Origin of the sequence: Mesorhizobium sp. BR1-1-16 (genome assembly GCF_020165495.1) — a bacterium.
Classification (GTDB): domain Bacteria; phylum Pseudomonadota; class Alphaproteobacteria; order Rhizobiales; family Kaistiaceae; genus Kaistia.
Window position 1 is genome coordinate 226,877 of record NZ_JAIUIE010000006.1, and the last position, 57,671, is coordinate 284,547.

44 protein-coding genes, 1 other RNA gene and 1 pseudogene (1 of these 46 cut by a window edge) are annotated in these 57,671 nt (G+C 64.8%); 5 read left to right on the forward strand and 41 right to left on the reverse strand.

All coding sequences use genetic code 11. The features are described from left to right. Window positions 1-154: 154 nt before the first annotated feature. From LB518_RS15390 to aceA, 6 genes are all read right to left on the reverse strand, one after another. Window positions 155-1,159, reverse strand: a complete 1,005-nt coding sequence (locus LB518_RS15390; RefSeq protein WP_286198720.1) for a methyltransferase — start codon at window positions 1,157-1,159, stop codon at window positions 155-157. Between the two features lie 49 nt (window positions 1,160-1,208). Beyond that, a complete protein-coding gene (locus tag LB518_RS15395) occupies window positions 1,209-2,105 on the reverse strand; it encodes a GNAT family N-acetyltransferase (RefSeq protein ID WP_224578403.1) in 897 nt (298 codons plus the stop codon). Window positions 2,106-2,191: 86 nt separating this feature from the next. Continuing rightward, the gene (locus LB518_RS15400) at window positions 2,192-3,316 is read right to left on the reverse strand and encodes a DegT/DnrJ/EryC1/StrS family aminotransferase (protein WP_224578404.1); all 1,125 of its coding nucleotides are present in this window, start codon (window positions 3,314-3,316) and stop codon (window positions 2,192-2,194) included. 456 nt (window positions 3,317-3,772) lie between these two features. Beyond that, window positions 3,773-7,288: a rhamnan synthesis F family protein gene (locus tag LB518_RS15405; protein ID WP_224578405.1), complete on the reverse strand. Its 3,516-nt coding sequence runs from the start codon at window positions 7,286-7,288 to the stop codon at window positions 3,773-3,775. A 275-nt stretch (window positions 7,289-7,563) separates the two neighbouring features. After that, window positions 7,564-7,755, reverse strand: a complete 192-nt coding sequence (locus tag LB518_RS15410; RefSeq protein ID WP_224578406.1) for a DUF4170 domain-containing protein — start codon at window positions 7,753-7,755, stop codon at window positions 7,564-7,566. A 14-nt stretch (window positions 7,756-7,769) separates the two neighbouring features. Further along, window positions 7,770-9,059 (reverse strand): isocitrate lyase, encoded by a 1,290-nt coding sequence (gene aceA / locus LB518_RS15415; protein WP_224578407.1) that lies wholly within the window; start codon window positions 9,057-9,059, stop codon window positions 7,770-7,772. 161 nt (window positions 9,060-9,220) lie between these two features. Between aceA and LB518_RS15420 the strand changes: the two genes are divergently transcribed. Next, a complete protein-coding gene (locus LB518_RS15420; RefSeq protein ID WP_224578408.1) occupies window positions 9,221-10,657 on the forward strand; it encodes a helix-turn-helix domain-containing protein in 1,437 nt (478 codons plus the stop codon). 8 nt (window positions 10,658-10,665) lie between these two features. Here LB518_RS15420 and LB518_RS15425 read toward each other — a convergent pair whose 3' ends face one another. Then, window positions 10,666-11,949, reverse strand: coding sequence for a multidrug effflux MFS transporter (locus LB518_RS15425; RefSeq protein WP_224578409.1), 1,284 nt, complete (start codon window positions 11,947-11,949; stop codon window positions 10,666-10,668). Window positions 11,950-12,298: 349 nt separating this feature from the next. Here LB518_RS15425 and LB518_RS15430 point away from each other — a divergent pair, with 349 nt between their 5' ends. Next, on the forward strand, window positions 12,299-13,051 hold the full coding sequence (locus LB518_RS15430) for a class I SAM-dependent methyltransferase (RefSeq protein WP_224578410.1): 753 nt from the start codon (window positions 12,299-12,301) through the stop codon (window positions 13,049-13,051). Between the two features lie 39 nt (window positions 13,052-13,090). Here LB518_RS15430 and recN read toward each other — a convergent pair whose 3' ends face one another. The 23 genes from recN to LB518_RS15545 form a co-directional block, all read right to left on the reverse strand. Beyond that, on the reverse strand, window positions 13,091-14,779 hold the full coding sequence (gene recN, locus LB518_RS15435; RefSeq protein ID WP_224578411.1) for a DNA repair protein RecN: 1,689 nt from the start codon (window positions 14,777-14,779) through the stop codon (window positions 13,091-13,093). Between the two features lie 22 nt (window positions 14,780-14,801). Further along, complete coding sequence (locus tag LB518_RS15440) at window positions 14,802-15,680, reverse strand: outer membrane protein assembly factor BamD (RefSeq protein ID WP_224578412.1); 879 nt, start codon at window positions 15,678-15,680, stop codon at window positions 14,802-14,804. A 186-nt stretch (window positions 15,681-15,866) separates the two neighbouring features. Further along, complete coding sequence (gene lpxC / locus LB518_RS15445; RefSeq protein ID WP_224578413.1) at window positions 15,867-16,823, reverse strand: UDP-3-O-acyl-N-acetylglucosamine deacetylase; 957 nt, start codon at window positions 16,821-16,823, stop codon at window positions 15,867-15,869. A 276-nt stretch (window positions 16,824-17,099) separates the two neighbouring features. Beyond that, window positions 17,100-18,818, reverse strand: coding sequence for a cell division protein FtsZ (gene ftsZ, locus LB518_RS15450; RefSeq protein WP_224578414.1), 1,719 nt, complete (start codon window positions 18,816-18,818; stop codon window positions 17,100-17,102). 96 nt (window positions 18,819-18,914) lie between these two features. Beyond that, complete coding sequence (gene ftsA / locus LB518_RS15455; protein ID WP_224578415.1) at window positions 18,915-20,237, reverse strand: cell division protein FtsA; 1,323 nt, start codon at window positions 20,235-20,237, stop codon at window positions 18,915-18,917. Next, on the reverse strand, window positions 20,237-21,154 hold the full coding sequence (locus LB518_RS15460; RefSeq protein ID WP_224578416.1) for a cell division protein FtsQ/DivIB: 918 nt from the start codon (window positions 21,152-21,154) through the stop codon (window positions 20,237-20,239). Before LB518_RS15460 ends, ftsA begins: the two co-directional genes overlap by 1 nt. Continuing rightward, complete coding sequence (locus LB518_RS15465; protein ID WP_224578417.1) at window positions 21,142-22,065, reverse strand: D-alanine--D-alanine ligase; 924 nt, start codon at window positions 22,063-22,065, stop codon at window positions 21,142-21,144. Before LB518_RS15465 ends, LB518_RS15460 begins: the two co-directional genes overlap by 13 nt. 120 nt (window positions 22,066-22,185) lie before the next feature. Next, the gene (gene murB / locus LB518_RS15470; RefSeq protein ID WP_224578418.1) at window positions 22,186-23,130 is read right to left on the reverse strand and encodes a UDP-N-acetylmuramate dehydrogenase; all 945 of its coding nucleotides are present in this window, start codon (window positions 23,128-23,130) and stop codon (window positions 22,186-22,188) included. Beyond that, window positions 23,127-24,536 (reverse strand): UDP-N-acetylmuramate--L-alanine ligase, encoded by a 1,410-nt coding sequence (gene murC, locus LB518_RS15475; RefSeq protein ID WP_224578419.1) that lies wholly within the window; start codon window positions 24,534-24,536, stop codon window positions 23,127-23,129. Before murC ends, murB begins: the two co-directional genes overlap by 4 nt. Further along, a complete protein-coding gene (murG, locus tag LB518_RS15480) occupies window positions 24,533-25,645 on the reverse strand; it encodes an undecaprenyldiphospho-muramoylpentapeptide beta-N-acetylglucosaminyltransferase (protein ID WP_224578420.1) in 1,113 nt (370 codons plus the stop codon). The genes murC and murG overlap by 4 nt, the downstream gene beginning before the upstream one ends. A 3-nt stretch (window positions 25,646-25,648) precedes the next feature. Continuing rightward, a complete protein-coding gene (ftsW, locus tag LB518_RS15485; RefSeq protein ID WP_224578421.1) occupies window positions 25,649-26,812 on the reverse strand; it encodes a putative lipid II flippase FtsW in 1,164 nt (387 codons plus the stop codon). Then, window positions 26,812-28,212: a UDP-N-acetylmuramoyl-L-alanine--D-glutamate ligase gene (gene murD / locus LB518_RS15490; RefSeq protein ID WP_224578422.1), complete on the reverse strand. Its 1,401-nt coding sequence runs from the start codon at window positions 28,210-28,212 to the stop codon at window positions 26,812-26,814. Before murD ends, ftsW begins: the two co-directional genes overlap by 1 nt. Window positions 28,213-28,216: 4 nt before the next feature. Further along, on the reverse strand, window positions 28,217-29,302 hold the full coding sequence (gene mraY / locus LB518_RS15495; protein WP_224578423.1) for a phospho-N-acetylmuramoyl-pentapeptide-transferase: 1,086 nt from the start codon (window positions 29,300-29,302) through the stop codon (window positions 28,217-28,219). Further along, on the reverse strand, window positions 29,302-30,765 hold the full coding sequence (locus LB518_RS15500; RefSeq protein ID WP_224578424.1) for a UDP-N-acetylmuramoylalanyl-D-glutamyl-2,6-diaminopimelate--D-alanyl-D-alanine ligase: 1,464 nt from the start codon (window positions 30,763-30,765) through the stop codon (window positions 29,302-29,304). Before LB518_RS15500 ends, mraY begins: the two co-directional genes overlap by 1 nt. Next, entirely contained in the window at window positions 30,762-32,222 is a 1,461-nt protein-coding gene (locus LB518_RS15505) for a UDP-N-acetylmuramoyl-L-alanyl-D-glutamate--2,6-diaminopimelate ligase (RefSeq protein WP_224578465.1), read from the reverse strand. The genes LB518_RS15500 and LB518_RS15505 overlap by 4 nt, the downstream gene beginning before the upstream one ends. A 69-nt stretch (window positions 32,223-32,291) precedes the next feature. Beyond that, a complete protein-coding gene (locus tag LB518_RS15510; RefSeq protein ID WP_224578425.1) occupies window positions 32,292-34,031 on the reverse strand; it encodes a peptidoglycan D,D-transpeptidase FtsI family protein in 1,740 nt (579 codons plus the stop codon). Beyond that, the gene (gene ftsL, locus LB518_RS15515; RefSeq protein WP_224578426.1) at window positions 34,028-34,549 is read right to left on the reverse strand and encodes a cell division protein FtsL; all 522 of its coding nucleotides are present in this window, start codon (window positions 34,547-34,549) and stop codon (window positions 34,028-34,030) included. Before ftsL ends, LB518_RS15510 begins: the two co-directional genes overlap by 4 nt. Beyond that, on the reverse strand, window positions 34,549-35,562 hold the full coding sequence (gene rsmH, locus LB518_RS15520; protein ID WP_224578427.1) for a 16S rRNA (cytosine(1402)-N(4))-methyltransferase RsmH: 1,014 nt from the start codon (window positions 35,560-35,562) through the stop codon (window positions 34,549-34,551). The genes ftsL and rsmH overlap by 1 nt, the downstream gene beginning before the upstream one ends. Further along, window positions 35,559-36,026: a division/cell wall cluster transcriptional repressor MraZ gene (locus LB518_RS15525; protein ID WP_224578428.1), complete on the reverse strand. Its 468-nt coding sequence runs from the start codon at window positions 36,024-36,026 to the stop codon at window positions 35,559-35,561. The genes rsmH and LB518_RS15525 overlap by 4 nt, the downstream gene beginning before the upstream one ends. 491 nt (window positions 36,027-36,517) lie before the next feature. Next, window positions 36,518-36,915: RNase P RNA component class A (gene rnpB, locus LB518_RS15530), an RNA gene on the reverse strand. A gap of 71 nt (window positions 36,916-36,986) precedes the next feature. After that, on the reverse strand, window positions 36,987-37,499 hold the full coding sequence (locus tag LB518_RS15535) for a lytic transglycosylase domain-containing protein (protein WP_224578429.1): 513 nt from the start codon (window positions 37,497-37,499) through the stop codon (window positions 36,987-36,989). 120 nt (window positions 37,500-37,619) lie between these two features. Continuing rightward, complete coding sequence (locus tag LB518_RS15540; protein WP_224578430.1) at window positions 37,620-38,405, reverse strand: N-acetylmuramoyl-L-alanine amidase; 786 nt, start codon at window positions 38,403-38,405, stop codon at window positions 37,620-37,622. Further along, window positions 38,402-39,106 (reverse strand): TerB family tellurite resistance protein, encoded by a 705-nt coding sequence (locus LB518_RS15545; protein ID WP_224578431.1) that lies wholly within the window; start codon window positions 39,104-39,106, stop codon window positions 38,402-38,404. Before LB518_RS15545 ends, LB518_RS15540 begins: the two co-directional genes overlap by 4 nt. A gap of 137 nt (window positions 39,107-39,243) precedes the next feature. On the opposite strand from LB518_RS15545, the gene LB518_RS15550 reads away from it, so the two are divergent. Further along, entirely contained in the window at window positions 39,244-42,912 is a 3,669-nt protein-coding gene (locus LB518_RS15550) for a hydantoinase B/oxoprolinase family protein (RefSeq protein WP_224578432.1), read from the forward strand. A 44-nt stretch (window positions 42,913-42,956) separates the two neighbouring features. Here LB518_RS15550 and LB518_RS15555 read toward each other — a convergent pair whose 3' ends face one another. The 3 genes from LB518_RS15555 to LB518_RS15565 form a co-directional block, all read right to left on the reverse strand. After that, a complete protein-coding gene (locus LB518_RS15555; protein ID WP_224578433.1) occupies window positions 42,957-43,976 on the reverse strand; it encodes a zinc-binding alcohol dehydrogenase family protein in 1,020 nt (339 codons plus the stop codon). Between the two features lie 123 nt (window positions 43,977-44,099). Beyond that, on the reverse strand, window positions 44,100-44,282 hold the full coding sequence (locus LB518_RS15560; RefSeq protein WP_224578434.1) for a hypothetical protein: 183 nt from the start codon (window positions 44,280-44,282) through the stop codon (window positions 44,100-44,102). A 35-nt stretch (window positions 44,283-44,317) separates the two neighbouring features. Continuing rightward, window positions 44,318-45,217 carry an extensin-like domain-containing protein gene (locus LB518_RS15565; protein ID WP_224578435.1) on the reverse strand — a complete coding sequence of 300 codons (900 nt, stop codon included), beginning with the start codon at window positions 45,215-45,217 and terminating at the stop codon, window positions 44,318-44,320. A 279-nt stretch (window positions 45,218-45,496) separates the two neighbouring features. Between LB518_RS15565 and LB518_RS15570 the strand changes: the two genes are divergently transcribed. Both LB518_RS15570 and LB518_RS15575 read left to right on the forward strand, forming a co-directional pair. Then, window positions 45,497-46,216: a GntR family transcriptional regulator gene (locus LB518_RS15570; protein ID WP_224578436.1), complete on the forward strand. Its 720-nt coding sequence runs from the start codon at window positions 45,497-45,499 to the stop codon at window positions 46,214-46,216. A gap of 146 nt (window positions 46,217-46,362) precedes the next feature. Next, window positions 46,363-47,469, forward strand: a complete 1,107-nt coding sequence (locus LB518_RS15575) for a BMP family ABC transporter substrate-binding protein (RefSeq protein ID WP_224578437.1) — start codon at window positions 46,363-46,365, stop codon at window positions 47,467-47,469. 147 nt (window positions 47,470-47,616) lie between these two features. Here LB518_RS15575 and LB518_RS15580 read toward each other — a convergent pair whose 3' ends face one another. The 8 genes and pseudogenes from LB518_RS15580 to LB518_RS15620 all read right to left on the reverse strand — a co-directional run. Next, a complete protein-coding gene (locus LB518_RS15580) occupies window positions 47,617-48,582 on the reverse strand; it encodes a DUF2336 domain-containing protein (protein ID WP_224578438.1) in 966 nt (321 codons plus the stop codon). A gap of 462 nt (window positions 48,583-49,044) precedes the next feature. Beyond that, window positions 49,045-49,365 (reverse strand): AzlD family protein, encoded by a 321-nt coding sequence (locus tag LB518_RS15585; RefSeq protein WP_224578439.1) that lies wholly within the window; start codon window positions 49,363-49,365, stop codon window positions 49,045-49,047. Continuing rightward, window positions 49,362-50,057, reverse strand: coding sequence for an AzlC family ABC transporter permease (locus tag LB518_RS15590; RefSeq protein WP_224578440.1), 696 nt, complete (start codon window positions 50,055-50,057; stop codon window positions 49,362-49,364). The genes LB518_RS15585 and LB518_RS15590 overlap by 4 nt, the downstream gene beginning before the upstream one ends. Before the next feature lie 3 nt (window positions 50,058-50,060). After that, window positions 50,061-53,902: pseudogene (gene metH / locus LB518_RS15595) on the reverse strand (methionine synthase). A 40-nt stretch (window positions 53,903-53,942) separates the two neighbouring features. Beyond that, a complete protein-coding gene (gene metF / locus LB518_RS15605; protein WP_224578441.1) occupies window positions 53,943-54,869 on the reverse strand; it encodes a methylenetetrahydrofolate reductase [NAD(P)H] in 927 nt (308 codons plus the stop codon). Further along, the gene (locus LB518_RS15610) at window positions 54,869-55,876 is read right to left on the reverse strand and encodes an ArsR/SmtB family transcription factor (RefSeq protein WP_224578442.1); all 1,008 of its coding nucleotides are present in this window, start codon (window positions 55,874-55,876) and stop codon (window positions 54,869-54,871) included. Before LB518_RS15610 ends, metF begins: the two co-directional genes overlap by 1 nt. Window positions 55,877-56,019: 143 nt before the next feature. Continuing rightward, window positions 56,020-56,916: an SGNH/GDSL hydrolase family protein gene (locus LB518_RS15615; protein WP_224578443.1), complete on the reverse strand. Its 897-nt coding sequence runs from the start codon at window positions 56,914-56,916 to the stop codon at window positions 56,020-56,022. A 277-nt stretch (window positions 56,917-57,193) separates the two neighbouring features. Next, window positions 57,194-57,671, reverse strand: partial view of a catalase gene (locus LB518_RS15620; protein WP_224578444.1) — the 3' end only. It continues 1,001 nt past the right edge of the window; the window shows 478 of its 1,479 coding nt (coding positions 1,002-1,479); the start codon falls outside the window, past its right edge; its stop codon occupies window positions 57,194-57,196.

The window sequence follows — 57,671 nt, forward strand, 5'->3', positions numbered from 1 at the left end:
AACAGGTCTCGGCATAGCGACCAACCTACACAATTGGACAATCAGGTGGAAGCCGCTCAAAAGCTCTTGTGAAGTTGAAACTATCGCCAGCCGTTGGTCCAGCCGCTCAGACGCGATCAAGTAGGCGGGATCAACATTGTCTTTGGTTGGCTGATCAGCGAGTTGGCAGGCATTCCATGATCATCCAGTTCTCGCGTCGTTGAACGCCGTGGTTTGCCCGTGCAACAGGGACGACAGTGGTGAGCCGCAGGCCGGCCGCCTTCAGCAACCTTGCGAATTCCCGACGGGTCCTCTGATGTCCGCCTGTCAGGAGTAGCATTGAATAATCATTCGCGATGGTCGCCGGTGCGTCTTCGATCCGCGACGGCAAGAGCTCCTCGATGATCAGCAGGCGGCTGTCCGGCCGCATGGCGGCCCTGCATTTGCTCAAGATCAGCTCGGACTCCGCATCGTCCCAATCATGAATGATGTTGGAGAGCATGTAGATGTCGGCTTGGGCTGGCTCGATCCGTTCAAACATGTCGCCGCTGACAAAGCGAAGCGCAGGATTCGCATCGTCCGTGGATTGACGGTCCTGTGCGTCTGCCACGGTGGGCCGGTCGAACACGACGCCTTCTGCGCCTGGCGCTGCCCGCAGCACAGCCTTCAGCAACGTTCCCTCGCCGCCGCCGACGTCCACGATCAGCGAGGCCCCAGCAAAATCATAGGCCTTGCAGATGCCTTCGGCACGCGCATGCACGCTCTCGCTCATCAATCCGCTGAACGTCGCGCTGAGATCGGGCCGCGAGTCGAGAAACTCGAACAGTGGCAGCCCGAACACCTTGTCGAAGGCCTTTTCGCCGGTCATCACGGCATGAACGGATGCCTGTGCCGTCGGATAATTGACCTCTCCAATATAGAGCAGGCGCGGCCGCATCGATCGTGGGTGATCGGCGCGCAGAAATTCGCCCATTGCTGTCAGCGAGAAACGCGCCGAACCGATCTGCCGCAGCAGACCAAGCACGACGAGCATCCGCATAAAGCGTCGGAGCGAATCGGGCGCAGCGCCGATGGCCGTAGCAAGGCTCTCGACGTCGCGATGTCCGGCGGTCATGTGATCGGCAATCGACAGCCTCGCGGCCGTCACGAGGAGCTGTGTCGCGGCAAAACCACCGACCATACGCGCCAGCGTGGTCGAAGGGTCCGCCTTGCTACTGGAAGCCGGCGCCTTAATCGAACTCTCCCAATCGGTAAGCTGGAAAATAGGGGGTGGCAGAAGTCCCCGACATGCTGGCAAGCGCCGCGTAACGCTCGGCATCGAGAATGCGTCCGCAGAAATAGGATTGGCGAACGCCCGTCGACCAGCCCGCCTTGAACGAACTCAGCTTTCCCTCCTCCGCCAGGCCGGCCTCGCCGCCCCAATCGATCCATTGCGCCTTATCGGCGAAATACTCCAGTTCGCGGTGATAAAGAGCATAGGCGGCGCCGACCTTGTAGGCCAGAGGGCTGGCCGCGGCGGCATGGGCATAGACGACACCATCGCCGACCAGCTGGATATGCGCCGCAACGGGCGTTCCTTCCAGGCGGGCGACCGTCATGAACGCGCCGGGCAATGCCAGCTGGCGCTCGAAGGCGCGACGGGAGAATTTTCGAATGCCGCGGATGTCGAACTTCGCGATAGCGTGGTCGAACAGTCCCAGCCAGTCGTCGAGCAACTGGCTCGGCTCGGCATAGACTTCGACATCGACCCGTCGGAAAGCCCTAGCCGCCTCGCGGGCGTGATGCGAGGAAACGATGCGATCGAGCGGCAACGAGAGATCCGCCACATGGTGATGCTTGAAGGGCACCAGTCGGTCCGGAAAGGCCCGCTCGAGATCGGCCATTTCATAGCGGCCGAAGGGATCGGGAACGACGGCGAGGCTGACCAGCCGGCCCCGCCAGCCCTCGATGTCGTCGGCCAGCGCTGACCAGTCGTCGCAAGCGAGAAAGGGATAGGTCATGCCATCGTGCAGATCCTGTCCGTTGATCGGCCTGCGAAGGAACCAGCCACCGCTAGCAGGCAGCGCCGCTCCCTCGCCGAACTCCGAAAGGCTGTCGACATAGTCCTTTGAGCGATATGCAGGCATCGGCTGTCGGCTCACCATTCGGAATTTCGTCGCCAGGCGCTCTTCACGCGGGCAATCGCGAGGTCACGCGCCAAATGGCAAGTCCGTCATGCCCGCGCCGCCTCGGTGATTACGGCGATGACGCGGTCCACTTCATCCGCCGTCAGCATGGGATAGATCGGCAGGCAGATCACCTGCGAGGCGATGCGCGTCGCCTCGGGAAGATTGGCAGGCGCCGCCGACGGCAGATCCTTGTACATCCCGAACGTGCTGATCAGCGGATAGAAGTAGCGGCGCGCGAAAACGTCATTGTCTCGAAGACGCTTGTAGAGCGCATCGCGCGAGAGCGGGAAATCCGGCCCGACCAGGATCGGGAAATAGGAATGGTTGGGGCGCGCCGCCTGGCTCGGCCCCGTGAGCTCGATGCCCGCCACGTCGCGGAGGCCCTCGCGGTAATGGGCGTCGATTTCGGCGCGTCGCTCGATCATGGCATCGATGTCACGCAGTTGAAGCAGGCCGAGCGCGGCGCTGAACTCGTTCATCTTGCCGTTGATGCCGGCAGCGACCACCGTGACATCGTCGACGAAGCCGAAATTCTTGAGCTGGTCGACGCGGCGCTTCATGTCGGCGTCGGGCGAAACGATGGCGCCGCCCTCGAATGTGTTGAAAACCTTGGTGGCATGAAAGCTGAGGACCGAGAGATCGCCGTGGTCGAACAGATTGTCGTCGGCGAGCCGCACACCGAAGGCGTGGGCCGCATCATAGATGACCTTCAGCCCGTATTCGCGCGCAACGGACTCGATGGCTGAAAGATCGCACGGCCGCCCATAGCAGTGCACGGCCATGATCGCCGTCGTCGATGGCGTGATGGCGGCCCGGATCCGTTCCGGGTCCAGGTTCATCGTGCGCGGATCGATGTCGACGAATCGCGGCGTAAGCCGCTTCCAGAGCAGGGAATGAGTGGTCGCGACGAAAGAGAACGGCGTGGTGATGACTTCGCCCTCGATTTCGAGGGCCTGCAAGGCTGTGATCAGGCCAATCGTGCCGTTGGAGAACAGCGAGATGTGCTTGACGCCGAGATAGTCGGCGAGCGCTGCCTCCAGACGCTCATGGAAAGGCCCGCCATTGGTGAGCCAGCCGCTGTCCCAGATCTCGCGGAGGAGGCCCACCATGTCTTCGAAAGGCGGCAGGGACGGCCGCGTGACCGTGAGGATCTTCCGATCGGATGACATCCTACCGGTGTCCAGGACCAGAACGTGTGACGAGAGACGACCGGTGCGCGCGGTGCAGTCGCACGAGGTGCAAGCCGCTGGCATTGCCCCCGCATTTCGAACAAGCAATCCGAACTCTACTAAATGGCGGCAATGTGGAGATCCTCCCCTCCAGGTAGTAAGTGCATTCGACGGCAGCAGCCCCACCCCAATGCCATCGACAGTTCTACTGTCACACAGGCCATCATCGGCCAAATCACTTATGCGACACTCCTCATCTCCCCGAGAGCGGAAGCCATATATACGTCGACATGCCTAACTTCATTGGTCCGAACGAAAGATCATCAACAAGATTCGCGCTTCAGCTTTTGTCATCGTCTCGCTTGGCAAACCGTCGTTGAAGCCGCGCTGATGGCAACCGGACCCGCCCTGCCCGCGAAGCTCGGTCGAACACCAATACTGTACAAAATAAGGCCCCTACCGAGTGACGTCGTTCACATGGGTGACCGCGATGTTCAGACCCCGACTCTCGGCTATAATTCCGAACAGCCTTTCTATTGCGTGTAAGACGGTCCCGTCGTGACCGGCGGGCTCGATCGGGTAGTCACGCCAATCAAGTCCCAGCGAAATGAAAGGTTCAATGGCCTCGGCACGCGCCCAGAACATCGATCCGATCGGAAAGTCGAAATGGCGCGGAAGCGAGGCCAGATGAAGCCTCTCGGCCAAGGAGCGCCCAATCGATTCATTGGCCGACCACGCGAGAATGTTGGGATCGGAGGGGAAGACGATGCCCAACCGGCTGTCTCGGGCAAAGGCGGCGATGATGCGGTCCATCATCGGTCCGCCCTGCTCGCCCCCAAGGGTGTTCTCATAGAGAAACTCCACCCAGCGTTCGATCATGCCGCGGTTGGTATTCGACGCTGTCTTCTTGGTGTGGACATGCCCGATCAGATCATAGTTGCGAACGAGGCTGGAGCCGAATGCCGTCAGCAGCGGACCGAGATCCCGGCCACGATTGGCGACGACACGTGCTTCGGCGATCCGGCCGCCATAGGCCTGGAGCCGCGCGACCGCATCATCCAGGCTCGTCTCGTCAGCGGCGCTGACGAAAAGGTCGGGCCGGGAGGCATTGACGGCGAGGCGTTCGGCGATCGCCGGGACGATATCGGTATAGTAGGCGTGAATATGGAGCGCCGTCCGGATGCCCGGGGAGACGCCCTCCTCCGGCATGGCATCGGTTTCGCGGATGACCTGCCGGATCCAATCGCCCTGGGGCCGCCCCTGGCGCAGGAACGCAGCATAGGCGTCGTGTTCCGGTTCATCCTTTGCAGCCATCGCCTCGCCGAACAAGAGCGGATTGAACCCGGGCTCCGGCCTGCGAGGTTCGGGCCGGCGCTTGTTCTCGGTGAGATAATAGCGGGCGGCATCGTTGGCGGACGGCCTGTCCTGCCGTTCGGGAAGCATGAACGCGGGATCGAAGCGCTCAGCCGCCGCAATCGTGGCGAGATCGCTCTCCAGGGCTTCCGCGGCAGCCCTGGCCATCAGCGCCATATCTTCGATCCGCTCTGCATAGGCCCTGGCATCGAACCGTATGGCAGCGTAGTTCCTCGTCGCGTCGGCGACATGGCGATAGTGTTCGGGACTGCGCATGAGCGCAAACAGCTTGGCCGCCGCCTGTTCGGTATCGAGATAGTCGGCGACGCAGTCCGGGCCGAGACCCGCCTCGGTCAGCAGGTCGGCTATCCCGGTTGTCTTGTCGAAGCAGACGATCGGCAGCCCCTCCGACATCGCATCGATCGCGACATTCGGCAGCGGATCGAGCCGGCTTGTCAAAAGCAGCACGCTCGAAAGCGCATAGGCGTGGTCGATTTCGGATGTCTCGGGCGCAATGATCATGCGATCCGACAGGCCGGCGCGGCTGATCTGATCCTTGAGATAGACTGAATAGGCGGCATCCAGCTCGGGATTGTAGTTCGGCCCAATCCAGACAAACCGGGCCGATCGACCCTCGTCCGTCGAGAGAACGCGCCGCGCGACATCGATGAACAGATCGACACCCTTGCGCATCTGAACATAGCCGGCGCCGAGAACGAGAAACTCGCCGGCGTCGCGCCCGTTCGGCAGCATCACCGCCTCGAGACGATCGCGCTCTAGCTGACGTGAAGCCTCGGAAGCCGTCCGACCCGGCAGTTCACATCGGCCCTGCGGCAGCACATGGAAGCGCTCGGTTCGCACGGACGAAGTCTGCTCCAGGGCATTCTCGATGGTGAGTTCGGTCGAGAAGACGATCTGATCGGCTTCCCGGAACGCCTCGGAGAATGCTGTCCTTGGCAGGATATAGGAGGCGAACTCGTGGAAGAGGCCGACAGTCGGAATCCCGTGCTCGCGAAAGGCGCGCAAAATGTAGCGCGACTCGATCGAATTCACGATCGCGAAGAGCGGCCGCTTGGTGGCGCCAATCGCGTCCACCATGAGATCGTATTGATCGGCCTCGTTGATGGGTGGGCGGGCGATATGCACTTCGGTGCATGTCTCCAGGAAGTCGCCAAGGAGTTCGCCACCGCGCAGGCAGACCGCGACGACGTTGTAGCGCTCGGCGTAGGTTTTCGCGAGGTTCAGCGCAAGGATGGGCGCGCCCGACCGGCTGGCCTCATGGCTTACGACGACGACGACCGGCCGATCGGCATTGTACGGAACCGACCCGGGGAGCGAGGTGATCACCTCGACCGGATCAGGTCGCACCTCGATCACCTCGACGCGCTCGGGCATGAAGCGCTTTGGATCGCGCTTGGCGGCGCTCCGACGGAACCGTGACTTCGTCTTCGCAGGCAGCGGCAATGCATCTGAGGACAGTGCCTTCAGCGCCTTGAACTCAAGATAATAGCGAAGGTTGCGAAGCGGCCGCTTCCGGGCACGGATGAGTTCATGTGAGCGTTCGTTGAACTGTTCAGTCAGTTCCCGCTCCCGGTGCTTCTGCGCATCGGCAGCCGCCGATATGGAAGCAAGGGTCTGCCTCGTCTCCGCAAGGCTCGCTTCCGTCGCCTCGAGCCGTTCCGACACCAGATCCAGGCGGCGCGCATCGCGCTGATTCCCGGGAACGAGCGCAGGGACGTGCCGGTTCTCGCCATGGAGGGTGGCCAGCGCGCCGAGAATGGGCTCGAGCGTTTCGGAGGCTGTCTCGAGCGCGGTTCGCGCGTCATCGAGCGCGGCGTGATCCGAGACATCTTCCCCCATGCGGGCCCATTTGCCGAAGATGGCGAACGCCGTCGCCACAAAGCCCGAATGGGTCTGACGCCGGACGATCTCAAGGCTTGCTTTGGAATGCGCCTGAGGCTCGACGCTGATGAGCCCCGTAGCATCTGCGATGGCGCCCGAGAAGATGATGCCGAATTGCCGCGCGATGCGGTCGATCGTCGATGGCCCGTCGCCGGTGAGCTGGTCATGGGCGACGAAGACCCTCGGCCGGCCTCTCGAATCCCGTTCGGCCTCGAGCATGCTCCTGAGCCAGAGCATCTCGCCGTTCAGCGGCTCCATTCCTCGACTTTCGGCTAGCGCTGCAGCGACTGCCGCCGGATCGCCGTGGACATCGACGACCAAAGGTTCGGCACCGAACTTCGTCAGAGCAGTGAACCAGAACGGCAGCAGCCGGCTGATCCGGGGATCGTGGATCGCGAACAGCTCCGAACCGCCGAATGACTCAGCCAGCGCCCTCTGCGCCCGATCGGCAAAGGCACCCGCTTCGGGCGAAGCATACCAATCCGCCGGAAACGGCCGCTGATCAAGCCAGCTCATTCCCACGGATGCAAAGATCTCATCGTTGAGCGCGCTGAACCTCCCCGCTTCGAGGCGCCCCGCCGGATGCGTGCCGGTCTCTGGAGCCTGATCCGTCGCCAGATCGCATCCCATCGCGCCGAGCAGCCTCGCCAGGGTAGCGGCGCCGGCACCATCCACGCCGAGCAGCAGCAGGGCTCTGCGCGTTCTTCTTCCTGTCATGGACGCAACTCGTTGACGGCGTGTTCTCGGGCCAGAGACCATTGCGACAAGTGCCGGGCAAGTCAATCAGAGCGGCGCGCCCGCCGATTGGCTCGACGACCAGTATTTCCGACCTTGGACCAAATGTCGCAATCGTTGACGAAGAGCTGGACCTGATCTACGTCGGATCGGCTTTCGGTTCCTCTGCCGCCACGCTTGCCTCGAAGCCAGATCCGGACATTTCACACGGCGCGACCTTCTGCTCGTCGATCGAACGGAAGGCCGCGCCTGTTTCGCTAGTGTTCCGCCGCGATGGTAAACCGGACGCAACACTGGCTTCGATTGTCTTCGGAGAGGCGGCGCCAGGCTTCCTCGGCTTTGCGCCGTTCGCCGAACGGCCCGACCACGCGCTCGCTGCCCTCGATCAGCTTGTCGAATGTCGTCGAGGCATATTCACCGCCGACGATCCAGAAACGCGATGGATGCATGATCTCTCTCCCTGTTATTCAGCGGCTGTTAGGAACTGCTCTGCCTCGGTCGATTCCGCCATGGCGGTGGTCGAGGAGAGGCCGCCGGTGATCGCAAGCGACACCTGGTCGAAATAGCCGGTGCCGACTTCGCGCTGGTGGCGCGTCGCCGTATAGCCATCGGCCTCCGAAGCGAATTCGGCCTGCTGCAATTCGCTGTAGGCGCCCATGCCGCGGTCGCGATAGCCGGAGGCCAGCGTGAACATCGAATGGTTCAGCGCATGGAAGCCGGCGAGCGTCACGAACTGGAACTTGTAGCCCATGGCACCCAGCTCGCGCTGGAAGGTCGCGATCGTCTCCGGATCGAGCTTCTGCCGCCAGTTGAACGAGGGCGAGCAGTTATAGGCCAGCATCTTGCCGGGATAACGCGCATGGATTGCCTCGGCAAAGGCGCGCGCGTCATCGAGATCCGGATGCGAGGTTTCCCACCACAGGAGATCGGCATAGGGCGCAAAGGCGAGGCCACGCGCGATGCAATGATCGAGCCCCGTTCCCTCCTTGAGGCGATGGAAGCCTTCAGGTGTCCGTGCGCCTTCTTCGATGAACGGCCGGTCGCGCGGATCGATGTCCGATGTGATCAACCGCGCCGATTCCGCATCCGTCCGCGCGACGACCAGAGTCGAGACGCCCATGACATCGGCGGCGAGCCGCGCGGCGATCAGGTTGCGCTCATGCTGCGCCGTCGGGATCAGCACCTTGCCGCCGAGATGGCCGCACTTCTTCTCCGAGGCGAGCTGGTCCTCGAAATGGACCGCTGCCGCGCCGGCCTCGATATAGGCCTTCATGATCTCGAAGGCGTTGAGCGGCCCACCGAAACCCGCCTCGGCATCGGCGACGATCGGCACGAACCAGTCACGTGACGCCGCGCCCTCCCCGCGCTCGATCTGGTCGGCGCGCTGCAGCGTCTTGTTGATGCGGCGACAGAGCTCCGGGCCAGCATTGGCCGGATAGAGGCTCTGGTCCGGATACATGGCTCCGGCCGTATTGGCATCGGCCGCGACCTGCCAGCCCGAGAGGTAGATCGCCTGCAGTCCGGCCTTGACCATCTGCATCGCCTGGTTGCCCGTGACGGCGCCGAGCGCGTTGACATAGGGCATGTCGCTCAGCTGCCGCCACAGTCTGTCTGCGCCGCGCTCAGCCAGCGTATGTGCGATCGCCACCGAACCGGCGAGCCGTGCCACATCGGCCGCACCATAGGGGCGACGGATGCCGTCAAAACGGCCCTTGGGCTGGCTGGCGAGAAAGGCTTCGAAATCGCGTGACATGATCAGCTCCATTGACAGGTCGTGACATCGTCTGCCATTGCTTCTGCAACGATGGCAACAACGGCAATGTGCCGATCAAACGGCTGAACTACAAAGGCTTTCTCGATCAATCGGGTTGTACTGTCACCCTGTGACCGCGAGACATGTAAAGCTGTAAAAATATGACAAACGAGACCGGTCGAAAACTGTTCATTGGCGGCAAGCTGCGGCGCCTTCGCCGCGATCTCGGGCTGAGCCAGACCAAGCTGGCCGAAGATCTCTCGATATCGCCGAGCTATGCGAACCTGATGGAGCGCAACCAGCGTCCCGTCTCGGCGCAGATCCTTATCCGTCTCGCCGAGGTCTATGACCTCGACATCGCGGCGCTGGCGTCATCCGAAGATGACCGCAGCCTTGGCGAACTTGCCGAGATGATGGGTGATCCCCTGTTCCGCGACCTGGCCGTGCCGGCGCAGGAACTGCGGGATCTCGTCGAGACCTGCCCATCGGTCGCCGATGCGATGCGCAGGCTTTACCAGGCCTATCAGCAGACACAGCGCGATCCCGAAACGTCGACGACGGCCGATATCCGAGCGTTCGATCCGGTCGACGCGGTGCGAAACGCGATCGAGGCAGCAAAGAACTACTTCCCGGCACTCGACGAAACGGCCGAAGCGCTGGCGGCGGAGCTAACCGAGGCCGGGCCAGACCTCCTCGGCGCCCTGGCAGCACGTTTGCAGGCCCGCCATGGCGTTCGACTGCGCGTTCTACCGGCTGAGGTGATGGCGGGCGCGCTTCGGCGTTTCGATCGCCATCGCCGGCAATTGCAGCTTTCAGAAATGGTGTCGCCTTCCGGGCGGATCTTCCAGGCCGCATTCCAGCTTGCGACCATCGAGCACGCGGCACTGATCGACACGCTGGTCGAGGAAACGGCGCTGACCGATGCAACAGCGCGGCGGATGTTCCGCATCTTCCTCGCAAACTCTTTAGCCGGCGCGGTGATGATGCCCTATGGCCGCTTCTTCGCCGCCGCCGAGGCGTGCCGCTACGATGTGGCGGTGCTGACCCAGCGCTTCAATGCCAGCCTCGAGCAGGTCTGTCATCGCCTGACGACGCTGCAGCGGGCCGGCGCCCGCGGCGTGCCCTTCTTCATGATCCGCGTCGATGATGCCGGCAATGTCTCGAAGCGCCATGCCTCCGGCCGCTTCCATCTCTCGCGCTATGGCGGCACCTGCCCGCTCTGGAACCTGCACGAGACCTTCCGCAGCCCGGGCGCCATCCTGACGCAGCGGCTCGAAATGCCGGATGGCACCGCGTTCTTCTCGATCGCCGCGACTGTCAGCGGCGCGCGACAGCCCTTCCCGGCGCGGGAAGCGCGCTTTGCGATCGGCCTTGTCTGCGAGATGAAATATGCGGGTCGGATCGTCTATGCCGATGGCGAGGGCGTCGGCACCGCGCGTATCGGCACCAATTGCCGCCTCTGCGAGCGGACAGATTGTGCCCAGCGCGCCGAACCGCCTGCGGCCCGGCCGATCCTCATCGATGAGAACCTGCGCAGTGTAGTGCCGTTCCTGTTCGATCCCGGCCGCGGCAGGGCGCCGCGGACGGGAGATGCGTGACTGCCGGCTCAGTGACCGCCAAAAGCCTCGGCGGACGGCAGCGGATCGGCGTGATGCGGCTGGAACAGTTTGCCGCGCTCGGTGACGAGCACGGTCACGAAGGCGCAGAGACCTGCGGCGAGGAAGCCGATCGCCAGCGGCAGGACCGAACCATCGAAGCTCTGGCTGATGGCGAGACCAGCCAGCGTCCCGAGAATGGTGGTGTAGAAGCCGATCAGCGAGGACGCCGTTCCGGCGATGTCGCCGAGCGGCTCCATAGCCATGGTGTTGAAGTTCGGCATCGTCAGGCTGAACAGGAACTGGCAACCGGCCAGCGTGACCGCGAACACGAGCAGCGGCGGCTTGCCGCCATAGGCGAGCGCCACGGCGAGCATGGCGGCCGAGAAGAGCACGTAACCGCAGATGCCGAAATGCGAGAGCCGGCGCATGCCGAGCCGCCGCACCAGCCGCGAATTGATGAAGGACGCGATGCCCATCACTGCGGCAAGCGAGCCGAACACCACCGGGAAGATCGCGCCAAGGCCATAGACCTCGGTTTCGAAGATCTGCTGCGTCGAGCCGAGATAGCCCATCAGCGCGCCGAACATCAGCCCCATCGCCGTGGCATAGCCGACCGTCACGCGCTGCGAAAGGCAACGGCGAGCGCCATCGGTGATCCGCTGCACGGAAAACGGCATCCGATATTCGGGCCGCAAGGTCTCGGGCATGCGACGGCCGAACCACAGGGCCAGCAGAACGGCGAGCACCAGCATCGAGACGAAAATGGTGTGCCATGTGCCGAAGAGCAGGATCAGGCTGCCAATCGACGGCGCGAAGATCGGCACGATGATGAAGACCATCATGGTGAGCGACATCACGCGCGCCATTTCGCGCCCCTGAAAGCGGTCGCGCACGATGGCGACCGAGAGGATGCGCGTCGCGGCAGCGCCCATGCCCTGGATCAGGCGGGCGAGAAGCAGCATCTCGAAACTCGTCGAGAACAACGCGATGAAGCTGCCGATCGCGAAGATGATGAGCCCGACCATCAAGGTCGGCCGCCGCCCGATGATGTCGGAGAACGGACCGTAGAAGAGCTGCATGATCGCGAAGCCGATCATGTAGACGGTCAGGATCAGCTGCACCTCATTGGTCGAGGCGAGGCCGTAATCGGCACGGATCGGATCGAAGGCCGGCAGCAGATTGTCGATCGACATCGAGCCGAGCGCCATCATGAAGGCGATGATCAGTACGAATTCGAGGAAAGATGGCGCGGGCTCCGCTCGGGTCGCGGGCACGGTGGACAGGACGGACATTGCAATTCTCTAAGGTATGAACGTGCAGGCGGGAGGTCCGGCACGAAGAACGGCACGCGGCGGCAGGCAAAGATGGATCGACCGAAGTGCGGGCTGCAGGAACACTCATAATCCGGCTTTTGTGGCGCTGCGGTGACCGCCGTCACAATTCCTGATCAAATAATGTTCCCTTACGAAAAATACGTCGAGCAAGGCAGGACGGTCAACCGTCATGAGGCTCAACGGCGATGATCTCCCTATCGAAACTGCGGCAAAACTGCGCAAGCGCGACAGGAACCGCACGACTGCCGCGTTGAAGGCGGCATCGTTCGCTATGAGAGCCGGGCGATGGCACAGCGGGGGAAACGAGATGGGACGTTTTGCGACGACTGCGGAGACCTACAGGCGCTTCCGCGAACCCTATCCGGCCGGCTTCTTCGCGTTGATCGCGGGGCGGCTGGCGTTGGACGGCCATCAAGCGCTGATCGATCTCGGCACGGGTCCCGGCGTGCTCGCGCTCGGCCTTCATCCTTATGTCGGCTCGATCCTCGGCGTCGATCCGGAGCCGAACATGCTGGCCGCAGCGCGCAACGACGCCGCTGCCGCGGGGATCGAGTTGCCCCTGATGGCCGGGCGGACGGAAGATCTGCCGGCTGACATCGGCACGTTCGACGTCATCACCATCGGCCGGGCGCTGCACTGGATGGACCGGGCGGCGACGCTTCCGGTTCTCGAGCGCATCCTCGCCCCCGGCGGCGCGATCCTCATCTGCGGCACGTCCCCCGTGAAAGACGCGCGCAATCCCTGGTTCGAGGCCTTCGAGTCGGTCAACCTCGCTTACTCCGCCCGCAAGACGACGGGCTGGAGGGAGATCTATGAGAACTGGTTCACCGACACGCCCTTCGTCGAGGGCGAAACGATCGAGCATGAGTTCACGCAGATGATCACGCCCGAGGCGCTGTTCGAGCGGCTTCTGACCCGCTCTTCGACGTCGCCGGCTGTCCTTGGCGACCGGACCGAGAGCTGCCGGGAGGATGTGATGGCCGCCCTCGCACCGTTTTTTCGGGATGGCCCGCGCACAGAGACCCTGAAGGCAAAGGCAACCGTCTATCGTCGCCGCTGAAAAGCCCGTGGACGGCGCGGCCGCCAGGGGCAAGGCGCCTTAGGCAGCTCCGCCGATCAGCTGCGCCGCGGCGGCGCGCGCCTCGTTGGTGATGACGCTGCCGGCCAGCATACGGGCGATCTCTTCCTGCCGCTCGTGGCCGCGAAGCGGTGTCACCCCGGTCGCGACCCGCTCCTCGCCCGATGGTTGCCCGACTTGGCCGACAAGCGTCTTGGCGATCAGGAGATGGCTGTAGGCTCGCGCTGCGACCTGCGGCGCATGTGTCACGGAAAGGACCTGAACCCGCTCGGCGAGGCGCGCCAGACGGCGGCCGATCGCCTCGGCGACGGCGCCGCCGACACCGGTATCGATCTCGTCGAAGACCAGCGTCGGCGCCGAGCCACGATCGGCCAGCGCGACCTTGATGGCGAGCAGGAAGCGCGACAGCTCACCGCCGGAAGCAACCTTCATTAACGGCCCCGGCCGCGTGCCTGGATTGGTGCGGACCACGAAGGAGACGGCATCGATGCCGCTCTCCGAGCGCTCCTCGCCGTCGCTTTCGATGGCGACGATGAACGCCGCACGCTCCAGCTTCAGCGCCGGCAGTTCTTCCGCGACGCGCAGTTCCAGCGCATCGGCGGCGGCACGGCGGCGAGCGGAAAGCGCGGCGGCGCGGATGTCGAAGCTGTGCCGCGCCTGCTCGGCAGCGGCCTCGAGCGCCGCCAGCCGTTCTTCGCCTGAATCGAGTGCGGTGAGATCGGCTTCCATGCGGATGCGCAGCCCGGCCAGCCCCTCGACCGGCACATCATGCTTGCGCGCAGCGGCCCGCAGCGCGAACAGCCGCTCCTCCGTGCGCTCCAGTTCCTTCGGATCGAAATTGCTGGCCCGGATCGAAGCGTCGAGCAGGCCTTCCGCCTCTTCCAGCGCATCGATGGCCTGGTCGACGGCCTCGACGACACCGTCGAGCAGCCCGCCGGCCTGATCGCGCTTGCGCTCCAGACGTCGCGCCAGGCTTGCCAACGTCGGCACGGGCGACGCATGGCCGGCGATCGTTTCATGCGCGTCGGCAAGATCGGTCGCGATCTTCTCGATCTGCATCATCCGGTGACGCGTGGCGGCAAGCTCCGTCTCTTCGCCGGCCTGCGGCGCAAGACGCTGCAACTCGTCGACGGCCGCGCGGAGATAGTCTCCCTCGCTGCGCGCCGAGGCGATGCGTCGTCGCAGCAATGCCACTTCACTCTCCGCCGCGCGCCAGCCGCGCCATGCGGCAGAGACTTCGCCGGCCTCTCCATCCAGCCCGCCAAACGCGTCGATGAGCTGTCGGTGCACGGCCGGATCGATCAGCGCGCGATCATCATGCTGCCCGTGGATCTCGACGAGACGCGCGCCAACATCGCGCAGCAGCGCGACGCTTACCGGCTGGTCGTTGACATAGGCGCGGGTGCGGCCGTCCGCGGTCTGCACGCGGCGAAGGATCAGCTCGCCGTCATGGTCGATGGCATTGTCGGTCAGGAATTGGCGGGCCGGATGCTCGCGCGCCACATCGAACACGGCGCTCACCTGCCCCTGCGCGGCGCCGTGACGGACCAGTGCCCCGTCGCCTCGCCCGCCGAGCGCCAGCGCCAGGGCGTCGAGCAGGATCGACTTGCCGGCGCCGGTCTCGCCGGTCAAAACCGTCATGCCCGGCGCAAAATCGATCTCGAGCCTGTCGATCAGGACAATGTCGCGGATGGACAGCGCTGCGAGCATCGGGAGGCTAGGCCCTTCCTCCTCAGGTCCCGCCGAGGCCGGTTACAGTCTGGAACGCCTTGCTGATCCAGGAACTCTTGTTTTCGGACGGCGACACGCCACCGGACTGCAGCAGGCTGTACGCATCCTTGTACCAGGGCGAATCCGGGAAGTTGTGGCCCAGCACCGCGGCGGCCGTCTGCGCTTCGCTGACGATGCCCATCGCGTAATAGGCTGAGGTCAAGCGATAGAGCGCCTCCTCGACCTGGCGGGTATTGCCATACTGCGTCACGACCGTCTTGAAGCGGTTGATGGCGGCCGGATATTCGCGGCGCTCCAGATAATAGCGGCCGATCTGCATTTCCTTGCCGGCGAGCTGGTCGCGGGCAACGATGATCGCCTTCTGCGCGTCGTCGACATATTCGGAATTCGGATAGCGCTCGACCACTTCCTGCATCGCGGCGATGGCGCGCTGCGTCGATTCCTGGTCGCGCGTCACGTCGGGGATCTGTTTGAAATAGGACTGGCCGATCATGTACTGCGCGTAAGCCGCATCCGGGCTCGCAGGATAGAGCGCCACATAGCGCTTCGCAGCCTCGATCGTGTCGTCATACTTGCCCTGACGATAATAGGTGAAGGCCTGCATGATCAGGGCCTTGCGGGCCCATTCGGTATAAGGCTGCTGCTTGTCGACCTCGCCGAAGCGCGCCGAGGCGGCCCGAAGCTTGCCTTCCGACATCAGCTTCAGGCCCTGATTGTAGAGCTCGCCCGCTGGAATGTCTGGCTGGTCGGAGTCGTCTTCCTTGCCGAGGCAGCCGGCCAGAGCCACCAGCGAGCAGAGCAGGACGACACGAAGCGCGATCGTCCCCTTCCGCCCCAGCTTCGCAGCGGCGGAAGGAAGGGTCGCATCGATATTTGTCATGCAGGAATTCGAGCCAGCGGAACCGGCCTCGCCTCTATCGACGGGTCAAAGCACTGCCGCTTCTCTAGCCGAAACGACATCAGTATGTCACCAGCCGTGCCAGCGCATTGGCGCATTTTCAAGGCAGTGGGATCATCTGGGAGAAAGGGCGCTTCGCAGGCGTCGCCGGGCGAACCGCAGGCCCCGTCAGGACTTTTCCGGACCGAGCGCCGCGGCCGCGAGACGGACCGGAACTTCGGCGCGAACCGGCTCGCGACGCGGCGCGGCCGTCCCGTCGACAAAGCACCACGCCGACGAATCAGCCAGCAGAGCCTCGACGATGCGCGCGTTCAGCCGATGGCCGCCGCGATAGGAGCGGTAAGCCCCGATGATCGGCGCGCCGGCAAGCGCCAGATCGCCGACCGCATCGAGCGCCTTGTGGCGCACAAACTCGTCCGCGAAACGCAGCCCCTCCGGATTGAGAACGCGGTCATCACCGAGCACGACCGTGTTGTCGAGCGAGGAGCCGAGCGCGAGACCGCGCGACCAGTAGGTCTGCACGTCGCGCAGGAAGCCGAAAGTCCGGGCGCGGGCAAGATCACGACGGAACGTCGCCGGGGTCAGGTCGGTGACGAAAGCCTGGCGGCCAATCAGCGGCGAATCGAAATCGATGTCGATCTCGAAGCGGCGGCCATCAAACGGCAGCAACTCGGCAAAGGCCGGACCCTGGTCGAGGCGGATCGGCTTCAGGACCTTGATGAAGCGGCGGCGGGCGGCGAGCTGGACGATCTCGGTCTGCTCGATCAACGCGACAAAGGCGCTGGCGCTGCCATCCATCATCGGCACTTCGGCGCCATCGATATCGACCGCCACATTATCGACGCCAAGACCGTTGAAGGTCGCCAGCAGATGTTCGATCGTGGCGATCGACAATCCCATGCGGGCGATCGTCGTGCAGGAATCGGTGGCCGACAGATTGTCGATCGAGGCGCGGATCGCAACCGATTCGGAAGCGTCGCCATCGGTGCGCTGGAACGTGATGCCGCTATCGGCTGGCGCAGGATTGAGCGCCATCGAGACCGGCTGGCCGCTATGCACACCGATACCCGATACGACGACGCGATCGCGCAACGTCGTCTGCGGTGTGCCCATACGCTTTGCCATGAATTGAACCCCTGCGGGACCGCCAATTACGCGGCGTCCCTGTCGCGCTTCACCTACTGAGCCGCTCGCTCGCGAAACATGCCGGCCTGTCGACTCGGCGTAATCGCGCTGCAGAGCAGCAATTCGTAGTGTGAAGATACGGCCCGCCCCCTCCTACAACAAATCACGGTTTCTAACCGTATGTTACGCGGTATCCGCCTGGGGGATTGCCTTGCCGCGCTTGCGAAAAGGCCCGGCGGAATACCGCCGGGCCTGGGGTCGAAATGCTGCAGTCGCTCAGTTCGCCTGACGGCGCAGGAAGGCCGGGATCTCGAGCTGGTCGTCCTCGTGGCGCGGCTCGCGCGGCATCACGCGGCCATGCGGATCGAGTTCAGCCTGCTGGCGCTGGCGATAGGCGTCCTGGACCGGCGCCGCCTGACGGGGCGCCTGCTGGGGACGCGCCGCCTGGGGAGCCGGAGCCTGCTGGCGCGGCGCCTGCTGGGGCGCACGGGCCGGAGCCTGCTGGACCGGAGCGGCCCGCTGGGGCTGCTGCGGCTGGGCATCTTCCTCGCGACGGCCGAGATGAGCCAGGCGGCGGAGCAGACCCATCGGCCCGCGATCCTCCTCCTGCGCTTCCTCGCCGCGCGCGGCATGCATCTCGCGCTGGGCCACGACCGGGAAGTCCTCGACCCGCGGCATGCGGCTGGAGGCCGGAGCCTCGGCCGCCGGCGGAATGAAGGACTGCTGCGGATGGTGGTCATGCGCATCGGCCGGCGCCGGGACCATGTCGAACTCGTGATCGAGTTCGGCCTCGTCATAGGAGACGGACGCCTGCGGCTGCTGCAGCGGGGCGATAGTGACGCCCGGGTCGCGGGAGGCCGTCTGCGCAGGCTGGCGGATGACCTGCTGCGGAGCCGGCGCGCGCATTTCGGTGTTCACCTGCGGTGCACGACCTGCGGCCGGCGGCTGAACGGCGGCCTGGGCGGCAGCCTTCATGCGCTGGTTGAGCTCGGCCATGCGCACTTCGGTCGGCGTGACGTCCTCGCGGACTTCGCTGTCGATGCCAGTGGCAACGACCGAGACGCGGATGACGCCTTCGAGGCTTTCCTCGAATGTGGCGCCGAGGATGATGTTGGCGTCCGGATCCACTTCCTCGCGGATGCGGGTCGCCGCCTCGTCAACCTCGAACAGCGTCAGGTCCTTGCCGCCAGTGATCGAGATCAGCAGACCGCGGGCACCGTGCATCGACGTCTCGTCGAGCAGCGGATTGGCGATCGCCGCCTCGGCGGCGAGGATGGCGCGGCGCTCGCCGGAGGCTTCGCCCGTGCCCATCATAGCCTTGCCCATCTCGCGCATCACCGAACGGACGTCGGCGAAGTCGAGATTGATCAGGCCTTCCTTGACCATCAGGTCGGTGATGCAGGCAACACCCGAATAGAGAACCTGGTCGGCCATGGCGAAGGCGTCCGCGAAGGTCGTCTTCTCATTGGCGATACGGAACAGGTTCTGGTTCGGAATGACGATCAGCGTATCGACGCATTCCTGCAGCTCGCGGATGCCGGCTTCGGCAACGCGCATGCGGCGGGCGCCTTCGAACTGGAACGGCTTCGTCACGACGCCGACCGTCAGGATCCCGTGCGAACGGGCCGAGCGGGCGATGACGGGCGCAGCGCCCGTGCCGGTGCCGCCGCCCATTCCGGCGGTGACGAACACCATGTGCGAGCCGGCGAGATGATCGTTGATCTCGTCCAGCACTTCCTCGGCGGCGGCGCGGCCGATCTCAGGCATCGAGCCGGCACCGAGACCCTCGGTGACCGCCGTGCCCATCTGGATGAGGCGCTCGGCACGCGCCGACATGAGCGCCTGGCTGTCGGTGTTGGCGCAGACAAACTCAACGCCCTCGAGCCCAGAACGGATCATGTTGTTGACGGCGTTGCCACCAGCCCCGCCAACGCCGAAGACCGTGATCTTGGGCTTAAGCTCAGTAATATCCGGCATCTTCAGGTTGATCGTCATGGAGACCTCGTCGTCTGACCCCTCAGCCGGTGGCGTAAACCGGCCTGGCTTTGCTTAATTGAGGCGCCTCGCCCTGTGCGCCCCGCCTCTCGGCTATTAGAAACTTTCGCGGAACCAGTGCCCGACCCGTGCGAAATAGCCGCCGGTCCCGGTCATCGGCATGCGATGGCCGCGCATCGCCGAGACCTGCTCGATCTGGGCGACTTGCGGATAGATCAAAAGCCCTACGGCCGCCGAGAAGGCTGGCCCCCTGGCCGCCTCCGGCAGGCCCGTCACGCCGAGCGGACGGCCAAGACGGACATTGCGCGCAAGGATGCGCCGCGCCGCCTCGTTGATGCCCGCCAGCTGGCTGCCGCCACCGGTGAGCACGATCCGCCGGCCAACCATGGTCTGGAAGCCGGAACGGTTCAGCCGGTCGCGGACGAGCTCCAGCACCTCTTCAATGCGGGCGCGGATGATCCGCGTCAGCGCGGCCCGCGGAATCTGGTTCGGAACGTCGCGGTCGTCGTCGCTGATCGGCAGCACGGACAGCATGTCGCGCTCGTCGGAAACCGAAGGCAACGCGCTGCCATGCATGGTCTTCAGCCGCTCGGCATCCTCGATGCGGGTCGACAGTCCGCGCGCGATGTCGGTGGTGACGTGCTGACCGCCGATGGCGATCGCATCGGCATGGACGAACTGGCCGTCCATGAACACCGAGATCGTTGTGGTGCCGCCGCCGAGATCGACGCAGGCGACGCCAAGCTCGGTCTCGTCATCGACAAGCGCCGAGAGACCGCTCGCATAGGGCGTCGCGACCATCGCCTCGACCGAGAGATGGCAGCGCGAAATGCAGAGCTCGAGATTGCGCAGCGGCGCCGACTCTCCGGTGACGATGTGCATGTCGACGCCGAGCCGTTCACCGAGCATGCCGCGTGGGTCGCGGATGCCGCCATTGCCATCGATGGCATAGCCGATCGGCAGCGAATGGATCGGCGCACGCTCCGGCGTGACGGTGTGCTCGCGGCCGGCGGCGAGGACGCGCTTGATGTCGTTCTCGACCACTTCATGGCCGGTCAGCGAGACGCTCGCCGAATAGACTTCGCTCGAAAGGCGGCCGCAGGAGACGTTGACGATCAGCGATTCGACCGTGACGCCGGCCATGCGCTCGGCGGCATCGACTGCGAGGCGGATCGCCTGCTCGGCCTTGTCCAGATCGACCACGACGCCCGACTTGATGCCGCGCGACCGCTGATGGCCGATGCCGAGCACCTCGACGGCATGGGTACGGCCGGGCAGCACATCGCCAAGCTCACGCGGCTTCAGTTTGGCGATCAGGCAGCAGACCTTGGACGATCCGACATCGAGGATCGAGACGATGGTGGCCTTCTTGGCCGACAGCGGCTTCAAACGGCTTTCGGAGGTGACGAACAGGGCCATCAGGTGCTCGCCCCTTTGCGCTTCGCAAGCTTCGCCTGCTCCTTGAGTTCGGCTTCGCGTTTTACGGCGGCTTCGGGCGTCAGCCGCACAAACATCCGGTCGCCGAGACGGAGATCGACGCTGACGATGTCGCGGCCAAGCAGATTGTTGCTCTGGTCGAAGCCGGCGATCCGCGCCAGCGCGGCCTTGGGATCGTCCTGCGGCAGCATTAGCGTGACACCGTTGTCGAGCACGAAATTCCAGCGCCGCTGGCCAATCAGCACAGCCGCCTTGAGCCGGGCGCGAATTCCCGGCGCAGTGTCGGCAAGCGCCAGCGCCTCGGAGGCACGCGTCTCGGCACCCGCGCCGACCACGCGGACGAGATTGCGATGGGCATCCCGGGCGTCGCCGATGACGCGGCCGGTATCGTCGAGCACGGAGAGCTGCTGGTCGTGCTGCCAGAGCACATAAGGCTGGCGCTCGTCGATCGTGATCTTCAGCGTCGAGGGATAGACCTTGCGCAGCGACGCCGTCTGAACCCAGGGCAGCGTCTCGATGCGCTCCCGCGCCGAAGCGACGTCGATCGCCGGCAGCGAGGCATCCGGCGGAAGCTGCAGCTTCTGCAGCACGGCGACCTCGGAGGTCTCCATCTGCCCGGTGATCTTCACGGATTCGACGACGAGGCCGCCCGCATTCGACAGCGAGGTGACGAGTTCATCGGTGCGGCCCGCAGACACCACGCCGGCAACGCCGGTCGCGATGAACAGGAGCGCCGTCAATTCAATGCCGATATGCGGCGGCAGGCGGCGCTCATAGCGCGCCAGCGACTTGAGCCGCCGATGCAGCCAGGACGGCATGCGTCGAGCAGACGGCACGGCGAGATCGGCCGATCCGCGCGCTCCCTGCTCTTCCGCCAGCTCATCGACTACCTGCCGCACGACGCGTCCTCCACCATCCAGCTCACCAGTTCCGGAAAACTCATTCCGGCATGCCGCGCCATATCCGGGACCAGCGACGTCGCCGTCATGCCCGGCTGGGTGTTCACTTCAAGGCAAACCAGCTGCCCCGTGCCGTCAGGTCGATCGTCGTATCGGAAGTCCGCTCGGCTGATGCCGCGACACCCGAGAGCCCGATGAGCCCGCACCGATAGATTCCGTATACTTTGGTAAACATCTGGTAAAAGCGGCGCAGGAATTACGTGTCGTGCACCGTTGTCGGAATATTTGGCGTCGTAGTCGTACCAGCCACCATCGGCCGTCACGAGCTCAATGATATCAAGGGCTTCGTCGCCCATGACGCCGCAGGTCAGCTCGCGGCCGCCGATGAAACGCTCCACCATGACCGTGTCGCCAAAAGCCCAATCCTCAGCAAAGAGTTGCTGAGGCGGGTGAAGAGCGCCCTCACGAACGATCAGGACACCGAAACTCGACCCCTCTGCCACCGGCTTCACGACATAAGGTGGTGTCATCGGATGCGCCTTCGCGACATCCAGGCGGTGCATGAGCACTGATTCGGCGATTGGAATTCCGGCCGCCGCGAGGACGTCCTTGGCGCGCGCCTTGTTCATCGCGAGCGCCGAAGCGAGCACGCCGGAATGGGTGTAGGGGATCTGGAGGATCTCGAGGATGCCCTGGATACAGCCGTCCTCGCCATAAGGCCCGTGCAGCGCGTTGAAGGCGACATCCGGCTTCAGGCGCGCCAGCACCTCCGCCACGTCACGCTGAACATCGACCCGCGTGACCCGGTAACCCGCAACCTCGAGCGCATCGGCGCAACCCTTGCCGGAATTGAGCGAAACCGGCCTTTCGCTCGACCATCCGCCCATCAGGACGGCGACGTGCTTCGCCAAGACAGTTAACCCCTCTCGAATCGATCGGGGCACTATGTCAGGGAAGAGGTAATCGATCGTTAACCAGGTGCGTTATCCCGCTGAGTCAAAACGACTCAGGGCGACCCGCCGAGCGCGGCTCTAGCCGCCAAGAAACGGCTCGACCGCCCCGCCCTCGCCAGGCAGTCCGAGCCGCTTGATTTCCCAGTCGAGACGGACGCCGCTCGTCGCCAGCACCCGGGCGCGAACCGTCTCGCCCAGCAGTTCGAGATCATGGCCGGTGGCGCCGCCCGTGTTGATCAGGAAGTTGCAGTGCATTTCGGAAACCTGTGCGCCGCCGATCCTGAGACCGCGGCAGCCGGCGGCATCGACGAGCTTCCACGCCGAGTCGCCAGGCGGGTTCTTGAACGTCGAACCACCCGTCTTTTCGCGGATCGGCTGGGCACGTTCGCGATGCGCCTCGACCTCGGCCATCGCAGCTTCTATCAGGCTGCGATCCGCCGGTTCGCCCTGATAGATCGCCTCAGTGAAGATCAGATCTTCGGCCGCGTCGGTATGGCGATAGGTGAAGCCCATATCGGCATTACTGAGCACATGGCGGGCGCCGCTGCGGTCGATCGCGGTAACCTCGACCAGCCTCTCGCGCGTCTCGCCGCCATTGGCGCCGGCATTCATGCGCAACGCTCCGCCGATAGCGCCGGGAATGCCATGATAGAAGGCGAAGCCGGCAAGCCCCTCCGCCAGCGCGAATGCGGCGACACGCTTGTCGGGCAAGGCCGTGCCGACACGGATCCGATCGCCGGCGAGCCGTTCCGTCGCGCCGAAACCCTTGGCCGACAGACGGACGACAACGCCCGGAATGCCGCCGTCGCGCACCAGCAGATTCGAGCCGACACCGATCACCAGCACCGGCACGTCAGGCGCCAGTCGCGACAGGAACAGCGCGAGATCGTCAGCGTCGGCCGGCTGGAACAGCGCCTGCGCCGGGCCGCCGACGCGAAACCACGTGACCGCGTCGAGCCCGAAATTCGGCGTGACGCGACCCCGGATATCCGTGAGGTCGAGATCAAGGGCCGCGAAGCTCATCCGCCGAGCTTCTCGAGTTCGCCGGGCAGCGCATAGGCCCAGTTCGTGATCGAGCCAGCGCCGAGGCAGACGACATAGTCGCCCGGCTTGGCGATGCCCCCGATCATCGCGGCCAGGTGTTCCGGCGCCTCGAGCGGACGCGCATCACGATGGCCGCGCACCCTCAGCCCATCGACGAGATGGTCGCGATCGATCCCTTCGATCGGCGCTTCACCGGCGGCATAGACAGGCGCGACGATGACCGTGTCGGCGTCGTTGAAACAGGTGCAGAAACCATCGAAGAGATCGTGCAGGCGCGAATAGCGATGCGGCTGAACCACGGCAATGACATGCGACTGATGGGCCGCCGCGCGCGCCGCCTTGAGCACCGCAGCGATCTCGACCGGATGATGTCCGTAGTCGTCGAAGATCTGGACGCCGTTCCAGCTTCCGGTCTGGGTGAAGCGCCGCTTGACGCCCGAGAAGCTGGCGAGCCCCTTGCGGATCGCCTCATCGGAAATGCCGAGCTGATGGGCGATGGCGACAGCGCCCGTAGCGTTCTGGACATTGTGCTCGCCAGGCATCGGCATCACGAGATCAGGGATCTCGGTCATCGCGCCGCTGGCACGATCACGGATGTCCACAGTGAAGCGCGAGGTCGAGCCTTCGGTCCGAAGGTCGCGATAGCGGATATCGGCCTGCGGATTGGCGCCATAGGTGATGATGCGCCGATCCTCGATGCGCCCGATCAGCTTCTGCACCTCGGGATGATCGAGGCACATGACGGCAAAGCCGTAGAACGGGATATTCTCGATGAACTGCTTGAACGCCTCGCGCACCTTGTCGAACGAGCCGTAGTGATCGAGATGCTCGGGGTCGATATTGGTGACGAGCGCCACATCGGCGGGCAGCTTGACGAAGGTTCCGTCGCTCTCGTCGGCTTCGACGACCACCCAGTCGCTGGCACCGATGCGCGCATTGGTGCCATAGGCATTGATGATGCCGCCATTGATGACCGTCGGATCGAAGCCGCCGGCATCGAGCAGCGCCGCCACCATCGAGGTGGTCGTCGTCTTGCCATGTGTGCCGGCGATCGCGATGGCGCTTTTGAGGCGCATCAGTTCGGCCAGCATCTCGGCGCGGCGCACCACCGGCAAGAGCCGCTCACGCGCGGCCTTCAGCTCGGGATTGCTCGCCTTGATCGCCGACGACACGACGACGACGCGCGCATCGCCGAGATTGGCCGCGTCATGGCCGATCGAGATCGTGACGCCCTTCGCCTTGAGGCGCTGGACATTGGCATTCTCAGCCGAATCCGAACCCTGGACGCGATAGCCGAGATTGATCAGCACCTCGGCGATGCCGCTCATGCCGATGCCGCCGATGCCGACGAAGTGAACGGGACCGATGTCCCGGGGCATTTTCATGAAGACATTCCCTTTGTCCTGGCTGCGGCAACCTCCTCGACGAGATCGGCAAGGCGCACGGCCGCATCCGGCCGACCGACCGAGCGCGCCGCGGCGGCCGCTGCCGCAAGGTGATCCGGTGCGGCGAGGAAGCCGGCGATATCCTGTGCAAGCCGTTCGGCGGTCAGCTGCGCCTGCGGCACGACCCATCCGCCGCCGGCCTTGGCCAGTACGGCTGCGTTGACGCTCTGGTCCTGGTCGATCGCATGCGGCAGCGGCACCATGATGCCGGGCCGGCCGATCACGGAAAGTTCGCTCACCGTCGAGGCGCCCGACCGGCAGAGCACGAGATGGCTGGCCGCGATCCGCGCCGGCAGGTCACGGAAAAAGGGCGCGAGTTCGGCCGCGACGCCAAGCGCCGCATAGGCGGCGCGGACGCGATCGATATCCTCTGGCCGGCACTGCTGCACGATCGCGAGGCGGGCGCGGGCGGCGGGATCGAGCTTCGCCAGAGCCTCCGGCATCACATCAGAAAAGAAGCGCGCGCCCTGGCTGCCCCCGAAGACGACGAGGCGAAGCGGCGCATCGCCCTTCAGTGGATCGAACGGAATGCGGCTCGCCTCGAGGACGGCCTCGCGCACCGGGTTGCCGGTCTGGACGATGCGCGTCTTGAGGCCCGCCGCATAGCCGACCTCCGCGAAGGAAGTCGCCAGGACGCTGACGCGCGGCGCCAGCAGCCTGTTGGCCCGGCCGAGCACGGCATTGGCGTCGTGGACGATCGTGGGGATCTTCAGATGCGCGGCTGCCAAGAGCGGCGGCACTGTCGGATAGCCGCCGAAGCCGATGGCGGCGGCCGGCCTGACACGGCGCAGCAGGCCCTTGGCCTGGCGGTAGCCGCCATAAAGGCTCCAGATCGCACGAGCGATTGCCACGGGCGACTTCACCGACGGCGTCGCCGAACGGATGATATGCGTCTCGGCCGCCGGGAAATTCTGGCCGTAGGTTTCAGCGCGATGATCCGTCGCGAGATGGATGGTCCAGCCGCGCGCGATCAGCACATGCGCCAGCGCCTCGGCGGGGAAAAGATGGCCACCCGTCCCGCCGGCCGAAAGAAGGATCGTCCGCGACACGGTTCAGACCGCTCCCGCCTTGGCAGCATTTCCATAGCGTCCAAGGCCGGCGGTGAGGCGGATCGGCTCGAATCGGCGGCGCGTCAAGGCCAGCACCAGGCCCATCTGGAAGGCGAGCGCCAGCATCGAGGAGCCGCCATAGGAAATGAACGGCAGCGTCATGCCCTTGGCCGGCACCAGATTGAGATTGACCGACATGTTGATGACCGACTGCACGCCGAACATCACGATGAGGCCCGCCGAGCTCAGGCGGATGAACGGGTCCTCGTTCTTGAGGCTGTGGCTGAGGCCGCGCACGACGATGAAGGCGAAGACGAGCACGAGTCCGATACAGACCAGGATGCCGTACTCTTCGGCCGCAACGGCGAAGATGAAGTCGGTGTGGCTGTCGGGCAGGATGCGCTTGACGACACCCTCGCCCGGCCCGCGGCCGAACCAGCCGCCGCCGAGGATCGACTGCATCGCCGTATCGACCTGGAACGTGTCACCGGTGCCGGGGTCGAGGAAGCGATTGATGCGACCGGCGAAGTGCGGAAACACGGTATAGGCCGCGAGCACGCCGCCGGCACCGAGGCCCGCAAGAGCCAGGATCCAGTACCAGGAAAGTCCGGCCATGAAGAACACGGCCGACCAGGCGATGACCACCAGCATGGTCTGGCCAAGATCGGGCTGTGCCACCAGGAGCGCCACCACGATGGTGAGCAGCAGGATCGCGAAGATGTTGCCGGGGATGTCGCTGCGGCGCGAATTCTCGGTGAACAGCCAGGCCGATAACACGATGAAGGCCGGCTTCATGAATTCCGACGGCTGCAGCGAAAACCCGATGACGTTGATCCAGCGTCGCGCGCCCTTGACCTCCTGACCGACGAAAAGCGTCAGGAACATCAGCACGATCGCGACGATGAACACGATCAGAGCCGTCCGTCGCGCCTTCTGCGGCGAGAGCATCGATGTCGCCAGCATGATGGCGATCGTCGGGATCAGGAACAGGACGTGGCGCGTCGTGAAATGGAAGCTGTCGAGGCCGATGCGCTCCGCCACGGGCGGGCTGCCCGCAAGCGAGAGCACGACGCCGGTGATCATCAGTGCCAGCATGGAGAACAGCAGGTACTTGTCGACCGTCCACCACCACTCGGCGAAGATGCCGCGATCGGCCCTGCTGACCATCACCTGACCTCCTCAATGGCGTCCGCCCCGGCGCGGGCGAGGACGAGTTCGCGGAAATGGTCGCCGCGCTTTTCAAAGTTGCGATACTGATCGAACGAGGCGCAGGCCGGAGAGAGCAGCACGACCGGCTCCGGCTCCGTGTCGCGCGCCGCATCTTCCGCCGCGAGCGCGACAGCCCGGTCCATCGTGCCGGCCATCACGTAAGGCACCTTGCCCTCGAGCGTCGCAGCAAAGGCCTCGGAGGCGGCGCCGATCAGATAGGCCTTCGCGATCTTGCCGAAATAGGGGACGAGGCTGTCGATGCCGCCGGTCTTCGCCTTGCCGCCGAGGATCCAGAAGATGCGGTCGAAACTGGCAAGCGCCTTTTCAGCGGCGTCGGCATTGGTGGCCTTGGAATCGTTGACGAACAGCACCGGGCCTATCCGCGTCACCTCTTCCATCCGGTGCGCAAGGCCCGGAAAGCTCGCAAGACCCTGTTGGATCATCTCGTCCGAAAGACCGAGCGCGCTCGCGGCGGCGACAGCGGCAGCGGCATTCTGCGCGTTATGCGCGCCCCGCAGCGAGCCGATGCCGGCAAGATCCGCGACCTGGCGGGCCGACGCATCCGTGGCCTGAAAGATGTCCGTCTTGTCGACATAGAAGCCATCGACGACCGGGCGCTTGACGGAAATCCGCTCCAGCGGCTTGCCGCGCCTGTCGATCTCGGCAGCGATCGACGCGCTCCAGTCATCGTCCACACCGACCACCGCCGTCGCGGCGCCGTCGACCAGGCGCGCCTTGATCGCAGCATAGCGTTCCATGCTGCCATGCCGATCGAGATGGTCCTCGGTCACATTGAGCAGGATGCCGACGGTCGGATCGATGGTCGGCGCGAGGTCGATCTGGAACGACGAGCACTCGACGACATAGACGCGATCATCCGTGATCGGCTCGAGCGAGAGGATCGCCGTGCCGATATTGCCGCCGAGCTGCACGTCGCGTCCAGCCGTCCGGAAGAGATGCCCGATCAGCGCCGTGGTGGTCGACTTGCCATTGGTGCCGGTGATGGCGATCAAGGCCGCATCGGGGGCGATCGCCCGGCGCTCTCGGCAGAAGAGTTCAATGTCGCCAATGATCTCGACGCCGGCCGCCTTGGCCTTCGTGACGACCCAGTGCGGCTCGGGATGGGTGAGCGGCACGCCAGGCGCCAGAACCAGCGCGGCGAAAGCGGAAAAGTCGGCGTTGCGCAGATCTTCGGTGGTGACGCCGGATGCCGCTGCGTTGGCGACCGAATCGGCATTGTCGTCGAAGGCCGAGACATCAGCGCCGCCGGCGGCGAGCGCCTTTGCCGTGACGAGCCCGCTGCCGCCGAGACCGAAGACGGCGACCTTGCGTCCCGCGAAGACGGTGACCGGGATCATCCCGCTACCTCAGCTTCAGGCTGGAGAGGCCCACCAGGGCGAGCACCACGGCGATGATCCAGAAGCGGATGACGACCTGCGGTTCGGTCCAGCCAAGCTGCTCGAAATGATGATGGATCGGCGCCATCTTGAACACGCGCCGTCCGGTCAGCTTGAAGGATGCAACCTGGATGATGACCGAGACCGCCTCCAGGACGAACAGCCCGCCGATGATCGCCAGCACGATCTCGTGCTTCGTGGCGACAGCGATCGATCCCAGCATGCCGCCGAGCGCGAGCGATCCGGTGTCGCCCATGAAGATCGCGGCTGGAGGCGCGTTGAACCACAGGAAACCGAGGCCGGCGCCGAACATCGCGCCGCATATCACCGCGAGTTCACCCGTGCCGGGCACGAAATGGATCTGCAGATATTCCGCGAAGATCGAATTGCCCGAGAGATAGGCCATCACGCCGAAGCTCGCCGCCGCGACCATGACCGGGACGATGGCCAGTCCGTCGAGCCCGTCCGTCAGGTTGACCGCATTGCCAGCTCCCACGATCACGAAGGCCGCGAAGGGGATGAAGAACCAGCCGAGATCGAGCACCCATGCCTTGACGAACGGAAAGGTCAGCGCATCCGCGAGCGGGCCGCCGGCAAGACGCGAGATGAAATAGCAACCGATCGCGGCGATGGCGAACTCGACCAGAAGGCGCGAGCGGCCGGAAAAGCCCTTGTGGCTCTGCTTCGTCACCTTGAGATAATCGTCATAGAAGCCGATCAGCCCGAAGCCGACCGTCACGCCCAGCACGATCCAGACATAGAAGCTGGCGAGATTGGCCCAGAGCAGAGTCGAGACGATGAGCCCGAACAGGATCATCAGCCCGCCCATCGTCGGCGTGCCCTTCTTAGTCAGAAGGTGGCTTTGCGGACCATCCTCGCGGATCGGCTGGCCTTTGCCCTGCTTCATGCGAAGGCCGCGAATGATCGTCGGGCCGAACAGGAACACGACGATGAGCGCCGTCATGGTGGCGCCGCCGACGCGGAAGGTAATGTAGCGGAAGACGTTGAGGGCCGAGAACTGCGCCGATAGATCCCCCAGGAAATACAGCATCAGGCGAGTCCTTCAATCTCAGGATCTGGCCCGGCATTTTCTGGCTCGGGCTTGGCAAATCGGGTCATCAATCGCTCAACGAGGGGCGTCATCCGGCTGCCCTTGGAGCCTTTGACCATGACCACGTCGCCGCTTGCAATGCCGTCGCCGAGAATCACGTCGAGTTCTTCTGCCGTTTCCGCATACTGGCCTTGCATATCGGTCGGCAAGACCTGCCAGAGCGCATGCATCAGCCGCCCGGCACAATAGACCCGGTCGATGCCTGCCGCGATCAGCGGCTCGAGCAGTTCCGCATGCATCTCGGCCGAGCGCTCTCCGAGCTCCAGCATGTCGCCGAGCACGGCGATCCGCTTGCCGCCTGGCCCCGGACGTGAGGCCGCGAGAACGGCGATCGCCGCACGCATCGAGGTCGGATTGGCGTTGTAACTTTCGTCGATCAGAAGCGCCTCGCCATCGCCGAATGCGAGCCGATGCTGCGCGCCGCGGCCCTCGGGCGCTGCCATGCCGCTCAGCGAATCCGCAGCGAGATCGAGATCGCCGCCGAGAATGTGAACCGCCAGCAGGACCGCGAGTGCATTTTGAACGAGGTGACGCCCCGGCGCTCCGATCGTGAACCGCACTTCGCGGCCGAGAATATCGGCCCTGACACGGGAATGATCGGGCATCAGGTCAATCGCGGTCAGCCGGGCCTCCGCATCGGCGCTCTCGCCGAAGCCGAGCACGCGGTCGACGCCCGAATCGATCGCCATCAGAGCGAGCGGCTCGAATTGCGGATTGTCGCGGTTGAGGACTGCGACACCGCCGGGCTCGATCCCGGCAAAGATCTCGGCCTTGGCGCGGGTGATCCCCTCGATTCCATCTGGAAAGAACTCGACATGAACGGGTTCGATCGTCGTGATGATGCCGACATGCGGCCGCACCTGCTGGACCAGCGGCACGATTTCGCCGGCATGGTTCATGCCGATCTCGAACACGGCATAGACGGCGTCGGCGGGCATGCGCGAAAGCGTCAGCGGCACGCCCCAATGATTGTTGAACGATGCCGGCGAGAAATGCGTCTTGCCCGTCGCTGCCAGCGCCCGCGCCAGCATCTCCTTGGTGGTCGTCTTGCCGACGCTGCCCGTCACGGCAGCGATGCCGGCCGTCGAGCGCGCGCGCGCAGCGCGGCCGAGCGATTCGAGGGCGGCCAGCACATCGCTGACGACGACGAGCGGAATGGTCAGCCGTCCGAGCGCTGAAAGGCGCTCCTCGGCAACAACCGCCACCGCCGCGCCCTGCGCCGCGGCCTTGCCGACGTAGTCATGGCCATCCAGGCGATCACCGCGAATGGCGAAGAAGGCCTCACCGGGCTTCACCGAGCGGCTGTCGATCGAGATGCCGGAAATCGCCGGCGCGGCGGTCGCGGTCGGCCGCCCGCGCATCGCGGCGACGAAAGCCTCGAACGTCCAGAGCGGCTCGCTCATGCAGCCACCCCGCCCGCGATCGCTTCTGTCACGGCTTCATGATCCGAGAACGGATGCACGACGCCCTTTACGATCTGGCCCGCTTCATGACCCTTGCCGGCGACACAGAGCACGTCGCCCGCGCGCAGCATCGCGACCGCCTCGGCGATGGCGCGGCGGCGGTCGCCGATCTCGATCGCTCCCGGCGCTGCCGCAAGAATGGCTGCGCGGATGGTGGCGGGATCCTCCGAGCGCGGATTGTCGTCGGTGACGATGACGACATCAGCGCGGCGGCTGGCGACCTCACCCATCAGCGGCCGCTTGCCGGCATCGCGATCGCCGCCGGCGCCAACAACGACGACCAGCCGGCCGCGCGTCATCGGGCGTAGCGCGGCGAGCGCATGATCGAGTGCATCCGGCTTATGGGCATAGTCGACGAAGACGGCACCGCCGCTTCGGGTGACGCCGACCTTTTCAAGCCGGCCCGGCGCCCCCTCGAGATGCCCGAGCGCGGCGATAGCGACTGCAGGTTGAATGCCGGCGGCGATGGCGAGACCGGCAGCGACGAGCGCATTGGAGGCCTGGAAACCACCCGCCAGCGGCAGATCGACCTCCATTGGCTCGCCAAATACATCGAGCTTCAGAACCTGGTGCAGATCGCTCGGCGTCGCCGAGAGAAGGCGGATCCCCTCCCCGGCTGCGCCGACGCTCACCACCTGCTGCTGCCGGTCGCGGGCAATGGTCGCAACGCGCTCGGCATAGGGCCCGTCGGCGTCGATGACCGCCGTCGCGCCCTCAGGGAGAATCTCCGCGAAGAGGCGCATCTTGGCGGCGAAATAGTCCTCGACCGTTGGGTGATAGTCCATGTGGTCGCGGCCGAGATTGGTGAAACCGGCGGCAACAAGGCGGACGCCGTCGAGCCGGTGCTGGTCGAGACCATGGCTCGACGCTTCGAGCGCCGCATGGCTGACGCCCTCGCGCGCGAGGCGGTCCAGCGTCGCATGCAATTGCACTGGGTCGGGTGTCGTGAGGCTGCCATATTCGGCGCCCCAGGGCGCAACAATGCCGATGGTGCCGATCGAAGCAGCGCCAAAGCCGGCAGCAGCGAAGATCTGCCGCGCAAAGACGGCGACCGAGGTCTTGCCGGCGGTGCCCGTGACGGCGACCATCTTCTCGGGCTGGCGCGGATAGAAGCGGGCGGCGAAATGGGCAAGCGCAATGCGCGGGTCCTCGGCACGCAGCACCGGAACGCCGGGATCGGCAGCGAGTGAGGAATCGGTCGCACAGAGAAGCGCGACGGCGCCGCGCTGGACCGCTTCGGGCACGAAACGCAGGCCGTCAGCGGTGACGCCCTTCATCGCAGCGAAGAGAAAGCCGGGCTGCACGGCACGGCTATCGGCGGTAAGGCCAGTGATCTCGACGGCGGCAGCGTCGGGCGCGAGCGGAATTTCGGTCGAGGCGAGATCGCCAAGGCGCATTACCGGATTACGTCGCATGCGGAGCGTTCCTTCTAGCAAACGGAGCCGAACGGGCGGCTCCATCGGCGCTCAATACGACACAAGCATGGCGTCGGGATTGCTTTCGTCCGCAGTCCGCGGCTGAACTCCGAGGAAAGCAGCGGACCGGCGAACGACATTGCCAGCAACATAAGCAGCGTTCCAGGCTGCGAGCGCCGGCATGCCAGGCTTCTCCGGCCGCGGATCGTCGACCGAGATCATCAGCACATATTGCGGGTCGTCCATGGGGAAGACCGCGAGGAACGAATTCAGATAATGCCCTTCGACATAGCGGCCATTGGCGACCTTCTCGGCCGTGCCGGTCTTGCCGCCGACGACATAACCGGGGACGTCCGCATGGCGGCCGGAGCCCTTGACGCCGTTGAAGCGGAACAGCCAGCGCATCTCGTCGCTTGTCTTCTGCGAGACGACGCGTGTCGCCTGCGCCAGTGCGTTCTCGCGGGTCCGGGGGAAGAAGGTCGGCGGAAACAGATAACCGCCATTGACGAGCGCGCAGTCGGCCATCGCAGCCTGCATCGGCGTGACCGCGATGCCGTGACCGAACGCCACCGTCATCGTCGTCACATCGCTCCAGCGTTTGGGAATCTGCGGCGTCGCAACCTCCGGCAATTCGGTCTTCAACTTGGTCATCAGTCCGAAGCGGCGGATATATTCCTGCTGGGTCTCGCTGCCGATGACCATCGCCATCTTCGCGGTGCCGATATTCGAGGAGTACTGGAACACCTCGGGGACAGTCAGGAAACGCGCTTGCGGATGCGAATCGTGGATCGCCTGACGGCCGACACGGATCGGTGAACGCGCGTCGAAGCTGTCGGTCATCTTCACCTTGCCGCTGTCGAGCGCCATGGCAAAGGTGAAGCTCTTGAAGACGGAGCCGAGCTCATACGAGCCGGCCGTCAGCCGGTTGAGCCGGTCCGGCTTGTTGGCATCGACGGGATCGTTGGGATCGAAATCGGGCAGCGATGCGAGCGCGACGACTTCGCCGGTCTTGGCGTTGATCATGACGCCCATGGCCGCGGCCGACTGATATTTCTGCATCGCGCCTACCAGTTCATCGCGCAGGACATGCTGGACGCGCAGGTCGATCGACAGCTGAACCGGCTGCTGGCTGTTGGTCTTCATCGCGAAGCCGGCATTGTGCAGGTCGCTGAGCCCGCGCTCGTCCACCGTCCGCTCGAGTCCGGCGATGCCCTGGTTATCGATGTTCACAAGACCAACGATATGGGCCGCTGCCGGGCCCCCCGGATAGAAGCGCTTGTTCTCGGTGAGGAAGCCGACGCCGGGAATGCCGAGATCGTGGATCTGCGCCTGCTGGGTCGGCGTGATTTCGCGCTTGACCCAAACGAAGCCGGCCTTTGTCGACAGCTTCTTTCGAAGCGCCGTGGCATCGAGGTCCTGCAACACGCTGGTGATCAGCTCGGTCGCCTCGTCGGGATCGACGATCTTGTTCGGCTCGGCGAAGAGCGAAGCGGTCCGGATATCCGTGGCGAGAATTTCGCCGTTGCGATCGACGATATCAGGACGGGCCGTGGCGACCGCCGAGGCGGCACTGCCACGCGCCACGTCATCCGACGGATCGGTGAGGCCAAGCATGATGAGGCGCGTGCTGATGATCCCGTAGACGAGAACAAAGGCGAGGATCGCCAGCAATACGCGGTTGCGGGTCTGGTCCTGCTTCCGCTTGGCGATGACGGCAGCCGGTTCGCCGCGCGGTTCGGCGCCTGCGGGACGGGTGAATACATCCGGACGATCGGTCAGGGTCATCGTCATTCGAGATATCCCGTCTCAGGCTGGGCAGGGAGCGCACGGGCAGGCACTCTGGGCGTCGGCGGCGCAACGCGGCGCACCGGCGCCGGCGGCTTCACCACTTTCGGCCGCTGCGGCGCTTCGATGCTGCCCGTCTCCATCGAATCGGTCTTTGCGGCGGCTGACTTGCTGGCCGTCTCGGCGCTGCGCATGATCGCGTTCGGCACAGCGTCGGCGCCGGTATCCGTTGCGCCGGCCGGCCGCGCCGGCACGTCGGCGATCGTTGCGAGCTGGCGTACGTCGAGCGGCTTCAGTTCCAGATAGCTGTTGTAGCGCTCGACGAGCGACTGCAGCCGCGAAGGCTGGTCGAGCACGCCCCATTCGGCACGGAGCAGGTTGAGCTGCTGTTTCTCGTGGGCGATGCCGGCGCGCAATTCCATGACATGATCAGCGGCCCGGCCGGCGCTGTCCTTCATCGCATAGGTGATCACCGCCACCGCAATCATCAGGCCGACCCAGAAGAAGCTCCAGCCGCGCTTCATCACGCTCGCTCCGCCTTGAAGATTGGCAGCGACGGCACGCCCGCAGCTGTCGGATCGAAGGGACGCGCCGGCGCATCGGTACGGATGGCCGCGCGCAGCTTGGCCGAACGGGCGCGTGGGTTCATCGCGATCTCCGCGTCATCGGCAACAGACGGCCCTTTCGCGGCGAGGCGGAAGGTCGGCGAGGCGATGCTGCGCTCCGGCAGGTGGCGCGAACCGCCCGCCCGCTCCTCGCTGCGTTCGCCGAGAAACCGCTTGACGATGCGATCCTCGAGCGAATGGAACGAGACGACCACGAGACGTCCGCCGGGCTTCAAAATCCGCTCTGCCGCCGCGAGCGCCTCGCCGAGCTCGTCGAGTTCCTCGTTCACATAGATGCGCAGCGCCTGGAAGCTGCGTGTCGCCGGATGGATCGTGTCGCTGTGCTTGCGACCGACGACGCGTTCGATGAGACCGGCGAGCTGCGCGGTCGAGACGAACGGCGTCGCAACACGGTCTTCGGCGATGGCGCGGGCAACAGCGCCTGCGCGCCGCTCCTCTCCGAGCACGGTGAGGATGCGCGCCAGCTCACGCGGCGGCATGGTGTTGACGATGTCGGCGGCGCTCGGACCGGACCGCGCCATGCGCATGTCGAGCGGCCCATCGAAGCGGAACGAGAACCCGCGCTCGGCCTCGTCAATCTGCATCGAGGACACGCCGATATCGAGCACCACGCCATCGACCGAGGCAAGCCCGGCATCGTTAGCGATGGTGTCGAGCGCGCTGAACCGGCCTTCGACCAGCCTCAGCCGGCCGGCGGCTTCGGCAACCAGCCCCGACCCGCCGGCGATCGCGGTCGGATCGCGGTCGATCGCCACGACATTGGCGCCGGCACCGAGCAAGGCCCGCGTGTAGCCGCCGAGGCCGAACGTGCCGTCGATGAAGGTTTCGCCCGGCTGCGGCGCCAGCGCCGCGATGACGGGGTCGAGCATGACGGGAATATGGCGCGGCGCAGCGCCTGACGGGCCGCTCATTCCGCACCCCCCGCCTCGCGCCGGCCGCCCAGCCGACGGCGCAGTTCGCGCACCCGGTTCTTGGCTTCCGCGCGATAGGCCAGGAACCGCTCCGGCTCCCAGATCTGGAATTTGTACCCCTGCCCGACGAAGGTCACCGTGTCGCCGATGCCGGCATGCGCCTTGATGGCTTCCGGCAGCGCGACGCGCCCCTCCGGATCGACCCGCAGGATCTCGCTCTCGCCGATCAGCGTGGTGGAGAGCAGTTCGTGGTCCTCCGAGAACGGCTCGAACAGCGCCAGCATGGCGCGGATCTGCTCCCGGAGCCGATTGCCCCCCGCATCCACGGCGTTCTGATCCAGCGTCGGACAACAATAGAGCCCCTCGAACCCGTCACGCATCAGCACGGAACGGAACGGCGCCGGAATCGACACCCGTCCCTTCGAATCCAGCCGGTTGGTGAAGGTGGAAACGAACTCGTCCATTGCCCCTCTGACCGCTCCGGATGCGACACGCGACGTCCCGTTCCGCGGCCCGCTGCCGAGCACGGATTAAAACCCACGGACGCGAACTGGAAACGCTCGCCCGGGACGCGAATGGGACCGAAAGCACGGCTCTGAAAGCCGAAGGCGGACCCTTCGTACCGGGACGATTTGGGATACCATGGGAGAACATGGGCGTCAATGGAATCGAGCTCCACGACCAAGGTGCGGCCGTGGAAAACCTTGAAGTCGTTAAGCTTAATTTTTCGTTGCAAATGCTTGGCCCGCCTGCATTTCGGCGCGAGCCGATGCGAGGTCGCATTCGAAGCGTGGCCGGTGGACAACTCGGGCTGGGCTGCGAGGGATGCGGCGAGGCGGCAGGCAACGGGCGGTGGGGGCGCGACCCATGGCGATGCCCGGCGACATCTCTGCAGCGCGCGCACCTTCCGCCGGGAAGGGAACGGCGCGGAAGCGTTTGTCTTGGGGCGGAAGGCAGCGCCAGCTGGCCTATAAGCCGGGTTCTGTAAGGCGGTGGCGAACCACCGCGTGACGACCATTCATCTTGGACGTCCGTTGCCGGACGCCTCACGCAACCAACCCGGGCGGCGGGTCGGGAAACAGACTGGGCTTGCGCCCGTGCCGCCCCTATTCGGTCTTGCTCCCGGTGGGGTTTGCCATGCCGTTCCCATTGCTGGGCCCGCGGTGGGCTCTTACCCCACCCTTTCACCCTTACCCGGACTGCCTCTTCAGGCTGCCGGGCGGTCTGCTCTCTGTGGCACTTTCCCTGGGGTCGCCCCCGCCGGACGTTATCCGGCACCGTGTCTCCATGGAGCCCGGACTTTCCTCTCCTGCGACCTTTCGATCTTGCAGGAGCGGCCGTCCAGCCAGCTGGCACGGCCAGCACCTATGGGGGATGGAGCGGCGGGTCAACCCCGCGCCGCGAAGGCTCGCCGAGCGGCGGGCTCAGTTCATTGCAATGAGCTGGCGAACCTTGCCGCAATAAGCGAGCGGCCCGCGGCTCATGCGCTTCGCGCCGTGGCCGCCATTATATTTGAGGATCGTGCCGCAGAGATCGCCGTCGGCGAGCTTCCGGGCCTCGCCGAGATACATCATGCCGTAGCGGATATTGGTGGCCGGCTCATAGAGCTGCTTGGCCGAGCCGCGATAGCCCATCGTCCGCGCTGTGCCGAGCTTCACCTGCATCAGGCCGATTTCGCCAGCCCGGCCGCGCATCTTCGGATTGTAGTTGCTCTCCACCGTCACGACAGCATGAGCGAGCGAAAGCGGCACGTTATTGGCGCTGGCATAGCTGGCGATGAGCTGGTCGAAGCGGCCATCATTGCGATCAGCGGCCGCGATGCGGACGGAATTGGAAGGAAGAAGCCGGGCTGATCCGGCGAAAGCGACGGAAGGTGCAGTCGCGACAGTGGCAAGGGAAAGAGCCGCGGCGAGACCAGTTACGCAGAACGTCTTCATACGGGAGGAGCACTCACATCGTTGACAATGCCCGCCCAATCGCGGCGGAACCGTCCCAAAATGAGGCAGCGAGACGTCACCGAGGTGGCCGAGATCACGAATCCGTGATCGACGGAACCATCAACGACCCAGCGGCGACGCCGATACCTGCATGCCGGGCGGCGCCAGCGCGCGGTACAGTTTGTGCAGCGTCGCGATGGTCGAGGCGTCCGCAATTCCGTCGACCTGCTCGGGCCGGAAATGCCGCTGGAAGGCCGTGATTACCTGTTCGGTGCCGTCGTCGAACTCGCCGGTCACGTCGATCCCATAGCCATAAAGCATCAGGATCGCCTGCAGGGCGCCGACGGACGCGCCGAGGTCGCCACGTCCGAGCGAACGGCCGCCCGAGAGCGGTTCGGGTGCGACATGATGGCCGACGCCGGCAGCGGCCAGCCTCGCCCACGGAAACTTCTCGCCCGGATCGCGCTTGCGCGCCGGCGCAACATCAGAATGGGCGAGGACGTTTTCCGGCTTAATCCTGTTGCGCACGACAATGTCGCGACCGAGCCGGATCACCGCCTCGATCTGCATGTCCGGAAAGTCGGGGTAGCCGTGGTCGTGGCCGGCATTCGCGATCTCGATGCCGATCGAGCGTGAATTGATGTCGGTCTCGCCATGCCAGGATGAGACACCTGCATGCCAGGCACGATCTGCCTCGGAAACGAGTTGCGTGATCGCGCCGTCCTCCGCCACGACATAGTGGCACGACACCTGCGACACCGGATCGCAAAGCCACGCGATCGCCGCCTCGGCGGTCGCCATGTCTGTATAGTGCAGGATCAGCAGGTCGGTCCGGGTGCCCTCGGCCCGCACGCCGAAATTGGGCGACGGCCGCCAGATGGCGGCCGGGTCGCTACATCCGATCATGCAAAGGCCCGTTCCTGCCGGATCCGGTCATAGGCGCCGTTGAGCGCGGCGAGCTTTGCCGTCGCGATGGCGATGAACTCGGCCGGAACGCCCCGCGCCATCAGCTTATCGGGATGGGTTTCCGCGACGATCCGGCGATAGTGACGCTTGACGTCCTCATTGGTCGCGGCGCGATCGATGCCGAGGATCAGATACGGATCGCCCTCCTCCGGCACGACATGGCGGCTGCTGATGCGCGCGAAGGCGGGTTCGGACAAGCCGAACACGCGGGCAACTCGGACGATGAATTCGAGCTCGGCCTCGTGCACCATGCCGTCGGCCTTGGCGATGTGGAACAGGCCGTCGACGATATCTTCGAAGATCTCCGCGCCCTCGGCGAACAGGCCCGATATCTTGCGCGCATAGGCCTCGAAGCCGGCGACGTCCTGCTTGGCGAGGTTGAACAGCCGCGCGACATTGCGCCGTTCGCCCTCAGGAATTTCAAAGAGCTGCTTGAACGCCGTGACCTCGTCGCCCGTAACGACGCCATCCGCCTTCGCCATTTTGGCCGACAGCGCGATCATCGAAATCGAGAAAGCGGCATGACGCCGCTCGGCCGAGGTGCCGAAGGTCGAACGGACGGCCTCGACGACATGGTCGATGAGGACGCAGGAACCGGGAATCCGGTGGATGATTTCGCCGAGGCGGCGCCAGATGCTCATGGCGCCGCAACATAAGCCATCGAACGCGCCGATGCGAGACCACCCGACACGAGTAAGTTCGTAACGGTCCGACTTGCAGCGGCGGCCGCGCGCGTGGTTCTTGGACAGGGTATCCGGCAGCGTGAACGAGGGCGGCAATGACGGCGGGGACGGCAGGTAGCTGGGATTTCTGGATCGATCGCGGCGGCACGTTCACCGATATCGTCGGACGGCGGCCGGATGGCAGCATCATCGCGCACAAGCTGCTGTCGGAAAATCCCGGCGCCTATCCTGATGCGGCCATTCAGGGCATTCGCGATCTGCTCGGTCTCAAGCCCGGCCTTCCGATTCCCGCCGGCCTCGTCGGCGCCGTCAAGATGGGCACCACCGTCGCCACGAACGCGCTGCTTGAGCGCAAGGGCGATCGCACGCTCCTGTTGATCACGCGCGGATTCCGGGATGCGCTGCAGATCGGCTATCAGGCCAGGCCCGACATCTTCACCAAGAAGATCGTCAAGCCCGAACTGCTCTATGAGCGCGTGGCGGAGATCACCGAGCGCTTGCGGGTCGATGGTACCGTCGAGGCCGTGCCGGATACGACCGAGATCGAGGTCGCACTGGCGGCCGCCCATGCCGACGGTATCCGCGCGGTGGCGATCGTCTTCATGCATGCCTGGCGCTATCCGGAGCATGAGCAGATCGCCGCCCGCATCGCCCGCGCCTCCGGATTCACACAGGTGTCCGTCTCCCACGAGGTGTCGCCGCTGATGAAGCTGGTCGGCCGCGGCGACACCACGGTCGTCGACGCCTATCTCTCACCGATCCTGCGCCGCTATGTCGATCAAGTCGCCGGCGCGCTATCGGAAGGCGCCGCGACGGATGCGCCGACCACGCGCCTGATGTTCATGATGTCGTCGGGCGGCCTGACAGCGGCCGAGCTCTTCCAGGGCAAGGACGCCATCCTCTCCGGCCCGGCCGGCGGGGTCGTCGCCGCGGTGGAAACCGCCGCCGAGGCGGGATTCGCGCAGGTGATCGGTTTCGACATGGGCGGCACCTCGACCGACGTGTCGCATTACGACGGCGAACTGGAGCGCTCCTTCGAGACCGAGGTGGCCGGGGTGCGCATGCGCGCGCCGATGATGCGCATCCATACCGTCGCGGCCGGCGGCGGCTCGATCCTGCATTACGACGCTGGGCGCTTCCGCGTCGGTCCGGATTCCGCCGGCGCCAATCCCGGCCCCGCCTGTTATCGGCGCGGCGGACCGCTCGCCGTCACCGACGCCAATGTCATGACGGGCAAGCTCCGTCCCGACTATTTCCCGCAGATTTTCGGTCCAGGGCGCGACCAGCCCCTCGACGCGGCGATCGTGCGCGAGAAATTCGAGGCGCTTGCGGCGGAAATCGGCGACGGGCGCACGCCGGAGGAGATCGCCGACGGCTTCCTGCACATCGCCGTCGAGAACATGGCCAACGCCATCAAGAAGATATCCGTCCAGCGCGGCCACGACGTCACGGGCTATGTGCTCAATTGCTTCGGCGGCGCCGGCGGCCAGCACGCCTGCATGGTCGCCGACAGCCTCGGCATGACGACCGTCCTCATCCATCCGTTCTCCGGCATCCTGTCAGCCTATGGCATGGGCCTCGCCGACATCCGGTCCCATCGCAGCCGCGCGCTGGTCAAGCACTTGGACGGCGCGGCGGAATCGGAACTTCAAACACTTGAATCAACACTTGAAGACGAGGTTGTCGGCGAACTTTCAAATCAGGGCGTAAGCCTCGACGCCATTTCGGTTTTTGCCCGCGCGCATCTTCGCTATGACGGCACCGATACGCCGATCCCGATCGAGGTAATGTGGAAGGAGGCAGCCGGACCTGCCACCTGGATCGGCCGCGCCGACATCGTTGCGGCGTTCGAGGCGGCACACCGGCGGCAGTTCGGCTTCGTCTTCGAAGGCAAGGCCATCGTCGTCGAGAGCATCGAGGTCGAGGCGGTCGGCGGCGGCACGCGGATTGCCGAGCCGCTGGAAGAAGCGGCGGCCTCACATCCCGAGCCGGTCGAGACGACGATCATCCACTCCGCCGGCAGGAATCACGAGGCTGGCATCTACCGCCGCGCCGATCTGCCGCGCGGCGCGATCATCGCTGGCCCCGCGCTGCTGATCGAGCCGCATCAGACCATCGTCGTCGAGCCGGGCTGGCAGGCGGCGATCACCGGGCACGGCCATGTCGTCTTGACCCGCATTGCCGCGCTGGAGCGGCGCCGGGCGATTGGCACGGAGGCTGACCCGGTGATGCTAGAGGTGTTCAACAACCTCTTCATGTCGATCGCCGAGCAGATGGGCGTGACGCTGCAGAACACCGCCTATTCGGTCAACATCAAGGAGCGGCTTGACTTCTCCTGTGCGGTGTTCGACAGCGCCGGCCGCCTCGTCGCCAATGCGCCGCATATGCCGGTTCATCTCGGCTCGATGGACCGCTCGGTGGAGACCATCATCGCGCAGAACCAGGGGACCATGCACCCGGGCGACGTCTACGCGCTCAACGCCCCCTATAATGGCGGCACGCATCTTCCCGACATCACTGTGGTGACGCCTGTATTCGCGGATGACGGCGAAACGATCCTCTTCTTCGTCGCAAGCCGAGGCCATCACGCCGATGTCGGCGGCTCGGCCCCGGGCTCCATGACGCCGCTGGCCGCCACAGTCGACGAGGAAGGCGTGCTGATCGACAATCTGAAGCTTGTCGATCGCGGCCATTTCCGCGAGGCGGAACTGGTCGAGCTGCTCACGACACACCCCTACCCCGTTCGCAACGTCGTGCAGAACGTCGCCGACCTCAAGGCGCAGATCGCGGCCAACGAAAAGGGCGTGCAGGAACTTGCCAGGATGGTCGGCCATTTCGGCCTCGACACGGTCACTGCCTATATGGGTCATGTGCAGGACAACGCCGCCGAGAGCGTGCGGCGCGTACTCGGCGCGTTGAAGGATTCGGAATTCACCGTCGAGACCGACCAGGGCGCGGTGATCAAGGTGAAGATCACCGTCGATCGCGACAAGCGCGAGGCGACCGTCGACTTCACCGGAACCAGCCCGCAACAGCCGACCAATTTCAACGCGCCAGAGCCGGTGACCCGCGCCTCCGTGCTCTATGCCTTCCGCGTGATGGTCGAGAGCAATATCCCCATGAACGCCGGCTGTCTCAGGCCGATCAACATCATCATCCCCGAAGGCTCGATGCTCGCGCCGCGCTATCCGGCCGCCGTCGTCGCCGGCAATGTCGAGACCAGCCAGCACGTCACCAATGCGCTGTTCGGCGCGCTCGGCGCCCTCTCCTCCTCGCAGGGCTCGATGAACAACCTGACCTTCGGCAACGACACCTATCAGTATTACGAGACGCTCTGCTCCGGCGCGCCGGCCGGTGTCTTGAACGACGGCAGCGGGTTCGACGGGACGGACGGCGTCCATGTCCACATGACCAATTCCCGCCTCACCGACCCGGAAGTACTCGAGTTCCGCTTCCCGGTCCTGCTCGAGGATTTCCACATTCGTCAAGGATCCGGCGGGCGCGGCCATTGGTCGGCCGGTGGCGGCACGCGCCGCACGCTGCGCTTCCTTGAGGAAATGCAGCTCGCGATCCTCTCCTCGCACCGTCAGGTTCATCCGCATGGTTTGTTCGGCGGAGAACCCGGCCAGCTCGGCAAGACCGAAGTGCGCCGACAGGACGGCACGATCGAGACGCTCAAAGGCTGCGATCAGACCGTGCTCAAGCCGGGCGAGGCCGTCATCGTCACGACCCCGACCGGCGGGGGATATGGCGCCGCCAAATGATGGCGAGAGTAACGCGCGGCCGGGCTCTGGCTCCGCGGCGAAGCCTACCAGCCGGCGACGACCACCTTGCCAATCATACGTCCGCCTTCGACGAGCGCATGCGCTTGCCGGAGCGTCGCCGCATTGATGGGACTGAGCGTGCGCGTCAGCGTCGTGCGGATCTTGCCCTCATCGACCAGATCGGCAACGGCATCGAGAATGGCGTGCTGGCGTTCGATATCGCGCGTTGCGAAGCGCGAGCGGGTAAACATCAATTCAAGATGCAGCCCGACCGATTTCTGAAACAGCGTCCCGAATTCGGTTGGCCCGAACCCATCCGCGCCCTCGATCACGCCGACATGACCTTCGGGAGCGACCAGTTCAGCGGCCGCGGCAGCATGCTGCCTGGTGCCGCCGAAAAGGAGCACGATATCGACGGCAGGATGCCCAAGCGCGACGAGTTGCGGCGCAAGGGGTTTGCTGTGGTCGATGACGTGATGAGCGCCGAGCCCCCTCGCCCATTCAACTGATTCCGGACGTGACGCCGTCGCGATCACGGTCAAACCGGTCAGTTGCCGAGCAAGCTGGATGGCGATCGATCCGACACCCCCGGCACCCGAAACGATCAGCAACGAGCGTGTATCGGTTGTTGTTCCGGGGACGACGCCGATCCGATCGAACAACAGTTCCCACGCTGTGACTGCCGTCAGGGGCAGCGCGGCGGCGCTGGCAAAGTCCAGGCTCTCTGGCTTGCGGCCGACAATCCGTTCATCGACCGCGTGGAACTCGGCGTTCGAGCCGGGCCGCATGATGGAGCCGGCGTAAAACACGGTATCGCCAGGTTTGAACAAGCGTGCCTCGCTGCCTGTTGCCACCACCGTGCCGGACGCGTCGAAGCCCAAGAGCCGAGGCCCGCCCACGGGATCGCCACCCTTTCGCACCTTGCAATCGACAGGGTTCACCGAGACCGCTTCGATCTTGACGATCAGGTCGCGCGGATCGGGCTCAGGCCGATCGCAGGTGATCTCGATGAACGCTTCCGGATCTTCGGCGGGAAGAGACTTGGCATAAGCAATGGCGCGCATGGGGATCTCCGCTGGCATGGTCGGTATGGCCGGGAATGACGAGCATTGGACGGTCGGCGTCCCCTGCCACATAGCGAACAATGGCTGCGCTTCAACGCGATGCGAAAGGCTCCCTGCGCGGATCTAGCCAACGAGGCGCAGTTCAGCCGCCAGCCGAGTGAATTCTGCTTCGCCGAGTGAGGGCCGCACCACGCCATCGAATAAAGCTGAAAAGACAGCGGCCGGCATGCCGGCGCGCATGTCGCCGAGCATTTCCATGCGCTTGCCGTGGTTCATCGACGGCATCGTCAGCCGCAGCGGTCCCATCATGGTCTCGGGGTCGCCAAGAACACCGCGTCCCGTCAGTTGGCGTAGGAAAGCGGAATGCTCGCCGGCGGCAGGCGAACGCTGCCCGTCGAGACCGGCGGTTCGGGCGCCGGCGATGTGACGATCGCATCGGGGCTCGCTGCGGTTGCATCCGGTGCACCGAGATTGTCGTCCCAGCGATAGGTGAAGGAGCGCTGCTCCATGGTCGCGGGCGCCGTCTGCTCAGGCGGCAGGCTGACCATCGGCACGTTCGGATCCATCGTGGGCGGCGGCATCTCGAGCTTCGGCCGGCAATAGCGCGACGTGCCCGCGGCGTTGTGATGCGCGAGGTCGATGTGAATGTGATCCTCATGCAGCCGGTTGGAGCCCGGCCCGAGCACGGTCGTGAAATAATCGCAGGCCGAAATCAGGGTCTGGCGCAGGAACGCCTGCGTGACCGGATCGCCATTCCGCCAGTCGCTCTTGACGCGGATCGTGCGTCCGTCGGCCAAGCGGAAACCGGCCACGTCGAAGGCATTGGCGAAGGCATGTTCCGAGAGCTTGTCGCCATGCCGATTGTTGCGCGAGCGGCACGAATAGGTGCCCATGGTGAGGATCTCGGTGACAGGCATGCCGAAGCGCTGTTGCGCGGCCGGCTGCACGGCATTTCGCAGCCACTTCTCCATCGTGTAGGTCATCATGCAGCCGAGCACGACTTCGGAGCCGCCGACGGAAACGACGCCCTGCTCGAAGGCATTGACGCGCAGCGGCTTCTCGATGCCGCAGGAGCCCCTGCCGTCGATTTCACGGGCCGGTTCCTGGAAATAGGACGGCACCACGAGCTTCTGCTGGAAGCAGGCCCGCTCCGTCTGATCGCGCCAGGCTTCGCGCTCGTCAAAGAAGTTGAGCGCGCATCCCGCCAGCGAGATGAGGGCAAGCACCGACCCGATACGCAACGCAACGCCACTCGACATACCCCGACAATGCGAGCGAACGCCTTAATGAAGGGTCAACCAATCGGACGATCCCTCGCCATTCCTGGATCTAGTATACTTGATGTGCTGACCGGCCCAATCGTTGTGCCTCGATGAACACCGCTGATGCTGCCGTTTCGCGAGCCACATTGCCCAAAGGACAAGCAAATCCTGAGATATCTTTCAGCACAACGGATACTTGATGGCGGAAATCCGGTATACTAGAAATGATGTCGAGCACATGATGATCGGGAATTGAGAATGCAGCGCGGCATCGGCGCATCATCGGCGGGTCGTGGCGGCCGGGTGTATACGGTGCTGCAACAGGCCATCGTCGATCAGGCGCTGCCGCCGGGAACCAGGCTGCCGGAAGACAGCATCGGCGCGCAATTTGGCGTCAGCCGCACCATTGTACGCGCTGCGTTGCAGCGCCTCGCCGCCGACGGTCTCGTCGAGATGAAGGTGAAGCGGACGGCAACGGTTGCCCGGCCGAGTCTTGAGGAAGCGCGCGCCGTTTTCGAGGTGCGACGATGCCTGGAGCGCGAGGTGGCGCGGCTCGTTGCCGAAAAGTGGAATGACGGCTTCGCCGCGCGTCTTGCGGCGCATATCGCCGAGGAACAGCAGGCTGCCGACGGTGGCGACAGCAAGGCGACGGTGCGGCTCGCCGCCGAGTTTCACGTCAAGCTGGCCGGAATGAGCGGTAACCCGCTGCTCGTTCGCTACGTGACTGAAGTCGTTTCGCGCTGTTCGCTGATCCTTTCCGTGTTCGGTCGGCCGCATCAGTCGGAATGCGCGATCGGGGAGCATCGCACCATCCTCGAGGCGCTCGCGGCCGGTGATGCGGCGCGTGCGGCAGCGGCGATGGACCACCATGTCGCGCTGGTCGAGCGGCGCGGGGTCGGCGGCGAGACAGCGGCCGAACCCGACATCGGCGAGATCCTGGCGCGCTACCTGCCGCTCGCCGCAGTGGCGGACGCCTGAAGCGCGCGCATTGACCTTCCGGCGGACCGGGAACGACCCGCCGGCCTCTTCAGCCGACGCGCCGCAGAAGCGCGCGGCCGATGATCCAGACCACCATCCATGACGCCAAGCCAGAGACACAAGGCCAGAGACCAGAGGGACTTGCCATGACCACTGTTTCGAGACGAACCCTGCTCAAGAGCGCGGCCATCGGCGCGCTCGGACTCTCCGCTTCTACCCTGCCCTTTCGGGCCAAAGCCGCCGACAAGCTGACGATCGGCTTGATCTATGTCGGACCGCGCGATGACTTCGGCTGGAACCAGGCCCATGCCGTCGGCGCGCAGGCGCTGAGATCCATTCCCGGCGTCACGGTGGTCGAGGAGGAGAACGTCCCCGAGACCGACGCCGTCTCGAAGACGATGGAATCGATGATCGAGCTCGACGGCGCGAGCCTCCTGTTCCCGACATCGTTCGGCTATTTCGATCCCTTCATGATCGAGGCGGCCAAGAAATATCCCGATGTCGAATTCCGTCACCCGACCTCGCTCTGGGATCCTAAAAAGCACCCGATGAATCTCGGCGGCTATTTCTGCTATCTCGACCAGGGCCATTACGTGAATGGTATTGCCGCTGGCCTTTCGACCAAGACGAACAAGATCGGCTATATCGCCGCAAAGCCGATTGCGCTCGTCCTGCGCAATGTCAACGCGTTCACGACCGGCGTTCGCAAGGTCAATCCGAACGCTGAAGTCCGGCTGATCATCACCGGCGAGTGGTCGCTGCCGGTGCGCGAGGCAGAAGCCGCCAACGCGCTCGCCGATGCTGGCTGCGATGTCATCGCCTGCCATGTCGACAGCCCGAAGGTGATCGTGGAGACCGCGGAAAAGCGCGGCGTCATGAGCTGCGGCCACAACGCGGACCAGTCCTCGCTGGCTCCGAAGGGCTTCATCACGGGCGCCGAGCTGAAATGGGGCACCGTCTACACCGCCTATGCCAATCTGCTGACCAAGGGCGAGAAGCTGCCGAACGAGAATTATGGCGGCTATGACCGAGACATGGTGGCGAGCACCGCCTTCGGCCCCGGCGCAAGCGAGCCGGCGCGGGCAGCCGCGCTGGCTGCGATCGAGGAACTCAAGGCCGGCAAACCCTATTTCATCGGCCCGATCAAATCGAACACCGGTAAGCTGATCAGCGAGCAGACGATCGAGCTCTATGATCCGAGCCTCTGGGGCACCGACTATCTCATCGAGGGCGTCATCGGCTCCATCACCTGATTTTCGCTGCGCCCACAAGGCGAAAAAGCATGGCCGGGCTTGTCCCGGCCATGCTCGTCTTTTCGGTCAGGCAGTCGTGGATTCGGACTCTGATCGACATGAAGCGACGTACGGCCGCCACGAGGGCTGCGTGAACTGCAGCCGGCCTCAGGCCTTCTTCTGCAGCGCCTTCACGCTGCCGAGCGTCTCGCGGGCTTCAGCCTCGGTGAGTTCGTCATAGGCCGCCTCGACGGCCAGCGTCTCCGACAGCGGATGGCCGAAACGGCGGCCTCGGATGCGCGCGATCACCGAGAATGTCGCCGGCGGCACCGACGCGGCGCGGCAGAGCACGGCGAGCAACGAGGGATCTGGCCGCGCGATCAGGCGGCTGACGAGTTCCGGCGGCAGTCCCGCATGCGCGGCAAGCAGCATGGCGACTTCCAGCATCCGATCGCTGGAGGCAATTGCGGCGATGGCTGCCGCAACCGGCGAAGCCGGCGCGGTTAAGGGCTGCGACATAGCTTTCGGCCACGGGATGACAGCGCCCAGCGGCTCGCCAAGCCGGCGGCGCTCGGCGCCATGGCCAACCGGAAACGCGAGGATCTCGGCCGGCGGCCGGACATCGGCGGCGCTGCCCGCGCCACATGAGGCGACGATGCGGGCAAGACATTGCGGCGACAACCGCGCCGAACGGTTGGCAGCGACCGCCCGGCAAAGACGTGCGCCACCGAGCGCAACGAGCGCATCCGACATGCGTTCGGAAAGCGGCACGCGGGCTGCGATCGCGAGCAGCCCGTCCTCGTCGACGCGTCGGGCAAGATCGACAAGGTCATCGTCGCTGAGCGCGACGGCGCCCCGCAACATGGCGTCGCCGATCACCCCGCCAAATGCGGCAAACTCCAGCACCAGCGCATGCGGGGCGGTTGCAAGCTCGGCGAGACGCGTGGCGACACCGGCCTGCTGCGGGGCAGGAAGCTCTGGCAGCAATTGCCGCACGATATCCGCGAACAGCGGGCCCAACGATGCCTCTGCGCGCGCGCCGGCGGCACGATAGAGATCGATGATCGCGGCAAGGAGCTCGGCGCGCCGCGCCGGGGCGCGGTCGTGAGCCAGCCGCGTTAAATGCTCCAACATGATCGCCTCGGAAGCCAATTCATCATGGCCCGAAGTCTCGCATCCAACTCATAAGGAACGATTGCGCGATCCAGTAAACTTCCGCGGTGATTTTCGATGATTCGTGGCGACATCGAGGCAGGCACCTCGAGCCGTATCAGGCGCTTCTGGCAAATTCGTTTCGTCCCTTTGGCGTTTTTCGAAATGAAAACATCGCGAAATGGCTTAGGAGGACGCCAGGGCCCCTTGTCCGAACGGAGGGATGAGTTAATCTTTATGGCGGTTTGGAGACACGGAAAGAGAGACCCGGGAGATGTCCATGAGCCTCGTACGTCCGATCCAGTTCGTCGCCGTCAGCGCCGCGTTCCTGTTCATCGCGGCCATCGTCATCGGAGCGCTTTGACGCTGGTGACGGCCGCGCCATAGCCGACGGTCATTTTCCCGAGTATCGCGCCTGAAGCTGCCAGATTCGACGAAGCGCAGCTACACGCCGACGAACGCCCTCATCAACGCCACGGCCGCCATGCCGGCAAAGGCGGCGAGGATATCGTTGCGGCGCCACAGAAACACAGCGATCGTCGCGGCAAAGCCTGCATATTCCGCCGGACCGCCATGGGCTGCGATCGGCGCGAGAATCGAGCCCATGATCGCGAGCGGCAGCGCCTTCAGCCATGTCTCGACCCGCGGCGTCACCGCAACAAACCGCATCAGGAAGAAGCCGGACACGCGCGTCAGATAGGCGGCGACCGTCATCGCAAAGATGATGATCACAAGGCCCGACGTGGTCGATGGATCGACGTTCATGCCTTGGCCTTTGCGGGCAGGAACGCCGATGTCAGGCTGCCAGCGAGTCCGCCGGCCAGCACGTGCCAGGAGCCACCGACGAAGCGATCAAAGACGAGTGCAACGGCTGCACCGATGGCGAAAGGCAGAAGATCGCCCCGCCCCTTCCAGAAGCCGCAGGCAAGCGAGAGGAAGAAGGCCGGCAGGAAGAAATCGAGCCCCAGCCGGCGCGGATCGCCAAGCAGAGGGCCGAAGCCCGCCCCGGCGACGGTGCCCGCAATCCAGCCGATCATGAAGGCGGTGCCCATGCCGACGAAGACGGCGATGTCATGCCGTCCCGCATCGCGCTCGCGCATGCCCGCCGCCCAGTTCGCATCGACCATCAGAAAGAGCGAGGCATAGGCGATCAAGGGCGGCAGGCCGCGCATCCAGGGTTGGATCGCCGCGCCGAACAGGACATAACGCGCGTTCATCGCGATGACGGACACCACCACCGCAACGAGGAGGTCCGGTGCGCCCCATGAGTGCAAGGCGAGAAGCTGCGCCGTCCCCGCGAACACGAACAGGCTCATCGCGGCCGCGCCGGTGACCGAAAGCCCGACCCCGTCGGCCAGCACGCCGAAGACGGCCCCGAAGGCGATCATGCCCGGCAACAGGCCGATGCCTTCGAAAAAGCCGCGGGAAAATCCATCCCGCGAAAAGTATGGCGACACAGTCTACTCCGCCGCCTCGACCCGAACGGGATCATAGTTAAGGATCGGCGCGAGCCAACGCTCCGCTTCAGAAACCGTCCAGCCTTTGCGCGCGGCATAATCCGCCACCTGATCCGCCTCAACCCGGCCGACGCCGAAATAGAAGCTCTCGGGATGGCTGAAATAGAGGCCTGAGACGGACGAGCCGGGCCACATGGCGTAGCTTTCGGTGAGCGTGATCCCGGCGGTCGCCTCCACATCGAGCAGATCGAACAGCGTCCGCTTCTCGGTATGGTCAGGCTGCGCCGGATAGCCGGGTGCGGGGCGGATGCCGGCATAGGTCTCACGGATCAATTCGGCGGGCTCCAGCGTCTCGTCAGGCGCGTAAGCCCAAAACTCGCGTCGCACGCGCTGATGCATGCGCTCGGCAAAGGCTTCGGCAAGACGATCGGTCAGGGCCTGGCTGAGGATCTTGGAATAATCGTCATTGGCGCGGGCGAAGCGCTCCGCGACGGCTTCCTCGCCTATGCCGGCCGTGACCGCGAAGCCGCCGACATAATCGGCAACGCCGGATCCGGCCGGCGCGACGAAATCGGCGAGCGCAACGTGACGGCGCTTGTCGGTCGAGCGTGCGATCTGCTGGCGCAGCGTGAAGAGCCGCGCGGCCTCGGCGGTGCGGGTCTCATCAGCATAGAGCGCAATATCATCCCCTACGGCATTGGCCGGCCAGAAGCCGATCACGCCATTGGCGCTGATCCACTTCTCGTCGACCATCTTGGCCAGCATCGCCCGCGCATCGTCGTAAAGCGACTGCGCGGCGGCGCCGACCTTCTCGTCCTCGAGGATCTGAGGGTATGTGCCCTTCATTTCCCAGGTGGCGAAGAAAGGCGTCCAGTCGATATAGGGCACGAGTTCGGCGATCGGATAATCGCGGAAGAGCCTCGGGCCGAGAAAGCTCGGCCGCACTGGGCGATAGGTCGACCAGTCGAGCTTGAGGGCATCCGCCCGCGCCGTCGCGAGCGTAATCCGGCGCTTCGCGTCCTGCCCGCGCTGATGCGCTTCGGCGATACGGGCATATTCGGTCTGGATGTCCGAGACATAGCTCGTCTTGTCGCGGCCGAGCATGCTGGAGGCGACACCGACGGCGCGGCTCGCGTCGAGCACATGCACCGCCTGCCCGCGCGCATAATTCGGATGAATCTTTACGGCGGTATGCACGCGAGACGTGGTGGCTCCACCGATCAGCAGCGGCACGTCGAAGCCCTCGCGCTCCATTTCGGACGCGACATGGCACATCTCGTCGAGCGAGGGCGTGATCAGACCGGAAAGGCCGATGACGTCAACATTCTGCTCCTTTGCAACGGCGAGGATCTTGGCAGCCGGGACCATCACGCCGAGATCGATGACCTCGAAATTATTGCACTGGAGCACGACGCCGACGATATTCTTGCCGATGTCGTGCACATCGCCCTTGACGGTGGCGAGCAAGATCTTGCCGGCGGACGACGTGCCCGTCGTGCCGAGCCGGCGCTTCTCCTCCTCCATGAACGGCATCAGATAGGCGACAGCCTGCTTCATGACGCGCGCCGACTTGACCACCTGCGGCAGGAACATCTTGCCGGCGCCGAAGAGATCGCCGACGACATTCATGCCGGCCATCAGCGGACCCTCGATCACGTCGAGTGGCCGCGTCGAGCGCGCGCGCGCCTCCTCCGTATCGATCTCGATGAAATCGGTGAGGCCCGATACCAGCGCGTGTTCGAGGCGCTTGTCGACCGGCCATTCGCGCCAGGAGAGGTCGGCTTCCTTCTTCTGCGACGCGCCGCCCTTGAAGCGCTCGGCGATCTCGAGCATCCGCTCGGTCGAGTCCTTGCGCCGGTTGAGGACGACGTCCTCGCAGCGCTCGCGCAGTTCCGGATCGATGTCGTCATAGACAGGCAGCGCGCCGGCATTGACGATGCCCATGTCCATGCCAGCGGCGATGGCATGATAGAGGAACACCGAATGCATCGCGGCGCGGACGGACTCGTTGCCGCGGAACGAGAAGGAAAGGTTCGAGACGCCGCCCGAGACATGCGCATGCGGCAGGTTCTGCCGGATCCAGCGCGTCGCCTCGATGAAATCGACGCCGTAATTGTCATGTTCCTCGATGCCCGTGGCGATCGCGAACACATTGGGATCGAAAACGATATCCTCGGGCGGGTAGCCGATCTCCTCGGTCAGGATGCGATAGGCCCGGGCGCAGATCTCGGTCTTGCGCTGGAAGGTGTCCGCCTGGCCTTTCTCGTCGAACGCCATCACGACGACGGCGGCGCCGTAGCGGCGCAGCTTCTTCGCCTGCTCGCGGAAGGGCTCCTCGCCCTCCTTCATCGAGATCGAGTTGACGATTGGCTTGCCCTGGACGCATTTCAGCCCCGCCTCGATCACCGACCATTTCGACGAATCGATCATGACCGGGACGCGGGCGATATCCGGCTCGGCGGCAAGCAGGTTGAGGAAGGTGACCATGGCGAACTCGGAATCGAGCAGGCCTTCGTCCATGTTGATGTCGAGGATCTGCGCGCCATTGGCGACCTGCTCGCGCGCGACATCGAGCGCGGCGTTGTAGTCGCCAGCGGTGATCAGCTTGCGAAAGCGCGCCGATCCCGTGACGTTGGTGCGCTCGCCGATATTGATGAAGGACGCCGTGGCGGTGGTCATTGGATCATCCCGGGGGTTGCGGCCGTCATCTCTTGAATTGGGTCTATTCTATACGGGCTTCACGCCGCCGAAACATCCCATCCGAACGCCGACGCGTCTCAGGCGGCGCTGACGAAGGGCTCGAGGCCCGACAGGCGCAGTTGCGGCGCAATGTCGGGCATGGTGCGCGGGGCGACACCTTTCACCGCGCCGGCGATCGCCCTGATATGATCGGGCGTCGTGCCGCAGCAGCCGCCCACGACATTGACGAGGCCGGAGCGGGCGAATTCGCCAACCAGCTTCGCCATCGCCTCGGGGCTCTCGTCATATTCACCGAACTCGTTCGGCAGGCCGGCATTCGGATAGGCACAGACGAAGGTATCAGCGACACGGCCGATCTCGTCGATATGCGCGCGCATCTCGCGGGCACCGAGCGCGCAGTTGAGGCCGATCGAGAATGGCTCGGCGTGGCGCAGCGAATACCAGAAGGCGGTCGGGGTCTGGCCCGATAGCGTCCGGCCCGAGAGATCGGTGATCGTGCCGGAGATCATGATCGGCAGCTTGATGCCCTTTTCCTCGAACACGTCCTCGACGGCGGCCACCGCCGCCTTGGCGTTCAGCGTGTCGAAGATCGTCTCGATCAGGATGAGGTCGGCGCCGCCATCGACGAGCCCGCGCGCCGCCTCGGCGTAAGCCGTGCGGAGATCATCGAAGGTAACGGCGCGGAAGCCCGGATTGTTGACGTCCGGCGATATCGAGGCGGTGCGGTTGGTCGGCCCGATCGCGCCGGCGACATAGCGCGGAATGCCGGTTTCCTTTGCGACGGCATCGGCGGCGCGGCGTGCTACGCGCGCGCCTTCGAGATTGAGCTCATAGGCGAGCGCTTCCATGCCGTAATCGGCCTGGGCGATCGAGGTCGACGAGAACGTATTGGTCTCGACGATGTCGGCACCGGCCTCGAAATATTGCCGATGTATCGCCTCGACCGCATCCGGCATGGTCAGGATCAGCAGGTCGTTGTTGCCCTTCAGATCCCGTGGCCAGTCCTTGAACCGCTCGCCGCGAAAATCCGCCTCCGTGAGCTTGAGGCGCTGGATCATGGTGCCCATCGCGCCGTCAAGCACGAGAATGCGCTTCTGCGCAGCGGCAGCGAGCTCCGGATTGCCGAGGTCTGTCGCGTGGCTCATCGGTCGTGATCCTTTTCGCGTCTGAATATCACCGGTCGTGTCACGCCGCCGCGGCATCCGGCGCGGCTGGCTTAACCGGCCGCATGCCGAGAAGATGGCAAATCGCGTAGACGAGATCAGCGCGGTTCATCGTGTAGAAATGGAAATCCGAAACACCGCGATCAACCAGATCGAGCACCTGTTCGGAGCAGACAGCCGCAGCCACGAGTTGCCGCGTCGCCGCGTCATCCTCAAGCCCCTCGAAGCGCGCGGCGAACCAGTCCGGCACGCTCGCGCCAGCCTTCTCGGCGAATTTCGCGGTCTGCGAAAAATTCAGGACCGGCACGATGCCCGGTACGATCGGGATCGAGATGCCAGCGGCGGCGACGCGGTCGAGGAAGGCCGAATAGAGATCGTTGTCGAAGAAGAATTGCGTGATGGCCCGGCTCGCGCCGGCATCGACCTTCCGCTTCAAATTGTCGATCTCGATCGACCAGTCCGGGCTCTCCGGATGACGCTCGGCATAAGCGGAGACGGAGACCTCGATCTCGGGATGGCGCGATCGGATCGCTCCGACAAGATCGGCCGCGCGGTCATAGCCGCCGGGATGCGGCCGATAGGCCGTACCGATTCCCTCCACCGGGTCGCCGCGCAGCGCCACGATGTGGCGCACGCCCGCCTCGGCATAGCTGTCAACGACCGCATCGACCTCGGCCCGCGTCGCGCCGACACAGGTCAGATGCGCAGCCGGCTTCAATGCGGTCTCGGACAGGATGCGCGCGACAGTGGCATGGGTGCGCTCGCGGGTCGATCCACCTGCGCCATAGGTGACCGACACGAAGTCCGGCGCCAGCGGCGCCAGCCGCTCGACCGAACGCCACAGTGTCTCCTCCATCGCCTCGGTCTTCGGCGGGAAGAATTCGAACGACACCCTGAGGTCGCTCAGGCTCTTGCCCGTGCGGCTCGCGCGCGCGGCTGCATCTGTCATCATGCGGTCTCCAGCCCCCGATCGGCTCCGGCAATGTTGAAACGCGGATCGCGCAGCAGCCAGAGCGTCACCGTCAATTTGTCAGCCCCAGCGCCTGCGCCGAGGTCAAGCACCTTGTCCATTTCAAGCCCAAGCTGCCGTGTCCAGCCCAGCATCATCTCATGCGAGAAACCGAGCCGGCGATGGGCATGCTTTTCGCGCAGGAATTCGAGGTTATGCGGCGCAAAGTCGACGATCAGCAGCCGCCCGCCTGGACGCAGCACACGCGCTGCTTCGGCGAGCGCCTCGGCTGGATCGTCGAGATAGTGCAGCACCTGATGGATCGCAACGAGATCGAAGCTGTCTCGCGGCATCGGCAGCTTCATGATCTCGCCGAGGCGAACCTGTGCATGCGACAGCCCGATCTTGTCGAGATTGGCGCGCGCGACAGCGAGCATCGCCGTGGACGCGTCAATGCCGATCCCCGTGCGATAGAGGCCGGAAAAGAGTTCCAGCAACCGTCCCGTCCCGGTGCCGAGATCAAGAAAGCGGTCGACCGGACGGTCGCCGAGCAGCGAGACCATCGCCGTCTCCACGGCCGCATCCGGCAGATGCAGCGAGCGGATCTGGTCCCAGGCGGCGGCGTTCCGCGCGAAATAGCGCAGTGCCTCGGCGGCATGCTCGCGCTTGACATTGGCAAGCCACTCGCGGTCACGCAGCAGGGCCGGATCATCGGCATCGCAAAGCGCGACGAGATCATCGGCAAGCCGGCGCTCTGCCCCACCTTCGGCAACCCGGTAGTAGACCCAGGCGCCTTCGGGATAGCGCGTGATGAGATTGGCATCGGCGAGCAGTTTCAGATGCCGCGAGATGCGCGGTTGCGACTGGCCGAGGATCGAGGTGAGATCCTTGACCGTCAGCTCGCTCTCGCTGAGCAGCGCCAGGATACGCAGACGCGTCGACTCGCCCGCCGCCTTCAGCGCGGTCACGAGCGTTTCCGAATCCAGCGTCTGCAAGGCACCCGTCACGCGTTACATCTCCGTCGGCGAGCCGGATGCGATCCGGCATTGCCAACAAGATATAAAGATATCTTTATATGAGTAAAGGCCTTGAAGGCGCGCGCGCGGCGATTTCGATTTTCAGGTGCCGACGTCTCGGCTTGGTTACCGAGCTAGGCCGCGAGGGAAGACTGCTCCATCTGCCGATTGCGCGCTGCGGCGATCACTTTCGCGAGGCGGCGCGTCCCCGCTGCGTTGGGGTGAACTCCATCGACATAGAAAGCTGGTGTCCATTCAGGATCAGCGCCGATGTCGATGATCACGGCCTCCGGGCCGAGGATCTCGGAAATCGAAGCGCCGAAAGACAGCAGCGCCGTTTGTGCCAGACCGCGATCCTCCGTCTCCGCCTTGTGTGGATAAAGCGCCACGACGAAACGCGCCGTTGTCGCGGCAGCAAGCGCCGCCAGCATCGGCTGCCAGTCGCGATGGGCGACCTTGAATTCGGTCGACGGCTTGAACAGCCGGGTCTTCCTGGCGAGCTTGTAGGCGACCAGATAGACCGCCGAGGCATGGCGGAATCGCGGATGGTTGGCCTCGGAGCCCCAGGAATTCGCGCCCTTGAAGTCGCCCGAGTTCAGCACGAGCACGATCTCGCGTGCTGACGCGACCAGATCCGGCGTTGTCTCGAGAAATGCGAGCGCGTTCTGCAGGGACCAGCCGGGCGATGCGATCGGCCAAACGGCGGCGCCTGTCAGAGCGCCGAGCACAGGCCCGAGACGGTCGGCTTGCCGCATCTTGAGTTGCCCGAAGACGATGCTGTCGCCGACCAGGACAAGGCCGTCCGGCGCAGCAGCATCAAAAGGATCCGCTACGCCCATCCCTCGGTCGTTGAAACACCAGTCGTAGCGACGACGAAAACGCCCGCTCTGGGTCGGCTTCGGCATGTGGCCGAAGCTCTTGTCGACATTGAACAGCGGGACATCGGAGACCCGGCTCCATCTGGCCGCAACCTCCACAACGAGGACGCCAAACAGCAAAACAGCCACCACGACGAGCAGCGCAACACCCATAGCCAGCTCCACACCCAAAAAGTGTATATCAAACCGGCTATCACTTTAGCGCGTAATACAACCTTTGATGCAATCAGAATTTTCATGCGTCTATTGAGTTGCATATCTCCTTCCACGCCTTAGCCCAAGGACGTATGCCGGCCCAGCGCCTGCTGGATGGCGAGATCGCAGCCTCCCTCCAGAATCGAGCTGACAGGACAGACGAAAAAGGCCCCCACGCTTGCGCGTGGAGGCCTTTTGGAGAAGCGAACGCGGGTGGCCCCGCGCTCTGTCCGGACTATTCGGCGGCGACAGCCAATCCGTCCGTCGGCAGACCGAGCGCCTTGCCGACGCCGATGCCATAGTCGGGATCGGCGCGGTAGAAGTGCACCAATTGCCGGTTGATAATCTCGACCGGAACCGTCTGCATCGCCGCGGCGACATTACCGAAAAGCTGCTCCTTCTGCGCGTCCGACATCAGGCGGAACAGATTGCCAGCCTGAGTGTAGTCGTCGTTGCCGACCCGGTGATTGTAGCGGTCGGCGTCGCCGTTGATTTTCAGCGGCGGCTCACGGAAGCGCTCGTCCTGCTTCGGGCCGGAGAAGGAATTCGGCTCGTAATAGGCATCCGCCGGCGCACCCGGGGGGAAGAAGCGCATCTGCCCGTCCTTGTGATAGTTATGGACCGGAACCTTCGGATGGTTGACCGGCAGCGCCTCGTAATGCGTACCGAGGCGATAACGGTGGGCGTCCGCATAAGAGAAGATGCGCGCCTGC

Bases quoted from the DNA above. Each gene is read 5' to 3' on its own strand.
- LB518_RS15560 (WP_224578434.1), bottom strand. From the start codon at position 44,282: ATGGGACCGCTGCGGCTGACGATGCCGTCGATGAACCACGGCAAGCGC.
- LB518_RS15410 (WP_224578406.1), bottom strand. From the start codon at position 7,755: ATGCATCCATCGCGTTTCTGGATCGTCGGCGGTGAATATGCCTCGACG.
- LB518_RS15395 (WP_224578403.1), bottom strand. From the start codon at position 2,105: ATGCCTGCATATCGCTCAAAGGACTATGTCGACAGCCTTTCGGAGTTC.
- murD (WP_224578422.1), bottom strand. From the start codon at position 28,212: ATGATCCCGGTCACCGTCTTCGCGGGACGCAAGGTCGCCGTCTTCGGT.
- murC (WP_224578419.1), bottom strand. From the start codon at position 24,536: ATGAAAATGCCCCGGGACATCGGTCCCGTTCACTTCGTCGGCATCGGC.
- LB518_RS15615 (WP_224578443.1), bottom strand. From the start codon at position 56,916: ATGGGTGTTGCGCTGCTCGTCGTGGTGGCTGTTTTGCTGTTTGGCGTC.
- LB518_RS15500 (WP_224578424.1), bottom strand. From the start codon at position 30,765: ATGAGCGAGCCGCTCTGGACGTTCGAGGCTTTCGTCGCCGCGATGCGC.
- ftsW (WP_224578421.1), bottom strand. From the start codon at position 26,812: ATGGTCAGCAGGGCCGATCGCGGCATCTTCGCCGAGTGGTGGTGGACG.
- aceA (WP_224578407.1), bottom strand. From the start codon at position 9,059: ATGTCACGCGATTTCGAAGCCTTTCTCGCCAGCCAGCCCAAGGGCCGT.
- mraY (WP_224578423.1), bottom strand. From the start codon at position 29,302: ATGCTGTATTTCCTGGGGGATCTATCGGCGCAGTTCTCGGCCCTCAAC.
- lpxC (WP_224578413.1), bottom strand. From the start codon at position 16,823: ATGGCAAAGCGTATGGGCACACCGCAGACGACGTTGCGCGATCGCGTC.
- LB518_RS15405 (WP_224578405.1), bottom strand. From the start codon at position 7,288: ATGACAGGAAGAAGAACGCGCAGAGCCCTGCTGCTGCTCGGCGTGGAT.
- ftsZ (WP_224578414.1), bottom strand. From the start codon at position 18,818: ATGACGATCAACCTGAAGATGCCGGATATTACTGAGCTTAAGCCCAAG.
- metF (WP_224578441.1), bottom strand. From the start codon at position 54,869: ATGACAGATGCAGCCGCGCGCGCGAGCCGCACGGGCAAGAGCCTGAGC.
- LB518_RS15550 (WP_224578432.1), top strand. From the start codon at position 39,244: ATGACGGCGGGGACGGCAGGTAGCTGGGATTTCTGGATCGATCGCGGC.
- LB518_RS15510 (WP_224578425.1), bottom strand. From the start codon at position 34,031: ATGACGATGACCCTGACCGATCGTCCGGATGTATTCACCCGTCCCGCA.
- LB518_RS15540 (WP_224578430.1), bottom strand. From the start codon at position 38,405: ATGATCGGATGTAGCGACCCGGCCGCCATCTGGCGGCCGTCGCCCAAT.
- LB518_RS15555 (WP_224578433.1), bottom strand. From the start codon at position 43,976: ATGCGCGCCATTGCTTATGCCAAGTCTCTTCCCGCCGAAGATCCGGAA.
- LB518_RS15430 (WP_224578410.1), top strand. From the start codon at position 12,299: ATGGGACGTTTTGCGACGACTGCGGAGACCTACAGGCGCTTCCGCGAA.
- LB518_RS15580 (WP_224578438.1), bottom strand. From the start codon at position 48,582: ATGTTGGAGCATTTAACGCGGCTGGCTCACGACCGCGCCCCGGCGCGG.
- ftsL (WP_224578426.1), bottom strand. From the start codon at position 34,549: ATGAAGCGCGGCTGGAGCTTCTTCTGGGTCGGCCTGATGATTGCGGTG.
- LB518_RS15575 (WP_224578437.1), top strand. From the start codon at position 46,363: ATGACCACTGTTTCGAGACGAACCCTGCTCAAGAGCGCGGCCATCGGC.
- LB518_RS15505 (WP_224578465.1), bottom strand. From the start codon at position 32,222: ATGCGCCTTGGCGATCTCGCCTCGACCGAAATTCCGCTCGCGCCCGAC.
- LB518_RS15420 (WP_224578408.1), top strand. From the start codon at position 9,221: ATGACAAACGAGACCGGTCGAAAACTGTTCATTGGCGGCAAGCTGCGG.
- LB518_RS15525 (WP_224578428.1), bottom strand. From the start codon at position 36,026: ATGGACGAGTTCGTTTCCACCTTCACCAACCGGCTGGATTCGAAGGGA.
- LB518_RS15570 (WP_224578436.1), top strand. From the start codon at position 45,497: ATGCAGCGCGGCATCGGCGCATCATCGGCGGGTCGTGGCGGCCGGGTG.
- LB518_RS15545 (WP_224578431.1), bottom strand. From the start codon at position 39,106: ATGAGCATCTGGCGCCGCCTCGGCGAAATCATCCACCGGATTCCCGGT.
- recN (WP_224578411.1), bottom strand. From the start codon at position 14,779: ATGCTCGCAGCGCTGTCCATCCGCGACATTGTCCTGATCGACAGGCTC.
- LB518_RS15585 (WP_224578439.1), bottom strand. From the start codon at position 49,365: ATGAACGTCGATCCATCGACCACGTCGGGCCTTGTGATCATCATCTTT.
- rsmH (WP_224578427.1), bottom strand. From the start codon at position 35,562: ATGAGCGGCCCGTCAGGCGCTGCGCCGCGCCATATTCCCGTCATGCTC.
- LB518_RS15425 (WP_224578409.1), bottom strand. From the start codon at position 11,949: ATGTCCGTCCTGTCCACCGTGCCCGCGACCCGAGCGGAGCCCGCGCCA.
- LB518_RS15535 (WP_224578429.1), bottom strand. From the start codon at position 37,499: ATGAAGACGTTCTGCGTAACTGGTCTCGCCGCGGCTCTTTCCCTTGCC.
- LB518_RS15400 (WP_224578404.1), bottom strand. From the start codon at position 3,316: ATGTCATCCGATCGGAAGATCCTCACGGTCACGCGGCCGTCCCTGCCG.
- ftsA (WP_224578415.1), bottom strand. From the start codon at position 20,237: ATGGCCCTGTTCGTCACCTCCGAAAGCCGTTTGAAGCCGCTGTCGGCC.
- LB518_RS15390 (WP_286198720.1), bottom strand. From the start codon at position 1,159: ATGGTCGGTGGTTTTGCCGCGACACAGCTCCTCGTGACGGCCGCGAGG.
- murB (WP_224578418.1), bottom strand. From the start codon at position 23,130: ATGAGCTTCGCGGCCCTTGATCTCGACCTCACGGATATCCGGGGTCGC.
- LB518_RS15440 (WP_224578412.1), bottom strand. From the start codon at position 15,680: ATGACAAATATCGATGCGACCCTTCCTTCCGCCGCTGCGAAGCTGGGG.